Raw genomic sequence first — 54927 nt, forward strand, 5'->3', positions numbered from 1 at the left:
CCGGTGCCGGCCACTCGTCCCGGGCGCAGTTCCGCTCACGAAGCGAAGCGTCCCGAGCAAGCAAGGATCGACCCATGGCTTCCAGCCTGACGAGGGCCTCGGCGGATACCTCCGCCGAGAAGACCTTCCTCGGCCACCCCAGCGGCCTCGCCTTCCTCTTCATGACCGAGATGTGGGAGCGCTACAGCTTCTACGGCATGCGCGCGCTGCTCGTGCTCTACCTGGCCACCAACGTGGCCGACGGTGGTCTCGGGATGAACGACGCGACCGCGGTCGCGATCTACTCCGTGTACAACGCGATGGTCTACCTGCTCGCCCTCCCGGGCGGCTGGCTGGGTGACCGCGTGTGGGGCGCCCGCAAGGCCGTGGCCGTCGCCGGCGTCGTGATCATGACGGGTCACTTCCTGCTGGCGGTGCCCTCGTCCGTCTCGTTCTTCATCGGCCTGGCGCTGATCGCCGCCGGTTCGGGCGTGCTGAAGGCCAACATCTCCACGATGGTCGGCCAGCTGTACCGGGACAAGAACGACCCGCGCCGTGACGGCGGCTTCACGATCTTCTACATGGGCATCAACCTCGGTGCCTTCGTCGCGCCGCTGACCATCGGCTACGTCGGCCAGGAGGTCAACTGGCACCTCGGCTTCGCGATGGCCGGTGTCGGCATGGCCCTGGGTCTCGCCTTCTACTTCTTCGGCTTCCGCCACCTGAACCCGGTCTCGAACACCGTTCCGAGCCCGCTGAGCGCCGCCGAGAAGTCCTCCGTCGTCAAGAAGGGCCTGATCTGGCTGGGCGTCGCCGTCGCCGCCTACGCGGCCATCGGCCTGGCCGGCATCTTCACGATCAACTACGCGCTGTGGCCGCTGACCATCGCCGGTCTGGTGCTCCCCGCCTGGGCGATCCTGCGGATCAAGCGCGACAAGGACCTCTCCACCGTCGAGCGGTCCCGCATGTCGGCGTACGTCTGGTTCTTCGCCGCCGCCGCGATCTTCTGGGCGATCTACGACCAGACCGGCTCCACGCTGGCCCTGTTCGCGAAGGACAGCACGGACAGCACGCTGTTCGGCTTCAACTTCCCGGAGAGCTGGTTCCAGTCGCTGAACCCGCTGTTCGTGATGGCCCTCGCCCCGCTCTTCGCGATGCTGTGGGTGGCCCTCGCCAAGCGCTCCAAGGAGCCGACCACCCTCGCGAAGTTCTCCTTCGCGCTGGTCATGATCGGTGCCTCCTTCGGCGTCATGATGGTCGCCCAGGGCATGGCCGGCGGCGACGCGAAGGTCAGCCCGATGTGGCTGGTCGGCGTGTACTTCATCCAGACCGTCGGTGAGCTCACCCTCTCCCCCGTCGGCCTGTCGCTGACCACCAAGCTGGCGCCGCAGAAGTACGCCTCCCAGATGATGGGCGTCTTCTTCCTCGCGGTCACCGCCGGTGACTCGGCCATCGCGCTGCTCCAGCTGATCGGCGCCCCGACGGACACCCAGGGCTGGTTCGCCTCCCAGGGCGTGCTCGCCGTCCTCGCCGGCATCGCGATCTACATGTACCGCAAGAAGGTCCAGCCGCTCATGGGCGGCGTGCACTGACGCACCCGCTAGGCACAGCAGAACGGCCCGGCACACCGGAAGGTGTGCCGGGCCGTTCTGCTGTGCCTAGCGGGTGCCGCGCAGGCGGCGCCACGGGGTGAAGGTGAACACCGCGCCGCCGAGGAGGATCACGGTGCCGGCGACCAGGGCGAGGGCCTTGATGCCGCCCTCGTCCTCGGCTCCGGTCTCGGCCAGACCACCCGAGGTGGTGGTGCTGGTCGTGGTGGTGCCGGCGCTGGTGGAGCCGCCCGGCTGGGCGGTGGTGTCCAGCTCCAGCGAGACGCCGCTGCTGGTCGCCTTGCAGGGAACGTTGATCGGCGTGGCGCCCGGTGCCATCGTGACGTCGATCGTCAACTGGTCCGGGCTCAGCGTCACCTTGCCGGTCTTGCCGGGCTTGTAGGTACCGGTCATGTCGCTGAGGCTGACCGGGGCCTTGTCCGGGATCGGCTCCGCGTTGGCCGGGCCGGAGACCTTGACCATGCCGCTGTCCGCGCCGCCCAGCTTGACGTTCATCGAGGGCTTGAGGGCTCCTGCGGGCAGCGCCATGGGCGCGGCCATCGCGCCCTTCGCGGTCTTGACCGTCAGGTCGTAGCTGCCGCCGTTCTTCTTGGCGTTGATCGTGACCGGGGTCTTGATGCCCCCGGGAACGACCGGACCGCAGTCGAAGGCCACCTCGACGGCCTTGCCCGGGAAGTCGGTCTGGCCGCCGTTCCCGGCGGTGGTGCCGCCGGAGGAGCTGGTGCCGCCGCTGGTCGTCCCGCCACTGGTGGTGGTGCCGCCGCTGCCGGTGGTCCCGCCGCTGGCGGTCCCGCCGCTGGTGGTCCCGCCGCTGGTGGTCCCGCCGCTGGAGCCGGCCGCCACGTCGATGGTGGCCCCGACGCCCACGTCCCCGGTCGGCGCGCACTTGGTGACGAACGTGCCGAAGGAGAAGGTGACGGCCACGTCGTACTTGCCGGGGGTCAGGGTGATCTTCCCGGCCTTGGTCAGCTTGAGCTTGCCCTTCATCGGCGACATCTGCATGGGCGCCTTCTTGGGGATCGGCGGGTTCTTCTTCTCCCCGACGACCTTGAGCTCGCCCATCCCGCCGCCCAACGCGATCCAGCCGGTGGGCTGGACCGCGTTCTCCGGGATGTCCATCAGGTCGGTGTTGTTCGAGGCCGGTTTGACGGTCTCCCACACCACGTCGACCTCGTCACCGACCTTCGCGGTGGCCGGGGCCGTGATCTTGGCCGTGGTCTCGCCCTCGACCGGGTCGCCACCGCCGGCCGGCGGAACGCACTTCACCTTGAACGTGGTCTCCGCGGCCTGGGCGGGGGAGGCCCCAATGGCGATACCCGCGCCGCCGAGCAGCAGCGCGACCACTGCCGCGCTCACCCTCCGTTGGGTCTTCACGCTTGTCCCTTCGTCGTCGAACGGTTCTCAGACGGTGCGGACGTCTGTGGTGCTGTCTCCGGCGCGCTGTCCGGGGTGAACCACGGCAGGACCGCCGTGGAGGTCTGGGGGGTGTCCGCCGGCGGCGCGGCGGCCGCCCGCGCGGGTCCTCGTAGGGACAGGGCCAACGGCAGAACACGGGGCAGCCTGGACGTCACCGCCGCGGGCGGCTCGGGGGGCACGCCCCGGTGGCGGCCGCCCGCGGGCGTCTCGCGCGGGCGGACCTTGTCGACGACGGCCATGCCGATACGGAAGACCGCCGCCGGGATCACCAGCAGGAGCAGGCCCCAGAAGACCAGCACCCCGTACGGGCGGTCCACGCCCCACGGCTGGGTCGCCACGACGGTCTCGCCGTACTTGAGGGAGATGGTGTAGTCCCCGTAGGCGCCGGCCGTGAGGGCCACGTCCAGGGCGATCTCCGCCTTGCCGCCCGGCGGGATGGTCCCCTTCCAGCGCGCTTCCTCCCACAGCGGCGCGAACACCCCGTGGGCGGTGCCGAGCTGGAAGACCGGGTCCTTGACGGCGGCCGAGCCGAGGTTGCCGACGGTGACCTTGAACTTGCGGGTCGGCGGGGCGCCGAACCACGTCAGCACCCCGTCCTCGCCCTCCAGCCGGACCCCGGTGAGCATCGCGAGGCGGGCCGTGCCCGCCTCGGCGGGCAGCTCGGCCACCTCGTGGTCGGTGATCTTCAGGGGCGCGGCGACGGTGGACTGGTCGCCGTTGACGGAGGTCACGTTGACGACGCAGGGACAGGGCTTGGGCGGGGCGACCACCGGCAGCTGGGCGGTGAAGTGCCCGTCGTCGGCCACGGAGACCGCGGTGCCGTCGGCGTTGGCGCAGCTGTTGGTGCCGCCGATCATGTTCTGCCCGCAGATCAGCAGCATCACCAGCGACTTGGGGCGCCAGCCGGTGCCGGTGACCGTCAGCTGGGTGCCCTTGGCGGCCTCCTGGAGGGAGAGCGCCACGCCGGGTTTGGGCTCCGCGGCGGCGGCCGGGGCCGCCGGGAGCAGGGCGAGGGCGCACGCGGCCAGTGCTGCCGCGAGGAGCGTGCGGAGGGGGCGGAGGGGGCGGATCGTGCCGCCGGCCTTGGCGCTCACCTGGCTGCTCCCGTCAGTTCGTATTCGGGTTCGGGTACGGGCGTTGTGGCGGTCGGCTGGTCCGTGCGGGTGCGCCGGCTGCGTACGAGGCGCAGCGCGGCCGGCGTCGTCGCGGCGAGGGCGAGGAGGGTGCCGCCCAGCCAGCCCGCGAGCCGCCAGGGCAGGAACCACGCCGAGGTGGCGGCGGTGGCGCGGGCGCCGCCGGGTGCGGTGACGGTGAGGGTGAGGCGGACCCGGTCGAGGACGGGCGCGCCGGGCCAGGGCTCGGTCAGCTCGACCCGCTGCCCGGGCAGCAGTTCCACCGGCAGGGTGCGGGCGCCGCGCCCGGGGACCTCGCCGAAGCGCCCCTCGGCGCGGATCGACAGCTCGGGTGCGAGGGCCACGTTGCCCCGGTTGACCAGGGTGTACGCGACCACGGCAGCCGCGCCCTTGCCGCGTACGGAGACGTCCTCGACGGTGAGGGCGGCCAGGGTGGGGCCGCCGACCCGCAGGTGGACCCGTACGCCCACCTCGTGGCCGCCCTCGGCGGCGACCACGGCGGCGGGGTGGTCCCCCGGCGGGGACGCGGGCGGCACCGTGACGGTGAAGGGGACCACCGCGCGGGTGCGGGGCGGGACCTTCACCGTGGTCGCGGCGCCGAAGCTGATCCAGGCTCCGGCGCCGTCCGACTCCTGCGCGGGCCGCACGGCGAAGGCGCCGTCCGCGGTGTTGTAGGCGTCGGCTCCGCGCAGGGTGACCGTGCGTTCCCGGTCGGTGGTGTTGGTCAGGGCGAGCCGGTCCTCCAGCACGGTGCCTGCGGGGCCCGAGAGGTAGAAGTACGGTCGGGCACCCCCGCTGCCCACGGCGGCCGTTCCGGCGGCGGGCTCGGCGGTCCAGCCGGGCTCGTCGGCCGCCGCGGTGTGCGCGGGGACCGCGAACAGCGCGGCGGCCGCCAGGAGCAGGACGCCTGCGCGCTTGAGGGTGTGGAGCACGGGCATGGCCGGGGGTGCTCCGTTCAGGACCGGGCCCGCTGGCCGCGCCGGGTCAGCCAGAGCACGCCGACGGCGCCGCTCAGCAGCACGGTGCCGCCGAGGGTGCCCAGCGCGAGGGCGGAGTCGGTGGGACCGGTCTGCGGGAGGGTCTCGCCGCCGCCGGAACCGCCGGACTGGCTGCCGCCGCCGCCACCGGCGGCCGTGACTTCCAGTTCCAGGGACGGCTTGGGGCTGTTGCCCGGGGTGCAGGTGGTCGTGGTCCCCAGCGCCTTGATGGTCAGGACCCCGGCGGTGAAGGTGACCTTGCCGCTCTTCTTGGGCTTGAAGGTGCCCGAGAGGTCGGTGATCTTGATGGGTGTGTTGGCGGGGAGCGCCTCCGGGTTGGACGGCCCGGAGACCGGCACGGAGCCCTTCTCGGCGCCGTCGACGACGATGACGGCGCTGGGGCTCATCGCGCCCTTGCCGAGCTCGACGGGGCTGGACGAGACGCCCTTCTGGAAGGACATCGTCAGCTTGTACCCGTCGCCCTCCTTCACGGCCTTGATGTCGATGGGCGAGACCGCCGACTTGTCCCCGATCGGGGTCTTGCAGTCGTATGCCACGTCGATGACGGCGGCCTGGGCCGCGGGGGCGGCCAGCAGGACCGCCGATCCGGCTGCAAGCGCGGAGGCCAGCGCGAGCGCGGTGGAGCGTTTCCGGTCGGACACCTTCGTCTTCCCCTCGAACCTTGGGCCACAAGTTACTGACGACACATCAGATTGGTGGCTCAAGGTACGCCGGGGGTCCTACGGAGGGAAGACAAAGTGCGGGCCGGAATTGACCGCTTGTCAGCGGCTCGTCAATGCGCTCGTCAGTGCGCGCGGACACCCTTCTGCCACACGGCGGAAACCAGCGGGACACCGGGCCGGTAGGCCAGGTGGACGTGGCTGGGCGCGTCCAGGACAGCCAGATCGGCGCGCGCTCCGGGGGTGATCCGGCCGATGTCGTCGCGCCGCAGGGCGCGGGCGCCGCCGGCGGTGGCGGACCACAGGGCCTCGTCCGGGGTCATCCGCATGTCGCGCACGGCGAGCGCGATGCAGAACGGCATCGAACTCGTGTAGGAGGACCCCGGGTTGCAGTCCGTGGACAGGGCGACGGTCGCCCCCGCGTCGATCAGCCGGCGGGCGTCGGGCCACTGGGCGCGGGTGGAGAACTCGGCGCCCGGCAGCAGGGTGGCGACGGTGGTGTCCGCGGCCTGGGCGAGGGCGTCCACGTCGGCGTCGGTGAGGTGGGTGCAGTGGTCGGCGGAGGCGGCGTGCAGCTCGACGGCGAGCTGCACGCCGGGGCCGTGGGACAGCTGGTTGGCGTGCACGCGCGGGATCAGGCCGGCGGCGGCGCCGGCGGTGAGGACCGCCCGGGCCTGCTCCCCGTCGAAGGCGCCCTTCTCGCAGAAGACGTCCACCCAGCGGGCGTACGGGGCGCAGGCCTCCAGCATCTCGCCGGTGACGAGGTCCACGTAGCCGGCCGGGTCGTCGGCGTAGTCCGGGGAGACGATGTGCGCGCCGAGGTAGGTGACCTCCTCGGTGTGCGCGGCGGCGATCCGCAGGGCGCGGGCCTCGTCGGCGACGGTGAGGCCGTAGCCGGACTTGGTCTCGAAGGTGGTGGTGCCCTGGCGGCGGGCCTCGTCGAGGTGGCGCAGCAGGTTGGCCTCGAGCTCGGCGTCGGTGGCGGCGCGGGTGGCGGCGACGGTGGTGCGGATGCCGCCGGCGGCGTAGCTGCTGCCGGACATGCGGGCGTTGAACTCGGCGGTGCGGTCGCCTGCGAAGACGAGGTGCGAGTGGGAGTCGACGAAGCCGGGGATCACGGCGCGGCCGTTCGCGTTGAACGCGGTGTCGGCGGCCGGGGCGTTGGCGGCGGGGCCGACCCAGGCGACGCGGTCGCCGTCGATGACGACGGTGGCGTTCTCGATCCTGCCGAGTGCGGTGCCGTCGCCCAGGGCGGGGTCGTTGGTGACGAGGCTGCCGATGTTGGTGATTGCGGTGGTCGTGGTCATGGTCGCGGTTCCTCGTGGTGGTCGAGTTGTTTTTGTTCCCCCACCCCGCCCCTTCCCGAAACCGGGGCTCTGCCCCGGACCCCGCGCCTCAATCGCCGGGCGAAGATCCAGCCCCTCCGGTGTTTGAGGAGCGGGGGTCTGGGGGCGGAGCCCACAGTTTCGGGAAGGGGCGGGGTGGGGGAAAGGGCCCGCCGCAGGCGCCCCGGCTAGGCGCGGAGGGCGGCGATGGAGTCGGCCAGGGCCGTCGGGACGTCCGGGACCAGGGTGTGGTGGCCGTCGCGGACGATGTGGCGGCCCGCCACGACCGTGTGCCGGACGTCCGAGGCCGTCGCCGCGAAGACGGCCGTCTCCGCGCCGAGCCGGGGAACGGGACCCGCCGTGCGGACCGAGTCCAGCGCGATCGTCGCGAAGTCCGCCGGCGCGCCCACCGACAAGGTGCCCGCATCCGGCCGCCCCAGCGCCGCGTGCCCGTCGGCCGTGGCCGCGCGCAGCAGCGCCGCCGCCGTCCAGTGGCCGCGCGTACGGCTCGCCAGCCGCTCGTTGAGCTCCATCGCCCGGGCCTCTTCCAGCAGGTCGATCACCGCGTGGCTGTCGCTGCCGAGCGAGAGCGGGCTGCCCGCCCGCTGGAGGCGCACCGCCGGGCCGATGCCGTCCGCGAGGTCGCGTTCGGTGGTGGGGCACATGCAGGTGCCGGTGGTGGTGCCGCCGAGGAGGGCGATGTCCGCGTCGGTGAGGTGGGTGTTGTGGACGCCGGTGGTGCGCGGGCCCAGCACGCCGTGGTCGGCGAGGAGCTGGGTCGGGGTGCGGCCGTGCGCGGCCTGGCAGGCGTCGTTCTCCGCGGTCTGCTCGGAGAGGTGCACGTGCAGCGGCACCCCGCGCTCCTGCGCCCACGCGGCGACGGTGGCCAACTGCCCCGCCGGGACGGCCCGTACGGAGTGGATCGCGGCGCCGATCAGGGCGTGGCCGCTCCCCTTGAGGGCGGAGACCCGCTCCGCCCAGGCGTCGGCGGTGCCGTCGGAGAAGCGCAGCTGGTGGTGGTTCGGGGCCTCCCCGAAGCCTGCCGAGAGGTACGCGGTGTCGAGGAGGGTGATCCGGATCCCGGCTTCGGCGGCGGCCTCGATCAGGGCCTCGCCCATGGCGTTCGGGTCGGCGTAGGGGGTGCCGCCCGGCGCGTGGTGGACGTAGTGGAACTCGCCGACGTTCGTGATGCCGGCCAGCGCCATCTCCGCGTACACGGCGCGGGCCAGCGCGAAGTACGTGTCGGGGGTGAGGTTCTGGGCGACCTTGTACATGAAGTCGCGCCAGGTCCAGAAGGTGCCCGAGCCGACCTGCACGAGGGAGCGCAGGGCCCGGTGGAACGCGTGGGAGTGCGCGTTGGCCAGGCCCGGGATGGTCAGGCCGCGCAGTACCTCGGCGCCGGGGGGCGGGGTCTCGACCCCGGTGCGCAGGGCGGCGATCCGGCCGTCACCGTCAACCTCCAGGGCTACGCCCGGCTCGACGGGGGCACCTCCCAGCGGTAGCTGGGGGCGGTTGTCGAGCCAGGCGTGTTCCAGCCAGTACGTCGTCGTCACCGGCACGCGAGTCCTTCCAGTACGTCGGCGAGGGCGAGGACGCCGGCCACGCAGTCGTCCTCGGCGGCGAACTCCCGCGGGGAGTGGGAGACGCCGGTCGGGTTCCGTACGAACAGCATCGCGGTCGGGACGGCGGCGGAGAGGATTCCGGCGTCGTGTCCCGCGCCCGTACCCAGGACGGGGACGGCCCCGCCCAGGATCCGGTTCATCTCGTCGCGCAGGGCGTGCTCGAACTCGACGACCGGGGTGAAGGACTCCCGGACGATCCCGAGGTCGATGCCGTCCCGGTCGGCGTGCTCGCGGGCGGCCTTCTCGATGGCGGTGACCACCGTGTCGAGGGTCGCCTGGTCGGCGGCGCGCGAGTCGAGCCAGCCGCGCACGAGGGACGGGATGGCGTTGACCCCGTTGGGCTCGACCGCGATCTTCCCGAAGGTGGCGACGGCCCCGGCGAGGGCCGCCTCCTGGCGGGCGGCCAGGACGGTCGCCGCGTACGTGAGCATCGGGTCGCGGCGGTCGACCAGGCGGGTGGTGCCCGCGTGGTTGGCCTCGCCGTGGAAGTCGAACCGCCAGCGGCCGTGCGGCCAGATCGCCGAGGCGATGCCGACGGAGTCCCCGGACAGGTCCAGGGCGCGGCCCTGTTCCACGTGGAGCTCGACGAACGCGCCGATGCGGGCCAGCCGTTCGGGGTCGGCGCCGATGGCCTCCGGGTCGTACCCGGCGGCCTCCATGGCCTGCGGGAGGGAGATCCCGTCGGCGTCGCGGAGCTCGTACGCCTTCTCCTTGGTCAGCTGCCCGGCGGCGAGCCGGGAGCCGACGCAGGCGAGGCCGAAGCGGGCGCCTTCCTCGTCGCCGAAGTTGGTGATGGCCAGGGGCCTGGCGAACTCCGCGCCCCTCCTGCGGAGTTCGTCCAGCGCCGCGAAGGAGGACACCACGCCGAGGGGGCCGTCGAAGGCCCCGCCGTCGGGAACGGAGTCCAGGTGCGAGCCGGTGACCACGGCGTCCCCCGCGAGGGGGTCGCCGAGCCAGGCCCACTGGTTGCCGTTGCGGTCGGTCTCGTACGCCAGCCCGCGGGCCTGCGCCTGCTCCTGGAACCAGGTCCGGCAGTCGGCGTCGGCCCCGGTCCAGGCGAAGCGGCGGTACCCGCCGCTGCCGCTGTCGCGGCCGATGGGCTGGAGCTCCGCCCACATGCTGTGGAAGGAGGGCGAGTCTCCCCGCCCCGCCCTTCCACCGTTCCCCGGGGCTCCGCCCCGGACCCCGGAGCCGGCCATTTCAGCCTCGCCGGCGTTTGAGGCGCGGGGGTCCGGGGGCAGAGCCCCCGGCAGCGGCGCCGCACCCGGACCCTGCGTCATGCGGAGTCACCCTCGCGCATCGGGACCCGCACCCCGCGCTCGTCCGCGACGGACTCCGCGATGTCGTAGCCGGCATCCACATGCCGGATCACACCCATGCCCGGGTCGTTCGTCAGGACGCGGCGGATCTTCTCGCCGGCCAGCGGGGTGCCGTCGGCGACCGTGACCTGGCCCGCGTGGATGGAGCGGCCCATGCCGACGCCGCCGCCGTGGTGGATGGAGACCCAGGAGGCGCCGGAGGCCACGTTGACCATGGCGTTGAGCAGCGGCCAGTCCGCGATCGCGTCGGAGCCGTCGAGCATGGCCTCGGTCTCGCGGTACGGGGAGGCCACCGAGCCGCAGTCGAGGTGGTCGCGGCCGATGGCAAGCGGGGCGGCGAGGGTGCCGTCGGCGACCATGTCGTTGAAGCGCTCGCCGGCCTTGTCGCGCTCGCCGTAGCCGAGCCAGCAGATGCGCGCGGGCAGGCCCTGGAAGTGGACGCGCTCGCCGGCCATCTTGATCCAGCGGTGCAGGGACTCGTTCTCCGGGAAGAGCTCGAGCATCGCCTTGTCGGTCTTGTGGATGTCCGAGGCCTCGCCGGACAGGGCGGCCCAGCGGAAGGGGCCCTTGCCCTCGCAGAACAGCGGGCGGATGTAGGCCGGGACGAAGCCGGGGAAGGCGAACGCGCGGTCGTAGCCGGCCAGCTGGGCCTCGCCGCGGATGGAGTTGCCGTAGTCGAAGACCTCGGCGCCGGCGTCCATGAAGCCGACCATGGCCTCGACGTGCTTGGCCATGGACTCGCGGGCGCGGGTGGTGAAGCCCGCCGGGTCCTTGGCCGCGTAGGAGGCCATGTCGTCGAAGTCGACGCCGACCGGCAGGTACGCCAGCGGGTCGTGGGCCGAGGTCTGGTCGGTCACGATGTCGATCGGCGCGCCCTCGGCCAGCATCTGCGGGAGCAGCTCGGCGGCGTTGCCGAGGAGGCCGATGGAGAGCGGCTTGCGGGCGTCGCGCGCCTCGACGGCCAGCTGGAGGGCGTGGCGCAGGTTGTCGGCCTTGACGTCCAGGTAGCGGTGCTCGATGCGGCGCTCGATGGCGCGCGGGTCGACGTCGATGCAGATGGCGACGCCGTCGTTCATCGTCACGGCCAGCGGCTGGGCGCCGCCCATGCCGCCGAGGCCGGCGGTGAGGGTGATGGTGCCGGCGAGGGTGCCGCCAAACTTCTTGGCGGCGACGGCGGCGAAGGTCTCGTACGTGCCCTGGAGGATGCCCTGGGTGCCGATGTAGATCCACGAACCGGCGGTCATCTGGCCGTACATGGTCAGGCCGAGGTGCTCCAGGCGGCGGAACTCCTCCCAGTTGGCCCAGTCGCCGACCAGGTTGGAGTTGGCGAGCAGGACGCGCGGGGCCCACTCGTGGGTCTGCATCACGCCGACCGGGCGGCCGGACTGGACCAGCATCGTCTCGTCCTGCTTGAGGGTCCGCAGGGTGCGGACCATGGCGTCGTACGAGCGCCAGTCGCGGGCGGCCTTGCCGGTGCCGCCGTAGACGACGAGCTTGTCGGGGTGCTCGGCGACCTCGGGGTCGAGGTTGTTCTGGAGCATCCGCAGCGCGGCCTCCTGCTGCCATCCCAGGGTGCTGAGCTCGGTACCTCGCGCGGCACGTACGGGGCGGGGTCCTGACATGGCGTTGCCTCCTCCGATGTTGGTCAATCCATTCACATCCTGACTCCCTGAATAGATTCAGTCAACAGCTGCGGGCCGCTCCTTCGGATGATGGGATGGCCGACATGGACAGGGATCCGGTCGTACGAGCCGCCGTCGAGCAGGGACTCCTGGACTCCGAGCCGGTGGCCTGCCTGCTGGACACCGCCGGGATCCGCGCCTCCGCCACCGCCCTGACCGGCGCCTTCGCCGCCGCGGTGGCACCCGGGACCCCCGTGCTGCACGCCTTCGCCGTCAAGGCCGCCCCGCTCGTGCCCGTCCTGCGGCTGCTCGCCGATGCCGGGCTCGGCTGCGAGGTCGCCAGCCCCGGCGAACTGGCGCTGGCCCGGGCGGCCGGGGTCCCGGCCGAGCGGATCGTGCTGGACTCCCCCGCGAAGACCGAGGGCGAGCTGCGCGAGGCCCTGGCGCTGGGGATCGCGGTCAACGCCGACAACCGGGAGGAGCTGCTGCGCCTCGACGCGCTCGTCGGCGCCGGGCCCACGTCTTCGCCGATCGGGGTGCGGATCAACCCGCAGACCGGCGCGGGCACCATCGGAGCGCTGTCCACGGCCACGGCGACGTCGAAGTTCGGGGTCGCCCTGCGCGATCCGGGCGCGCGCGAGTGGCTCGTACGGGCCTACGCGGAGCGCCCGTGGCTGACCCGGCTGCACACCCACTCGGGCTCGCAGGGGGTCCCGCTGGCCCTCATCGCCGAGGGGGTACGGGAACTGCACGCGCTGGCCGAGGAGATCAACGCGGCGGCCGGGCGCCGGCAGGTCGACACCCTCGACATCGGCGGGGGCCTGCCGGTGAACTTCGCCTCGGACGAGGCGGTCCCGACGTACGGGGAGTACGTGGCGGCCCTGCGCGCGGCGGTCCCCGGGATCTTCGACGGCTCGTACGGGCTCGTCACGGAGTTCGGGCGGTCCCTGCTGGCCAAGAACGGCCTGGTGCTGGCCCGGGTCGAGTACACCAAGACCAGCGGGGGCCGCGCGATCGCCCTCACGCACGCGGGGGTCCAGCTGGCGACCCGCACCGCCTACGCGCCGGCGTCCTGGCCGGTGCGGATCCTGCCGTACGACGCGAAGGGCGCGCCGAAGGGCGGGGACCGGGTGGCGCAGGACATCGCCGGCCCGGCGTGCTTCGCGGGTGACCTCCTGGCGACGGCCCGGGAGCTGCCGGCGCTGGCCGCGGGCGACGTCATCGCGGTCCCGGACACGGGGGCGTACTTCTTCACGGCGCACTACGGGTACAACAGCCTGCCGCGGCCGGCGGTGTACGGCTTCGCCGTGTCGCCGTCCGGCGGGGTCCGGTTCTCCTTGGCGCGGCCGGCGCAGTCCCTCGCGGAAATCGTCGCCGAGGCGGGCGGCGCCTTCGGGGACGCCCTGCTGTAACCGCCCACCCCGCCCCTTCCCGAACTGGGGCTCAAACGCCGGCGAGGCTGGAACTGCCGCTGCGCGGCAACCCAGCCCGCCGGGCAAACGACAGGAGCGAAATCCAGCCCCGCCGGCGTTTGAGGCGCGGGGTTCGGGGCGGAGCCCCGACGGGGTCTGGGGCGGAGCCCCAGTTTCGGGAAGGGGCGGGGTGGGGGAAGGCTCCGCGCAGCGGGTGGCGGCGGCGCCGGTGCGGCCACAGCCGCCCAGCCTCCGGCTCAGGCGGTCGACAGCGTGGCGGCCACCGCCGGGGCCAGGCCGGCGACCACGTCCTCCGGCGGCAGGGAGGCCACCCCGGGGAGTTCGAGGAGGTAGCGGGTCAGGGCCAGGCCCAGGAGCTGCGCCGAGACCAGCCCGGCCACCCGCGCGGCCCGCTCCGGCCCGAGGGCCGCCGCCAGCGTCGGCGCCACCTGCGCCGAGAAGACCTCCCGCATCCGGGCCGCCGCCTGCTCGTTCGTCACCGCGGAGCGCAGCAGCACCAGCAGCGCGTCGTCCGCCGGATCGCCCTCCCACCGGTCCACGAAGTGCCGTACGAGCGCCGCCGGCAGCTCCTCGCGGGGCACCGCGCCCAGGTCCGGGAGGCGCAGGTCGATGGCGAGGGTCGCGCCGAAGAGCTGCTCCTTGCTGCCGAAGTAGCGCATGACCATCGAGGGGTCGATCTCCGCGTCGGCGGCGATGGCCCGGATGGTGGTGCGCTCGTAGCCCTGCACCGCGAAACGCTCGCGCGCGGCCCGCAGGATCGCTGCCTTGGTCCGGTCTGAGGTGCGTCGTACCGTCATGCCAACAACCGTAGGCCAACAACCGTTGACAGGCCAGTCCCCGGGACGGCATCCTCATGCCAACAGCCGTTGGCCAACAAACGTTGGCCCGCCGGAGGAGGCCCGCAATGACCAGCACCGCCCCGCTCCCGCTCCCCTCCGCCACCGAGGTCGCCATCGTCGGCGCCGGCCCCACCGGCCTCGCCCTCGCCGTGACCCTGGCCGAGGCCGGCATCGACTTCGTGCTCCTCGACAGGCAGGCCGAGGGCGCCAACACCTCCCGCGCCGCCGTCGTGCACGCCCGCACCCTGGAGGTCCTCGACGAGCTCGACCGCTCCGGGGCCCTCTCCGCCGAGCTGATCGGCCGCGGCATCCCGGTCACCCGGTTCCAGATCCGCGACGGCGCCCGCCCCCTCGCCCGGATCCCCTTCGACGGCCTGCGCACGGCCCACCCGTACGCGCTGCTGGTCCCCCAGTACGAGACCGAGGCCGTGCTCCTGGCCCGCCTGCGGGCCCTCGGCGGCGAGGTCCACCGGCCGTACGAGGTCACCTCGGTCACCCAGGACGCGGACGGGGTCACCCTCACCACCGCCACCGGCGAGACCCTGCGCGCCGCCCACGCCGTGGGCGCCGACGGGATGCACAGCGCGGTCCGCGAAGCCGCCGGGATCGGCTTCACCGGCTCCGCCTACGGGGAGTCCTTCGTGCTCGCGGACGTCGTCATGGACTGGGCGCCGGGCTCCCGCGAGGTCTCCCTCGCCTTCGGCGCGGCCGGGCTGACCGTGGTCGCCCCGCTGCCCGGCGGGCACTACCGGATCGTGGCCACCGTCGCCGAAGCCCGGGCCGAGCCCGGCCTGGACTTCGTACAGGGCCTGCTGGACCAGCGCGTCCCCGGCCAGGCCACCGTCCGCGAGCTCGTCTGGTCCTCCCGGTTCCGGATCCACCACCGGGTCGCCGACCACTACCGGGCCGGCCGGCTGCTGCTCGCGGGGGACGCCGCCCACGTCCACAGCCCGGCCGGCGGCCAGGGCATGAACACCGGAATCCAGGACGCGTACGCCCTCGGCCGCGCCTTCGCCGCGAAGGAGCTGGACGGCTACGAGGCGCGGCGCAGGCCCGTCGCCCTGCGCGTGGTGGCCCTCACCGACCGGATGACCCGCGTCGCGACCACCCGCAACCCCGTCCTGCGCACCGCGCGCAACACCCTGCTCCCCCTCCTGGCCCGCGTCCCGGCCCTCCGGCGCCGCCTGGCCACCGAGCTCGCCGAGCTGAACTACCGCTAGTCGACGAACAGCCCCCGCGACGCGGCCCGCACGTCGAAGGCCTCCAGCCGGGCCTGCGCGTCGGGCAGCGCGTCCGCCATCGCCTCCAGCAGCACCCGGCCCAGCAGCATCGGCGCGCACGCCGTGTCGAAGGCCAGGCCGGTGCCGACGGGCGCCGGGATCAGCAGGTCCGAGTGGCGGGCCACCGGGGCGAAGGCCGAGTCGGCGACGGTCACCACGGTCAGGCCCGCCCGCCGGGAGCGCTCCAGCGTCTCCACGACCTCGCGGGGATGACGCGGCAGGGCGAAGCAGAGCAGCGTGCTCGCCCCGGCGGCGACGGCCGCGTCGATGCGGTCGTCCATCATCGAGCCGCCCTCGTCGAGGAGCCGTACGTCCGGGTGCACCTTGGCGGCGAAGTACGCGAACCCGCGCGCCTGCGAGGACGCCGCCCGCAGCCCGAGCACCGGCAGCGGCGTCGAGGCGGCGAGCAGCCGGCCGGCCTCCTGGACGGGCGAGGGGTCGGCCAGCATCGCGGAGAGCTGCCGCAGGTTCTCGATCTCCCCCTGGACCGCCTGCTGGTACTCGTTGTACGCGTCCTCGTGCTCGGTGACGGTCCGCTCGGCGGGCGCCACCTCGCGCAGGTGGCGGCGGAGCGCGGGATACCCGTCGAAGCCCAGCGCCACCGCGAACCGGGTCACCGACGGCTGGCTGACCCCCGCCAGGTCGGCCAGCTCCACGCTCGACAAGAACGGCACCTCCGCGGCCCCGCGCACCATGCAGTGCGCGATCCGCCGCTGGGTCGGCGTCAGCCGGTGCCCCTCGAACAGCTTCTGCAGCCGCGCTGCCGGGCTGTCACTCATGCCGCCCCCTCCGTCCCGGTGAGATATTCAGTCACGGAGCACTCTGCATGCGGTTATGCACACGGGCAAGCCGTGCCCGCGATCCGGATACGGGGGCTAGCCCCAGTGCGGGGGCCCGCAGCCGTTCCTAGGGTGGGGGGATGGACGCCCACGCCCGAGAGCTGAAGAAGGAACTCGACGCCACCCTGGACGCCCGGCGGGAGCTGGGCCCGGAGTACGAGGCCGCGCTGGTGGACTCGTTCGTCGAAAAGGTCGACACCCAGGTACGCCGCCGGCTCGCGGAGGAACGGCTGACCGCGGCCCGCGGCTCCGCCGTGCCTGCCGTGGCGGACGGGAACTTCGGCGAGCGCTTCGGCTTCGCGATCATCACGCTGGTGCTGGCGATCCCGCTCTCGGCCATTGCCGCTGCGCAGGCTCAGCTGGAAGGGCTGCTGGTGGCGTGGGCCGGGATCGTGGGCGTGAACTTCATCCACGCGACCAAGGGGCTGCGCCGCCGGGACTGAACCCCCCGGGTGCGGCGTCGTTGCGGGGGCGCTGCCCCCGAGCCCCCGCGCCTCAAACGCCGGCGGGGCTGATGTGCCCCGGGAGGGAATGGGCGGGGACCGCCGCACCCCGGTTGCCCGGGGGCGGGACGACGGCGGTCCCCGCGGAGGACACGGGCCGGGTCAGGGCCGTTCCGCGTCCGTGGCGTCCACGCGGTCCGGGAGCCGCTCCGGAGGTGCGTTCGCGCCGTTCGGTGGCGCCGGCCGGGTCCCGGTCTCCCGGGCCTCCCTGCCGACAACCACCACTGTGCCGGAGCCGTGTTAAGCCGGTGCTGCCGTCACGTGTCGGCCCCGTACCGTTTCCGCGACTTCCGGCCCCCCGACGCGCGGTTCCGCCGGGGCCGGGTGTGTGCCGGGGTGCCCCCGCAGGGCGTCGAACACAACCCCGCTCCCATCTCCGGCCCCTGGAAACGTTCGGCGCCCGAGGAGGTACCCCGGCGCGCGCCCGGCCCCGGCGGCCCCTGCCCCTCGGGGCGGCGGGGGCGGGGCCGCTGCGCGGAGGCGTCCCCTACCCGCCCTTCCACCGTTCCCCGGGCTCCGCCCGGACCCGGCCCGGGGGCTCCGCCCCCAGACCCCGCGCCTCAAACGCCGGCGAGGCTGGAGTTGCCCGGCGGCGCCGGAAAGCCCGGGGCGCAGCCCCCGGCCCTCGGACGCCGGACAGGGGGGGTCGCCTGGCCTGGGTGCGGGTCCCGGGAGCCCGGAGCACCCGCCCCCGCACCCGCCCCCGCACCCAGCCGAGCGGGCCGCAGGCTACTTGGCCGACTTGGCGAGGAACGCCAGCAGGTCCTGCCGGCTGACCACGCCGGTCGGCTTGCCCTCGACCAGCACGATCGCCGCGTCCGCCTCGCCCAGCACCGCCATCAGCTCGGAGACCGGCTCGCCGGAGCCGACCTGCGGCAGCGGCGCGCTCATGTGCTTCTCCAGCGGGTCGTTCAGCGAGGCCCGCTGCGCGAACAGCGCGGACAGCAGCTCCTTCTCCACCACCGAACCGATGACCTCCGCGGCCATCACGTCCGGGTGGCCCGCGCCCGGCTTGACGATCGGCATCTGCGAGACGCCGTACTCGCGCAGCACCTCGATCGCCTCGCCCACCGTCTCCTCGGGGTGCATGTGGACCAGGGACGGCATCGCGCCCTCCTTGTCCGCGAGCACGTCGCCGATGCGCGCGGACGGCCCGGCCTCCTCCAGGAAGCCGTGCCCGGCCATCCACTCGTCCGAGAAGATCTTGCTCAGGTAGCCGCGGCCGCTGTCCGGGAGCAGGACGACGACCACGTCGTCCGGCCCGAGGCCCTCGGCGGCGCGCAGCGCGGCCACGACGGCCATGCCGCAGGAGCCGCCGACGAGCAGGCCCTCCTCCTTCGCCAGCCGACGCGTCATCTGGAAGGAGTCCTTGTCGGACACCGCGATGATCTCGTCGGTCACGTTCGGGTCGTAGGCGGTCGGCCAGAAGTCCTCGCCGACGCCCTCGACGAGGTACGGACGGCCGGAGCCGCCGGAGTACACCGAGCCCTCGGGGTCGGCGCCGATGATCTTGACCTTCCCGCCGCTGACCTCCTTGAGGTAGTTGCCAGTGCCGGAGATCGTGCCGCCCGTGCCGACGCCCGCGACGAAGTGGGTGATCTTCCCGTCCGTCTGCTCCCACAGCTCGGGGCCCGTGGTCTCGTAGTGCGAACGGGGGTTGTTCGGGTTGCTGTACTGGTCGGGCTTCCAGGCGCCGGGCTCTCGCGCGAGGCGGTCGGAGACGTTGTAGTACGAGTCCGGGTGCTCGGGGTCCACGGCGGTCGGGCAGACCACGACCTCGGCCCCGTACGCGCGCATCACGTTGATCTTGTCCATGGACACCTTGTCAGGGCAGACGAAGATGCACTTGTAGCCCTTCTGCTGGGCCACGATGGCGAGTCCCACCCCCGTGTTGCCGCTGGTCGGCTCCACGATGGTGCCTCCGGGCTTGAGGGCGCCGCTCGCCTCGGCGGCCTCGATCATCCGGACGGCGATCCGGTCCTTCACGGAGCCGCCGGGATTGAAGTACTCGACCTTCGCAAGGACGGTGGCCTGGAGGCCTTCGGTCACACGGTTGAGCTTCACCAGCGGGGTGTTGCCGACGAGGCTGATCATCGAGTCGTGGAATTGCACCATGTTCTCCAAGGACGGGACTCCACGGGTTCTCCGGGAGGTCTGGCCAGAGTATGCGGAAAGGGATTGGACGACCGTCCATACGGGGCAGGTAGGTCAACGAAGGGCCCAGTCAGAGAAGCGAGGTGGCCTGAAGGGTGTCCAGGGCGAGAACGGCCCGCCGGATCGCGGCGGGGGCAGCGTACGGCGGGGGCGGGCTCGGGCTGGTCGGGGCCGCCGCGGTGGGCCTCGTGGTGGCGGAGATGCAGTTCGCCAAGCGGACCGTGGGAACCGGGCTGGGCGATCCGCCGCGCGCGGACGGGCTGTACGGGGGCGAGTTCAACGGGACGGAGCAGGGGCCGGGCCCGCTGCGGCTGGCCATGCTGGGCGATTCCACGGCCGCGGGGCTCGGCGTACGACGCGCCAGACAGACCCCGGCGGCCCTGCTGGCCTCCGGGCTGGCGGCGGTGGCCGAGCGGCCCGTGGAACTGCGCAACGTGGCCGTGTCGGGGGCCATGTCGGACGACCTGGACCGCCAGGTCGGGCTGCTGATCGACGGCCCGGACGGCGAGCGGCCCGCGCCGGACGTGTGCGTGATCATGATCGGCGCGAACGACGTGACCCGGCGGATGCCGCCCACCCAGTCGGTGCGCCACCTCACCTCGGCGGTGCGGAGGCTGCGCATGGCCGGCGCCGAGGTCGTGGTCGGCACCTGCCCCGACCTGGGCACGATCGAGCCGGTGTACCAGCCGCTGCGGTGGCTGGCCCGGCGGGTCTCGCGGCAGCTGGCGGCCGCGCAGACCATAGGGGTGGTCGCGCTGGGCGCCCGTACGGTCTCGATGGGAGACCTCCTCGGGCCGGAGTTCGCGGCGAACCCCCGGGAGATGTTCGGCCCGGACTCCTACCACCCCTCGGCGGAGGGGTACGCGACCGCGGCGATGGCCGTGCTGCCCACGCTGTGCGCGGCGCTGTCGCTGTGGCCGGAGTCCGACCGGCTGGACGTGTCCCGCGACGAGGACATGCTGCCGGTGGCCAAGGCGGCGTCGGCCGCCGCGGGGCAGGCCGGTACGGAGGTCACCGCGGCCCGCGGTCCCTGGGTCCTCCTCAAGCACCGCCGCCGCCGGCGCCTGCCGTCCGAGGACCCCGCCCCCACCGAGCCGGCTCAGGCCGCCGCCGACCTCTCCGGCCCGTAGGCGCGGCTCAAAGACCTGGGGCTCCGCCCCAGACCCCGCTCCTCAAACGCCGGAGGGGCTGGATACGGCTCCTGCCGTCCGCCAAGCGCGGCTGGATTGCCCGCAGGGCGGTTTCCGTGCCGCCGGGCAACACCCAGCCCCGCCGGCGTTTGAGGAGCGGGGTCCGGGGCAGAGCCCCGGCAGCGGCGCCGCACCCCCTGCGACCCCGCGGGAGCGACCGGCATCACACCGCACGGGCGGTGACCTCGACCGTACGGGGCGGTAACTTCGCATGCGGTCCCGCAACGACGCACGCACCCCCTTGGAGTCCCGATGCCCGAAGCCGTCATCGTTTCCACCGCCCGCTCGCCCATCGGGCGCGCCTTCAAGGGGTCCCTCAAGGACATCCGCCCGGACGACCTGACGGCCACGATCATCCAGGCCGCCCTCGCCAAGGTCCCCGAGCTGGACCCCCGCGAGGTCGAGGACCTGATGCTGGGCTGCGGCCTGCCGGGCGGTGAGCAGGGCAACAACCTGGCCCGCATCGTCGCCGTGCAGATGGGGATGGACTTCCTGCCGGGCACCACGATCACCCGGTACTGCTCCTCCTCGCTGCAGACCTCCCGGATGGCGCTGCACGCGATCAAGGCGGGCGAGGGCGACGTCTTCATCTCGGCCGGTGTCGAGATGGTGTCGCGGTTCGCGAAGGGCAACTCGGACTCGTGGCCCGACACCCACAACCCGATCTTCGCCGAGGCGGAGGCCCGGACGGCCTCCGTCGCGCAGAGCGAGGGCTCGTCCTGGCGCGACCCCCGCGAGGACGGCCTGGTCCCCGACGCGTACATCGCGATGGGCCAGACCGCCGAGAACCTGGCCCGCATCAAGGGCGTGACCCGCCGGGACATGGACGAGTTCGGCGTCCGCTCGCAGAACCTCGCCGAGGCCGCCATCAAGAACGGCTTCTGGGAGCGGGAGATCACCCCGGTGACCACCCCGGACGGCACGGTCGTCTCGACGGACGACGGCCCGCGCGCCGGCGTGACCCTGGAGGGCGTCGAGGGCCTCAAGCCCGTCTTCCGCCCCGACGGCCTCGTCACGGCCGGCAACTGCTGCCCGCTGAACGACGGCGCCGCCGCGGTCGTCATCATGAGCGACACCAAGGCCCGCGAGCTGGGCCTGACCCCGCTGGCCCGGATCGTCTCCACCGGCGTCACCGGCCTCTCCCCCGAGATCATGGGCCTGGGCCCGGTCGAGGCGTCGAAGCAGGCCCTGAAGCGGGCCGGCCTGACCGTCGGCGACATCGACCTCTTCGAGATCAACGAGGCCTTCGCGGCCCAGGTCATCCCGTCCTACCGGGACCTGGAGATCCCCCTCGACAAGCTGAACGTCAACGGCGGGGCCATCGCCGTCGGTCACCCCTTCGGGATGACCGGCGCCCGCCTCACCGGCACGCTGATCAACAGCCTGCAGTTCCACGACAAGCAGTTCGGTCTGGAGACCATGTGCGTCGGCGGCGGGCAGGGCATGGCCATGGTCATCGAGCGGCTGAGCTGATCTGACCAAGAGCGGGCCCAGGCGCCGCAAGGGATCCGGCCAGGTCCCTTGCGGCGTACTGACACCGGATCCAACCCCGTCGCGGCCGACCTGTGACCGAATCTCCCCCAGGATGTGACTTATCTCCTGGGGGATTCGCATATATGCAGGTCAGATGGCATGCGAAGGGGTTCCTCGGGACGAAAGCCCTGTCCAATTCGTGACGTAATGCACTGCACGCCATTCCCAGGTCAGGACACTCTGATGTAGGAAGTCGGGGGATCGAATCACACCGGGAGTCACTCAGTGAGCGCCATGTCTCTTGCCCTGCTGCTGACCGCGGCCGCTGCCACGGCCGTCGGCGCTGCTGCGCTGCACGCCGTCCACGGCCTGCGCAAGCAGGTCACGGCCCTGCGCAGCGAGCTGGCGATGCCGGCGCACCCCCGCGGTGCGACCGTTCCGCACGCCCGCAGCGCCGTCGAGTCCCCCGCCGCCGAGATACGAGCCGCCGTGGCCGAAGCCCTCGCCGAGGAGCGCGAGCGCGAGCTGGCCGAGGCGCGCGCCTTCTGGGCCGCGCAGGAGGCCCGTGACGCCGCCGACGCCCCCTCGCTGCTGGGCGGCCTGCCCGGCCTCGGCGAGGACAGCCCGCACGTCTTCCTGCCCCGGCAGGCCGACATGGTGGGCCTGGAGCCGGTGCTCGGTGACGACGCCCTCGACGAGAACCCGTACCCGGAGGACTCGGCCGAGCTGGCCGCCGCCCGCCGGCGCCACCCCTCGCACCCCGACTTCGTGCCGGTCCAGGCCTCGCACCCCGGCGCCGACCACGAGCGCACGGTCAGCCGCCTGGAGGAGCTCGCGGAGGCCCGTACGGCCCTCGCGGACGTCCGCCCCGGCCCGCTGGGCACCCTCGACGTGTACGTCTTCACGGACGGCACCACGCTCTGTATGACCCCGGGGCACCGGGAGACCGCGGAGCGCCTCGCCGAGGCCCTGCGCTCGGGCACCGCTCCGGTCCTGCTCGGCGGCTCGGGCATCTCCGGCGCCTACGCGCTGACCTTCTCCTGCGGCGACGCCGAGGACCCGGACAGCAACGTCTACATCCTCGCGGACCGCGTCATCGCATCGCTCTAGCCTCGGCCAGCTCCACCAGCCGCACGGCCTCGTCCAGTACCTCGGACGGGGCCTTCGCGCTGTCCGGGGCCGGTACGCCGCGCAGCGCCTCGGCGAGATCGGCGCCGGCCACCGCCACCTGGTCCCCGACGACGAAGATCCCCGCGTCCGGCATCTCCCGCACCGGGGCGCCCGCCGCGCCCGCCGCGCCCTCAAGGGCCTGTGCTCTCGCCGAGAGCTCCCGGGCCAGCTCCAGTGCCGCTTCGGCGGCTCCTTGCTGCAGGCGGCTCTGCGGTGCGGCGCGCAGCCGGTCCGCGAAACGTTCCACGGCGGCGGTCAGGGGTGAAGTATCGAGCACCCGGCCGACCTTACGCGCCGTCCGCGCACCATTGCCAACGCGCGAACTCTCCGGCACGGTGACGTGAAGAGAACAGCACGGCAACCTTCCGGAGGCGCCCATGTCCGTAGAGTTCTCCGAGCAGACCCACCGCAACATGATCGACAGAATCCCCCTGACCACCGGTCGTGAAGTGTCCGACTGGCTCCGCACCGTGGACGAAGGCCCCTCCCTCGTCCGGTTCGAGGAGAAGGTCAGCTGGCTGCGCGGCGCGCACGAACTGTCGTACGGCCAGGCCAAGGCGATCATCCACGAGTACGACCTGCGCCGGGCCGCACGCCGGTTCGGCTGACCCTGTCCACATCCCCCTCCTGTCCACGTACCCCTAGACACGGGAAGGCCCCGCGAGCACGTGCTCGCGGGGCCTTCCCCATGCAGTGGGCGCGCCGGGTGGCCGCCGGTACTACTAGTCGTCGCCCGAGAGGATCTGGAAGATGCGCAGCATCTCGACGTAGATCCACACCAGGGTCATGGTGAGGGCGAAGGCCGCCAGCCAGGCCTCCTCGCGCGGGGCGCCGTACGTGATGCCGTCCTCGACCTGCTTGAAGTCGAGGGCGAGGAAGCAGGCGCCGAGGATGACACCGATGGCACCGAACAGGAGGCCGAGGCCGCCGCTGCGGAAGCCGAGGCCGTCACCGCCGCCGAAGAGCATGAACAGCGAGTTCGCGAGCATCAGCATGATGAAGCCCAGCGCGGCGGCCATGACGAAGCCGGTGAAGCGCCGGTTGACGCGGATCCAGCCCATCTTGTAGCCGAGGAGCACGGCGCCGAAGACGCACATCGTGCCCATGACGGCCTGGATGACCACGCCGGCGCCGAGGTAGGTGCTGGTGGCCGCGCTGATGACGCCGAGGAAGACACCCTCCAGCGCCGCGTAGCCCAGGATCAGCGCCGGTACCGGCGTGCGCTTGAAGGACTGGACCATCGCCAGCACGAACGCGACGAGAGCCGCGCCGATGGCGATGCCGTACGACTTGCCGAGGTTCGCCGGGTCGACCGGCAGAAGGACCCAGGACAGCGTCGCCGTCACGAAGAGCGTGCCGAGCGTCATGCCCGTGCGGCTCACGACGTCGTCCATGGTCATCGCGTTGGTGCGCGCCGGGGCCTGGGGCATGCCCGTCGCCGGGTCCGTCGCGTACGGGTTCGTCGCGTACGGGTTGGTCCCGGCCTGCTGGTGCTGCTGCTGCGCGTCAAAGCCCGCGTAGCCACCGTTGTCGCGGCTGAACCCCCGTCGCGAGAAGACCGGGTTACTGCTCCTCATCTCACTCCTCCGTGGCCACCGAGCGCGGCCTTGCATCAAGAGTAATGCGCTCGCAAAAAAAGCACCCTACTGCTGGAGGAGGATCTTAGGAGAAGGGAGGGCGAAGCGCAGGGGATAAATCGACCGGGCCTCGCGGGAGCTGGGGAGTGCCCGGAGCCGGACTTGAACCGGCACGACCCGAAGGTCAGCGAGGTTTAAGCTCGCCGTGTCTGCATTCCACCATCCGGGCAGGGCGTGGCGGCCCCCGAGATAAAGCCTTCAGCGCTGCCCCGAGCCTATCCGGAAGACCCCTGCCGCCACCTGGCCCTCTTTCCGATGTTGTCTTATTTTATTGGCGCTTGAGGGGTCGTCAGGCCGCAGAACGCACGGTGGGCACCTTCTCGGAGACGATCACCCCCGATCCGGGAATGACGGGATTTCGATGGCCGCGCCACCCCTCCCGCCACCCGGCGCGCCACCCCGCGCCTCCCCCTGGCCCGGCGGCGGCATCAGGGTCGCCGTCATACCAGAGGCGTAGGCGGACGCCCCCGCGGTCAGACTCCAGTGGGCCGGAGAACGGTCACCACGGCTGATCCCCGGCGGGGGTGGGCGCGGAGACGATGGACGGGTCCCCGCAGTGCAGACCCGAGGAGCCGTCCCGTGACCACCATGAACTACGCCCCGCACACCACCCGGGCCGCGGCCGCCCGCGCCACGGGCCTCTCCAAGGTGTACGGCCAGGGCGAGACCCAGGTGGTCGCCCTCGACAAGGTCTCCGTGGACTTCGGGCAGGGCCAGTTCACCGCGATCATGGGCCCCTCGGGCTCCGGCAAGTCCACGCTGATGCACTGCGTCGCCGGCCTGGACACCTTCACCGAGGGCTCCGTCCGCATCGGCGAGACCGAGCTGGGCTCCCTCAAGGACAAGCAGCTCACCCAGCTGCGCCGGGACAAGATCGGCTTCATCTTCCAGGCCTTCAACCTGCTGCCGACCCTGACGGCCCTGGAGAACATCACGCTCCCCATGGACATCGCCGGCCGCAAGCCCGACAAGCAGTGGCTGAACACGGTCATCGAGATGGTCGGCCTCTCCGGCCGCCTCTCCCACCGACCCACCCAGCTCTCCGGCGGCCAGCAGCAGCGCGTGGCCGTGGCCCGCGCCCTGGCCTCCCGGCCCGAGATCATCTTCGGTGACGAGCCCACCGGAAACCTCGACTCCCGCTCCGGCGCCGAGGTCCTCGGCTTCCTGCGCAACTCGGTGCGCGAGCTCGGCCAGACCGTCGTGATGGTCACCCACGACCCGGTCGCCGCCTCCTACGCGGACCGCGTCATCTTCCTCGCCGACGGCCGGATCGTCGACGAGATGTACGGGCCCACCGCGGACGGCGTGCTGGACCGCATGAAGGCCTTCGACGCCAAGGGCCGCACGAGCTGAGGCACCGCGCCCCTCCGGCGCCCCTGCCGCCCGGCCCCGCCACCGCCTCCGCCGCCGCCCCCCGACTCCCCTGGACTCCTCCACCATGTTCCGTACCGCGCTGCGCAACGTCCTCGCGCACAAGGCCCGGCTGTTGATGACGGTGCTCGCCGTCACCCTCGGCGTCGCCTTCGTCTCCGGCACCCTCGTCTTCACCGACACCCTCAGCAACGCCATGTCCAACCAGTCCGCGAAGTCGTACGACGGCGTCGCGGTCTCCGTCACCGACCACGGGGCCTCCCGCAACGAGGACGGCGAGAAGGAGGGCGACCCCGGCATCAGCCAGCAGACCCTCGACAAGGTCAAGGCACTCAGGGGCGTCGACTCCGTCTCCGGCCGCGTCACCGGATTCGCCGGCGTCGGCGACGAGAACGGCAAGCTGATCGGCAGCGGCTGGGCCAACGCCGGCTCCAACTACGCCCCCGTCAAGGACGGCAAGGACCCGCGCTACGACTTCACCGACGGCACCGGCCCGGCCAACGCCGGGCAGATCGCCCTCGACAAGGACTCGGCCGCCAAGGGCAAGTACAAGGTCGGCGACAAGGTCCGCGTCGCCACCAACGGGCCGGTCAAGGAGTACGCCCTCTCCGGCGTCTTCACCACGGAGGACGGCGCCGTCAACGCGGGCGGCAGCCTGGTCCTGTTCGACACCGCCGTCGCCCAGGAGCTCTACCTCCAGCCCGGCTTCTACAGCGAGCTGTCCGTCGGCGCCAAGGCGGGCACCACCGCCGACCAGCTGCTGACCGAGATCAAGCCCCTCCTCGGCAAGAACTCCGAGGCCAAGACCGGCGCCGCGCTCGCCGCCGAGCAGGCCAGGATGATCGAGCGGGCCATGTCCGGCATGAGCACCGGCCTGCTGATCTTCGCCGGCGTCTCCCTCTTCGTGGGCATCTTCCTCATCTACAACACCTTCACCATGCTGGTCGCCCAGCGCACCAGGGAACTGGCCCTGCTGCGCGCCGTCGGCGCCAACCGCGCCCAGGTCAGGCGCTCGGTCCTCGCCGAGGCCGCCGTCGTCGGCATCGTCTCCTCGGCCATCGGCATGGTGTCGGGCATCGGCCTCGCCGTCGCCATGCGCTCGGCGATGGGCCTCTTCGACGCCAAGATCCCGGCCGGCTCGCTCATCATCGCCCCGGCCACCGTGGTGATCGCCCTGGTCATCGGCGTCCTGGTCACCATGCTCGCCGCCCTGCTGCCGGCCTGGCGCAGCAGCAGGATCGCCCCGGTCGCCGCCATGGGCAGCGCCCACCTGCCCGCCACCATGAAGTCCCTGGTGCTGCGCAACTCCCTCGGCAGCATCGTGGCCTTCGCGGGCATCGGCGTGGTCTTCCTCGGCGTGAGCCAGAAGAGCGAGGGCCGCACGACCATCGCGGGCGGCGCCTTCTTCCTCGTCATCGGCCTCTTCGTGCTGCTGCCGATGCTGTCCCGCCCGGTCATCGCCACCGTCCGCCCGCTGCTGGAGAAGGTCTTCGGCGTCGCCGGCAAGCTCGCCGCGCAGAACGCGGTCCGCAACCCGCGCCGCACCGCCGTCACCGCCGCCTCCCTGACGATCGGTCTGACCCTGGTCACCGCGATGTCCGTCATGGGCGTCACCGTCGGCCAGGCCGTCGACAAGGCGACCACGCAGAACATCAAGGCCGACTACCGGGTCACGATGGCCGGCGACGGCATGAACCTCGACAAGTCCGTGCTCCCGGCGCTGGAGAAGGGCAAGGGCGTCACCGCCGTCTCCCCCAAGACCCGCGAGTTCATCAAGCTCGCCGGCACCTCCCAGATGGTCAACGGCGTCAACCCGGCCGCGCTGGCCGACGTACTGGACGTCCGGACCACGGCAGGCAACCTCGCCGCCCTCGGCCAGGGTCAGCTGATGGTCTCCGCGAAGGAGGCGGAGAAGAAGGGCCTGAAGGTCGGCTCCAGCGTCGACGCCCAGTTCCTCGACGGCCAGAAGGGCAAGCTCCAGGTCGGCGCGGTCTTCGACGGCAAGGACCAGCTCGACGACTACGTCCTCGACAACAAGATCCTCGCCTCCCACAACGAGGAGCAGTACCTGCCCGAGGTCCTCGTCAAGACCGCCGGCGGCGCCTCCAAGGCGAACCAGCAGGCCGTCGTCGACGCCCTGGGCAAGAGCCCGGCCATCAAGGTCTCCGACAAGGCCGACATGCGCAACGAGATGGCCGGCGAGATCAACACGGCCCTGAACATCATGTACGGCCTGCTCGGCATGGCCCTGATCATCGCCGTCCTCGGCGTGGTCAACACCCTCGCGATGTCGGTCTACGAGCGCCAGCAGGAGATCGGCATGCTGCGGGCCGTCGGCCTCGACCGGGGCCGGGTCAAGAACATGATCCGCCTGGAGGCCGTGGTCATCTCGCTCTTCGGCGCGGTCCTCGGCATCGGCGTGGGCGTCTTCCTCGCCTGGTCCGGCGGCAAGACCATCGCGGGCTCGATCCCGGGCTACTCGCTGGTCATCCCCTTCGACCGGATCGCGATCTTCTTCGCCCTCGCCGGACTGGTCGGCGTCCTGGCCGCCATGTGGCCGGCCCGCAGCGCCGCCCGCCTGAACATGCTGACCGCCATCAAGACCGAGTAGGACCGGTCGCGGCACGGATCGCGCAGGGCCCCGGGGCAGCCGCCCCGGGGCCCTGCGCGTGCCCGCGTCCTACGCGCCCCAGGTGCGCAGCCGCAGCGGCAGCCCCGACCCGCCCGCCGCCGAAGGCCGCACCGCGAGAACCTGGTTGACGCCGAGCCGGCCGTGCTCGAAGCCCAGCGCGCAGGCCGCCATGTACAGCAGCCAGACCCGGGCCCGTCCGGGCGAGGTCAGCCGTACGCACTCCTCCCAGTGCTCCTCCAGCCGCGCCACCCAGGCCCGCAGGGTCAGCGCGTAGTGCTCGCGCAGCGCCTCCACGTCGCGGACCTCGAAGCCGGCCCGCTCCAGCTCGCCGACGGTGCTGCCGAGCGGGGAGAGCTCCCCGTCGGGGAAGACGTAGGCGTCGATGAACTCGTCGATGCGGTACGCCTCTTCGTCGGGCTCCGGGGGGCGGGCGATCTGGTGGTTCAGCAGCCGTCCGCCCGGCCGGAGCAGGGCGTGCAGGGTGCGGGCGTAGTCCCGGTAGCGGTCGGCGCCGACGTGTTCGGCCATCCCGATGGAGGAAATGGCGTCGTACGGGCCGTCCTTGACGTCCCGGTAGTCCTGGATCCGGATCTCGACCCGCTCGGTCAGGCCCTCGTCGGCGACCCGTTTGAGGGCGTACGCGGCCTGCTCGCGGGAGAGCGTGATGCCGGTGACCCGGACGCCGTACTCGCGGGCCGCGTGCACCGCCATGGAGCCCCAGCCGCAGCCGACGTCGAGGAGCCGGTCGCCGGGCTTCAGGGCGAGTTTGCGGGAGACGAGGTCGAGCTTGTCGTACTGGGCCGCCTCCAGGCTCCCGCCGGGCGTCCAGTACGCGCAGGAGTACACCATCGAGGGGCCGAGCACGCGTTCGTAGAAGTCGTTGCCGACGTCGTAGTGGTGGCTGACGGCCTGCCGGTCCCGTCCCTTGCTGTGCCGCGGCCCGCCGCGCCGGAGAGTCGCCTCCTCGGCCGGGGGCGCGGGCGGCGGCAGCGGTCCGGCGAGCGCGACCAGCTCGCGTAGGGCGGCCCGCTGCGGGGGGTTGCGCAGCAGTCGGGCGGCTTCCGGCAGGGCGGCCGGGCGGGCCTCCTTCGCACGGCGGGCGATGCCCCCCAGGGCCGCGAGCGGCCCGGTCCGGCCGGCCGGCTGCCCGGCGGGGCCGGAGGCGGCCGCGGGGGCGGCGGGCGGGAGGTCGTGCTCCTTCTCCCAGAGCAGCCCCGCCACCCGGTCCAGCAGCTCGAACAGGTCGCCCTCGACGGTCAGTTCGCCCGCGACCCAGGCGCGGGCCAGGCCCAGCTCGCCCGGCTTCCACAGCATCCGGCGCACGGCACGGCGGCGGTGGACGACGAGCACGGGACCACTGGGCGGGCCCGCCTCGCTGCCGTCCCACGCACGGATGCGCACGGGCAGCGGGGCTCCCAGCAGGGTCTCGGCTAGAGCAGCCAGCCGCGGCGCGGCGTCGTTCATGGCGCACCTCCACAAAAACTCCGACCCCTCCGTCTACCCACTACGGGCCGCGGGTACGCCGAAGGGGCCGCCCGCACCACGGATGGCGGGCGGCCCCTTCGGGGTCGTGCTTCGTTCGTGCCGTGCCGTCAGGCCCGGGTCAGGAGGCCTTGGCCTTCTGGGCCGGGGCTGCGGCGGCGGCCGGAGCCGGCGCCGGCGCCGGCTTGGCGGCCTCGTAGAACTCCTCGCGCGGGGTCTCCAGCGCTCCGAGGGAGACGACCTCGCGCTTGAGGAACATGCCGAGGGTCCAGTCGGCGAAGACGCGGATCTTGCGGTTCCAGGTCGGCATGGCCATGCCGTGGTAGCCACGGTGCATGTACCAGGCGAGCCGGCCCTTGAGCTTGATCTTCATCTTGCCCATGACGATCATCGCGACGCCCTTGTGGAGGCCGAGGCCCGCCACCGCACCCTTGTTGGAGTGGGCGTAGTCCTTCTGCGGGAAGCCGCGCATCCCGGAGATGACGTTGTCGCCGAGGACCTTGGCCTGGCGCAGCGCGTGCTGGGCGTTCGGCGGGCACCAGGCGTTCTCGACGCCGGCCTTGCGGGCGGCAAGGTCCGGAACCTGGGCGTTGTCGCCCGCGGTCCAGATGTAGTCGGTGCCCTTGACCTGGAGGGTCGGGTCGGCGTCGACGTGGCCGCGCGGGCCCAGCGGCAGGCCGTAGCGGGCCAGCACCGGGTTGGGCTTGACGCCCGCGGTCCAGACGATGGTGTTGGAGTCGACCTCGAGGCCGTTCTTCAGCACCACGTGGCCGTCCACGCAGGAGTCCATCGAGGTGTTGAGGTAGATCTCGATGCCGCGGGACTCGAGGTGCTCCTTGCCCCAGGTGCCGAGCTTGGGCCCGACCTCGGGAAGGATCTTGTCGGCCGCGTCGACCAGGATGAAGCGCATGTCCTCGCGCTTGATCGTGGAGTAGTACTTCGCGGCGTCGCGGGCCATGTCCTCGACCTCGCCGATCGTCTCGGCGCCGGCGAAGCCGCCGCCGACGAAGACGAAGGTGAGGGCCTTGCGGCGGACGTTCTCGTCCGTCGTGGACTCGGCCTTGTCGAGCTGCTCGAGGACGTGGTTGCGCAGGCCGATGCCCTCTTCGACGCCCTTCATGCCGATGCCCTGTTCGGCGAGGCCGGGGATCGGGAAGGTGCGGGAGACGGCGCCGAGCGCGATCACCAGGTAGTCGAAGGGCAGCTCGTACGCCTCGCCGACCAGCGGCGTGACGACGGCGACCTTGCGGTCCTGGTCGATGCTGGTGACCCGGCCGGTGAGTACCTCAGCCTTGGGCAGCACGCGTCGCAGCGGGACGACGACGTGCCGAGGCGAGATGCTGCCTGCGGCCACTTCGGGGAGGAAGGGCTGGTAGGTCATGTACGACCGCGGGTCGACGACCGTGACGGTCGCCTCGCCGTAGCGCATCTTCTTCATGATGCGCTTGGCTGCGTACAGGCCTACGTACCCACCTCCTACAACGAGGATCCTGGGACGCTCCGTGGTGCTCATGGAACGAGTATCCAGCACCCCAAGGGGTGATGCTCGTGAGCCCCTTCACAAGCTGTCCGGGACCCTCTGCTACACTCCGCGGCCCACGTGACGGAGGTCATGGCGCGCAACGGGAACCACGGTGTAACGGGAGTCGTTGTTCACCCGTCCTGAACTGGGATGTAGGCGCTCAACCGGACTGGACCACCGGCTTTTGTCCATACGTCTGATGCGGAACCCGTTGCCTCCGACATTCGCACGAACGGACGGAGAAAGGGGCCTGTGGGCCCCCGAAGAGCCCCCAACGGCCCTTCCGGTCGCCCAACAGACCCCTTTTCCTTGTGAAGAACTTCACGAACTTGATGTGGATCAGGGGACCAAAGTCCCCCTCAGACCCCTCTTCGGACGGCCGAACAGACCGTTCCGCCTGGGAATCCGCTGACCGGCGCGCCCCGTCTCAGGCGACGGACCAGGCGATCCCGTCCAGGATGTCATGCTCCGAGACGACGACCTCCGAGGCGCCGATCCGCTCCATGACGGCCAGCAGGACCAGCACGCCCGCGCCGATCACGTCCACCCGCCCCGGGTGCATCACGGGGATCGCGGCGCGCTCGGCGTGCGTCGCCGTCAGCATCCGCCCGCTGATCTCCCGGACCTGCTCGTAGGACATCCGGGAGTGGTGGATCTTCGACGAGACGTACTCCGGCAGGCCGAGGGCGATCCCCGCGGCCGTGGTCACCGAGCCGGCCAGACCCACCAGGGTGCGGGCCTCGCGCAGCGGGACGGACTCCTCGGCCAGGTCCAGCGCGGCCTCGATGTCGGCCCGCATCGCGGCGATCTGCTCGGGGGTCGGCGGGTCGGTGACGACCCCGTCCACCACCAGGTGGCGCTCGGTCATCCGGACGCAGCCCACGTCCACGGAGCGCGCGGCCCGCACGTGCTCCTCGCCGACCACGAACTCGGTCGAGCCGCCCCCGATGTCCACCACCAGGAACGGCCGCTGCAGGTGCTCGTGCGCGGCGAGCTCCTTGGTGGCGCCGGTGAAGGAGAACTCCGCCTCCTCCTCGCCGGAGATCACCTCGGGCTCGACGCCCAGGATCTCCTTGACCCCGCGCACGAAGTCGTCCCGGTTCTCGGCGTCCCGGGAGGCGGACGTGGCCACGAAGCGCACCCGCTCCGCACCCAGCTCCTTGATCACCGCCGCGTACTCGCGGCAGGCGGCGAAGGTGCGCTCCAGGGCCTCCGGGGCGAGCCGGCCGGTCTTGTCCACGCCCTGGCCGAGCCGGACGATGGTCATCCTGCGGTCCAGCTCGACGAGGTCCCCGGTGGCCGGGTCCAGGTCCGCGACGAGGAGCCGGATGGAGTTCGTACCGCAGTCGATGCCCGCGACCCGGGTCACTTCGCGTCCTCTTCCTTCTTGTCCGCGCACGGGGTGACGCAGGGGCCCTTGGCCCACCACTCCGGCAGCATCGCGAGGGCCTCGTCGCCGAACGGGTTCACGCCCGGGCCCGCGGCCAGGGAGTGGCCGACCAGCACGTGCAGGCACTTCACCCGGTCCGGCATGCCGCCGGCGCTCGGGAAGCCCTGGAGCACCTCGATGGCGTCACGGCGCTGGATGTAGTCCTCGTGCGCCTTGCGGTACGCGGCGGCGAGCTCCGGGTCCTCGGCGAGCCGGGCCTGCATCTCCTTCATCACGCCGTTCGCCTCCAGCGTGCCGATGGCGCCGGCGGCGCGCGGGCACGTCAGGTAGTACAGCGTCGGGAAGGGGGTGCCGTCGGGGAGTCGCGGGGCGGTCTCCACCACGTCCGGCTGGCCGCAGGGGCAGCGGTGCGCGATGGCGCGCAGCCCGCGCGGCGGGCGGCCGAGCTGCTGCTGGAACGCCTCGACGTCGGCGTCGGTCGGCTCGGTCCGGTCGGTCTGGGGCGGGGGCGTCTGCATGCCTGGAGGAAGTCTCTTCGTTCTCGTGGATGGGTGCGGTGCTCAGTCGCCCGGGCGGTCGGCCTTGTCGACGCCGTCCCAGACGTTCGAGTACCAGGGCCGGTCCGCGCCGGGCTGGCCGGTGCGGTGCCGCTCGGGCGCGTCGGCTCCGGGGGCGGTCATGATGTAGCCGATCTCCCCCGGGCGCAGGAAGTGCAGGTGCTTGCGCGCCTGCTGCTCGGCGTACGCGTCGTCCTGCCAGCGGGCCTTCTCGTCGCGGAGCCGCTCCAGGCGGTCCCGTGCGGTCGCGGCGGCCCGCTGCTGCTCCGCGATCTCCGCGCGCTGGGAGACGTACTGGCGCATCGGATACGCGAGGGCGACGACCAGGGTACAGAGGACGAGCACCAGGAGGGCGGCGCGTCCGGTGAGCCGGCTGCGGCGGACCTGGCGGCGCGACTGCGAGCGGTAGACGTGGGCGGCGGTCCGCTCGCCGAGCTGCTTGAGCCTGGTCGCGGTGGAGAAGGTGGAGAACCGATCCCGGTTCCCGGCCATTGATCCGCCTCCCCTGTGTGCGCGTACGACGCAATACGTCCCCGCACACGGTACGGGACCGAGTGCGGGGACGTACGGAGGCTAGACCTCTGGAGCCGTGATTAGCCCTTGAAGCGGGGGAACGCGCTGCGGCCCGCGTACACGGCGGCGTCGTCGAGGATCTCCTCGATGCGCAGCAGCTGGTTGTACTTGGCGACGCGGTCCGAGCGGGCCGGGGCGCCGGTCTTGATCTGGCCGCAGTTCACGGCGACGGCGAGGTCGGCGATGGTGACGTCCTCGGTCTCGCCGGAGCGGTGCGACATCATGCACTTGAAGCCGTTGCGCTGGGCCATCTCGACGGCGTCGAGGGTCTCGGTCAGCGAACCGATCTGGTTCACCTTCACGAGCAGGGCGTTCGCGGAGCCCTCCTCGATACCGCGGGCCAGGCGCTCCGGGTTGGTGACGAAGAGGTCGTCGCCGACGATCTGCACCTTGGAGCCGATGCGCTCGGTGACGGTCTTCCAGCCGGCCCAGTCGTCCTCGAACAGCGGGTCCTCGATGGAGACGAGCGGGTACGCCGCGACGAGCTCCTCGTAGTACTCGGTCATCTCGGCGGCCGAGCGGGACTGGCCCTCGAACTCGTACTTGCCGTCCTTGTAGAACTCGGACGCGGCGACGTCGAGCGCGAGCGCGATGTCCTTGCCCGGGGTGTAGCCGGCCTGCTTGATGGCCTCGACGATGAGGTCGAGCGCGGCGCGGTTGGACTCCAGGTTCGGGGCGAAGCCGCCCTCGTCACCGAGACCGGTGGACAGGCCCTTGGTGTGCAGGACCTTCTTGAGGGTGTGGTAGACCTCGGCACCCCAGCGCAGCGCCTCGGAGAAGGACTCCGCGCCGATCGGGGCGATCATGAACTCCTGGATGTCCACGTTGGAGTCGGCGTGCGACCCACCGTTGAGGATGTTCATCATCGGAACGGGCAGCAGGTGCGCGTTCGGGCCGCCGAGGTAGCGGAAGAGCGGAAGGTCCGAGGCCTCGGACGCGGCGTGCGCGACGGCGAGGGAGACGCCGAGGATGGCGTTGGCGCCGAGGGAGCCCTTGTTCTCGGTGGCGTCCAGGTCGATCATCGCCTGGTCGATCAGGCGCTGCTCGGTGGCGTCGTAGCCGACGAGCTCCGGGCCGAGCTGCTCGATGACGGCGAGGACGGCCTTCTCGACGCCCTTGCCGAGGTAGCGGTTGGGGTCACCGTCACGGAGCTCTACGGCTTCGAACGCTCCGGTGGAGGCGCCGGACGGGACAGCAGCACGGCCGGTGCTGCCATCGTCGAGGCCCACCTCGACCTCGACCGTGGGGTTGCCTCGGGAGTCCAGGATTTCCCGGGCTACGACGACGTCGATGGACGGCACGAGCATCTCCTTCTGGGATGTGACGCTGGGTGTGCGGCGGCATGTCAGGCCGTGGGACGGCCTTGCCGCTTAGAGCCTAACCGGCTCCGGGCACTCGGCCAGCCGACCGCCCGGGTCCTGGGACGAAAAAGGGCCCGAATACCCCTGTTCCAGGACATAGGACTCTTGAGATGGGCGGTTCGCCCTGCGCAAACGCCGCCGCCCGGCGCGCGGGGGGAAGGCGCGCCGGGCGGTGGGGCTGTCACGTGTGGTGAAGACACCTGCGGCTATTGCCGCATTGTTCAGCTGAGCTTCAGCTTCTGACCCGGGTAGATCAGGTCGGCGTCCGACACGATGTCCTTGTTCAGCTCGAAGAGCTTCTCCCAGCCGCCCTTGACGCCGTTCGCGTCGGCGATGTCGCCCAGGGTGTCGCCGGACTTGACCTCGTACGAACCGTTGCCGGTCTTCACGGCCTCGGTGCGCTCGGAGCGGGTGGTCGGGGCCGGGGTCTCGGAGCGCTTCGGCTCCGTCTTCTTCGGCTCGGACTTCTTCGGCTCGGACTTCTTGGTCTCGGACTTCTTCGGCTCGGTCTTCTTCGTCTCGGTCTTCTTGGTCTCGGTCGAGGCGCCACCGCCGTAGGCGGAGTTCGACAGGCCCACGCCGCAGGACGGCCAGGCGCCCTTGCCCTGGCCCTTGAGGACCTTCTCGGCGATGGCTATCTGCTGGGACTTCGAGGCCTGGTTGGCCTGCGGGGCGTACGCCTTGCCGCCGTACGCGGCCCAGGTGGAGGAAGAGAACTGCAGGCCGCCGTAGTAGCCGTTGCCCGTGTTGATGGCCCAGTTGCCACCGGACTCGCACTGCGCGACGCGGTCCCACTCGGAAGCGGTGGCGGCGCTCGCGGTGCCCGCGGCCATCAGGGGCGCCGCGACGACGGCGCCGGCGACACCGGCGAGCGTGACGATGCGGGCGGCCTTGGCGGCGCGACGGTGCTTGCCCTTGCCGGAAAGCAGCATGAGGTTTCTCCTCACCGACGCCTACGAGGTGAGCTGTCGGGTTCGGGCGAGTGAGTTGCCCGGCCGTGCGACCTAGCGCACGTCTTGACCCCTAGCCGGTTGCGTGACCGTCTTTCAACGGCCGCTCCCGGCACCTACCTTGGTTCCCCCGCTCCTGCCTTCGGCGCTTGACGCGACGACTGTTCCCCCCGTCCGCCGGCAGGACTCGGCGATGCGGTCGAAGGAGCTCGCGGTGGCGAGCGATTCAGAAGGTAGACAGGTCTCCCCCCGATGTTCAACGAGCGACATCGGGGGGAAACGGTGCCTACTTGCGCCCCTTCCGAGGGCGTTTGCGCAGGTGAGGACGGGGTTTGCGGAAGCCCCGAGGCGGGACACGCCAGTTGACCGGAAGAGACACATGTCTCACTTACAGAAAACGGACAATCAACTCTTTCCGGATGGCTGAAGTGCCCTTAATGCGCGGTTAGATCCAGGTTCTGTCCGGGCTTGATCAGGTTGGCATCCTTGCCGATGACCTGCTCATTGGCCGAGTAGAGGGCGTTCCAGCCGCCCTTGAGCCCCTTGGCATCCGCGATGGCCGTCAGGCTGTCGCCCTCCTTCACGGTGTACGTGGGCTTCGACGCGGCGTCAGGTGTGGCGGGCGCCTCGGCCGCGGGCGCGCCGCGGTGCTTGCCGCTGCCCTCCGCGGGCGTGGCCCCCGGTGCGGTGGAGGCGCCCGGGGCCGCGGGGGCACTCGGGTCGGCCGGAGCACTCGGGTCGGCCGGGGTCACCGGCGGCAGGCCCGGGGTGGCGGGCGGGGCCGCGGGCGAGGTCGTGGGCGGGGTCGTGGGCGGCACGACCGGCGCGCTCGGGTCCACCGGGTGGCCGGAGTTGCCCGGGGCCGTGGGGTCCGGCGTCGGGAGCTCCGGCACCGGGAGGTCCGGCGGCGGCATGACGGGCAGTCCGAGGTTCGGGCCGAGCGGGCCGTCGGGGACGGCGGCCGGGGTCGGGGCCCCGAAGTCCGTGGAGGGCTTCCCGGTCCCGTGGTTCGGCACCTTGTCGTCCGGGCGGGACGGCGTGCGGCCGGCGGCGCCGCTGCCGGTCTGGCCGGGGTCCACCACCGCGGCGGGGCCCTGCGCGTCCAGCCCGGCGGGCGCCGCGCACATCGGCCACGCCTGCGGGCCGCGCGCCGCGAGCACCCGCTCGGCGACGGCGATCTGCTGGGACCGGCTCGCGAGGTCGGCCCGTGCGGCGAACTCGAGCCCGCCGGCCTCCCGCCACTCCTCCTGGGTGAACTGGAGCCCGCCGTAGGCGCCACTGCCGAAGTTGGCGCTCCACGTGCCGCCGCTCTCGCATTCGGCGACCTTGTCCCACGTGGAGGTGTCGGCTGCGCTCGCGCTCGTGGCGGCGAGCAGCGGCAGGGCCAGCGCGGAGCCGGTGACTCCGGCGGTGACGACTATCGCGGGCACCTGACGGGGGCGTCTGTGGCGGCCGTTCCCGGAACGCATGAGGCTGCACCTTTCGCATAACGGCGGGGTAACGGCAGAACCTAGCGGCCATCGAACGCATGTCACAAGTTCGCTCGGGAACTGACTTCTGGTCAGGCGCCGCTCAGGCGTTTGACGGTGCGAAGCGGACGGGGAGAGTGCGCAGGCCACGCATGATGAGTCCGCCGCGCCAGCGCAGCTCTTCGGGTGGAACGGCGAGTTCCAGATCCGGCAGACGCGTCAGCAAACTCGCGAGCGCGGTCTGCCCTTCAAGTCGTGCGAGCGGAGCGCCCAGGCAGTAGTGGATGCCGTGCCCGTAGCCGAGGTGCTGGTTGTCGGTCCGGGAGAGATCGAGGGTGTCCGGCTCGGCGAACCGCTCGGGGTCCCGGTCGGCGGCCGCGAGGACGACCAGGACCGGGTCTCCGGCCGCGATCCCCTGGCCGCCGAGGGTCATCGGTTCGGTGGCGAACCGCCAGGTGGCCAGCTCCACGGGGCCGTCGTAGCGCAGGAGTTCCTCGATCCCGGTGGCCAGCAGGCCGGTCTCCCCGGCGGCGAGGGAGGCCTGGAGGCGCTCGCGCTGGTCCGGGTTCATGAAGAGGGAGTGCAGCCCGTTGCCGATCAGGTTCACCGTGGTTTCAAAACCGGCGAAAAGCAGGATGAAAGCCATGGCGGTGGCCTCGGCCTCCGTCAGGTGGTCGCCGTGGTCGCTCGCCCGGATCAGGTCCGAGATGAGGTCATTGCCCAGATCATCCCGCTTTCGGTGGATCAATTCCCCGAGATAGGTGCGCATCTGCTTCACCGAGCGGGCGACCCCGCCCCGCGGGCCGCCACCGTGGCGGATCATCATGCCGGCCCAGTCGCGGAAGTCGTCCTGGTCCTCGCGCGGTACGCCGAGCATCTCGCAGATGGCGTAGATGGGGAGCGGGAAGGCGAACTCGTGGATGAGATCGGCCTCCCCCTTCGCCGCGAACTGGTCGATGAGGTGGTCGGTGAGCTCCTGCACCCGCGGGGTGAACTCGGCGACCCGGCGCGGGGTGAACGCCTTGGACACCAGCCGCCGCAGCCGGGTGTGGTCCGGCGGGTCGATGTTGAGCAGGTGCGTCATCAGCTCCGCCTTGCGCTCCCCGGGGATGCCGGTCTTCCCCTTGGCGTGCGCGGGCTCCGCGTGGTGCGCGGGATTCTTGCTCAGCCGCTGGTCGGCGAGGGCCTGGCGGGCGTCGGTGTACCGGGTCACCAGCCAGGCCTCCACCCCGCTGGGGAGCTTGGTGCGGTGCACCGGGGAGTGCTCGCGCAGCCAGGCGTAGGCCGGATAGGGGTCGGTGGCGAACTCCCAGTCGAAGAGGGTCGGACCCTGCGGGGAGGAGGGGTCGGCGGGGACGTCTGCGGGGGCTGCGGGAGTCTGCTCGTGCACCCGACGACCGTATCCCGGCGCCCACCCTCCACCCCATATGGCCGGTTCGCCGCGGCTGTCCGTAGATGGGTCGTCGCTTGACCTCACGCACTCCGACATTCCTACTTTCGGGTTTGTGGATGTGAGGATCTTGAAAAGCAGCTTCGCGGTGGTGGAGAGACGGGCCGAACACGCGGTCAAGTTCTTCTACTCCCACCTGTTCTGGCACAACCCCGGAGTCCGTGAACTCTTCCCGGTCTCCTTCGAGGACATGGAAAGACAGCGGGACCGGCTCTTCGCCGCGCTCACGCACGTGATCGCCCACCTGGAGAACGAGAGCCTGGTCCCCTACCTGCGCGACCTGGGGCGCGACCACCGCAAGTTCATGGTCGGCCCCGAACACTACGCGGCCGTCGGTTCCAGCCTGCTCGCCGCGCTCGCCGAGACCTCCGGAGACGCCTGGACCCCGCAGGTCGAGAAGGCGTGGGCCGAGGCCTACCAGGTGATCGCCGACACGATGATGGGCGGCGCCGCCACCAGCGAGGACCCGCCGTGGTGGGACGCCGAGGTCGTACGCCACCTCCAGTACGGGGAGGACATCGGCGTCCTCACCCTCCAGCCCCTGGTCCCCTTCCCCTACCTCCCCGGCCAGTACACGAGCGTGAGCAGCGAACGGGTCCCCACGACCTGGCGGACGTACTCCCTGGGCAACGCACCCCGCCCCGACGGCACCGTCGACCTGCACGTCAGCCGGATCGACCGGGGCCGCCTCAGCCCCTCCCTGGTCCGCGAGACACAGCCGGGCGACAGGCTGCGGCTCGCCGCCGCCGGCGGGCAGCTGACCCTGCGCCGCGAGGACCGGCCGGTCAGCTTCATCGCCGCGGGCACCGGCTGGGCGCCGATCCGGGCCATGCTGGAGGAACTCGCGGAGCACCCTCCCGATCAGGACGTGCGGCTGTTCGTGGTGGCGCGGGACGCCGCGCACCTCTACGACCGGCCGCTCATCGACGAGTACGCCGCCGCCTTCGACTGGCTGAGCGTCACCTACATCACCCCCGCCCCCGGCCAGCACCGCAACCAGGCCACGGACCGGCTCGCCACCGCCCTCAGCAACCGCGGGCTCTGGCCCGACCAGGACGTCTACCTCAGCGGGCCGCCGCTGTTCATCAACGAGACCGCGTACCTGCTGGAGGAGCTGGGCACCCCTCCCGGCCGGATTTTCCACGACTCCGTACCTGCCAGTGGCAAAGGCCACGGCCCCGGGTACGGGCGCCCCCTGGGCTTCGGCGAGTGGTTCCTGAACCGCCCGTCGCCGCACTGGCACAACCCTTCGAGCCGGGCTCCGCGCTCCTACTGAACCACCGCTGCTGGGGGCTACTCGCCGACGCCCTCGGCCGCACGGATCGCATCCCGGTAGACGCGGGCCGCCGCCCGCAGAGCCGTCTCGGGATCGACACCCTCCTCCTCCGCGCGCGCCGCCAGCGCCAGCAGCTCGTACCCCACGCCCTCACCCCTGGGCAGTTCCACGGCCAGTTCCCCCGCACGGGCCCGGCCGGCGAGCTTCGCCGCGAGCGCGAGACCGGGCTGGCCCAGCGGGATCCCGTCGGTGACCGACTCCCGCCCCTTCTCCACCGCCTTGGTGCGCTGCCAGTGCTCGTGCACGTCCTCGGGGCTCTCGGCCGCGGCGTCGCCGAAGACGTGCGGATGCCGGTGGATCAGCTTCTCGACCAGGGTCCCGGCCACGTCGTCGATGGAGAACGCCTCGTCGGCGTCCTCTGCAGCGCCCGTTCCCTCCTGCGCGATCCGCGCGTGGAAGACCACTTGGAGCAGGACGTCGCCGAGCTCCTCGCGCAGCTCCGTACGGTCGCCGGCCTCGATCGCCTCGACGAGCTCGTACGCCTCCTCGATCGCGTACTTCGCCAGGCCCTCGTGGGTCTGCTCCGAGGTCCACGGGCACTCGCGCCGGACCCGGTCCATCACCTGGACCACGTCGAGCAGGCGCGCGCCCGGCAGGTCGTACGAACCCGGCAGCAGTTCCAGGTCGGGCATGGAGAAGCGGCCCGAGCCGGCGAGCCGCGCCAGGCCGTCCGTGAGCCGCTGGTCGCCCTCGCCGCCCGGGAGCACCACGACGGTGCGGCCGCCCGCGCAGGCCTCGACCAGCGCGTGCGCGTCCGGGCTCGCGTGCTCGACCTCGATGCCGGCCTCCCGCAGGTACGGCAGCTGCGGGTGGCCGGTGTCGGCGCACAGCACCCGGTCCGCGGCGTGCAGGGTCTGCCAGGCCGGCCAGGACAGCACGCCGGGGGCGACCCGGTGGCTGGTGGTCAGCAGGACGATGCGGCCGGTCGCCTCGGCGGCGGGCCCGGCGGATGCCTGGTCGGCGGGGGCGGGGTCGGTGGGTGCGTGGTCGGTCACCCTTCGAACCTACCCCTGCGCCGATGCCTCAGGCTCCGGCGGGGGGCTGGTCGGCCTGCGTCCGCTGGGTGATCCACGGGGTCTGCGCCTGGCCGAGCCCGATCTGCTGCGCGTCCCAGGCCCCGTAGCGCGGGTTCACCTCGATGTGCAGCTGCTCCGCGGCCTTGGCGAGGGGTTCGAGGAACTTGTCCTGGCCGAAGCGCTCGGTGATCTTGGCGAACAGCAGCTGGAAGCGGAGGTCGTCGTCGATCTGCCCGGGTGCGAGGGGGATGCGGTTCTGCAGGGCGCTCAGCTCCAGCGCCGCCGCGGTGCCATTGCCCTGCCGGGCCTTGCGGGCGTCCTCGACGTCCTTGGTGCTCACCGAGATCCCCGCGTCGTCGGCGGCCTTCTCCAGGATCCGGAGCTGGATCATCCGGCCCAGTTTGACGCGCTCCAGCTGCGGCGTCGCCCCGATGAGCTGGGCCCCTGCCCCGGAACGGTCCTGCGCGGCCCGGACGTCGTTCACCTGCGCCTGGAGCGCGGAGGTCGTGATCCGTTCGCCGCCGACGACGGCCGCGGTGCCGGGGCGGGTCCCGCCCGAGCAGGCGGACAGGAGGGGGGCCGCCAGGAGCAGGGCGGCGGAGACGGAGATCGCTGTGCGACGGTGCAAAGGAGCCTCCAGGGCCGGGAGATTGTGCGTTCTTGCACAAGGCCGTGCGGTGATCGATGTTATGAGGTCAGGGTGATCCGGACCACCGGTTCGACCAACGATTCCCTGGGTGTTGGGGTGCGCGCTTGTTTGTGTCGCAGCCACTCTCCGGCCACCCTTCGGTCGCCGGGTGCTGCCAGGGTCGGCCCACCATGCCGACACCGCACCTCGCGCCACGCACCGCACAGCGCAGCGCACCGCACCGCTCGCCGCGCAGCGAACCGCGCCGCCGGAGCCTGCGCGGCTCCGCGCTCGCCGCCCTGCTCACGGCGGTGGCCGTGTGCGCCGGGGACGCCGTCGCCCGCGTCTTCCCGTACGGGCCCCGCCACCGCAGCATCAACGACCTCGGCAACCAGTTCGTGCCCTTCCACGCGCAGCTGTGGGACCTGCTGCACGGCCGGGCGGAGGGCGGGCTGCTGTTCAACTGGCGCTCCGGGTACGGCACGAGCTTCCTGCCGGATCTGGGGACCTACCTCACCAGCCCGTTCGCCGTGCTCGTCGGGCTGTTCCCGCGCGCCGACATCGACCTCGCCGTGTACGTGGTCACCGTCCTCAAGACGGCGGCCGCGGCGGCGGCGATGGCCTGGCTGCTGCGCACCCAGCGGCGCGGGCCGTGGTGGGCGGCGGGGCTGCTCGGGGCCTCGTACGCGCTGTGCGGCTGGTCAGTGATCGAGGCCTCCTACAACCCGATGTGGCTGGACGGGCTGATCGCCTTCCCGATGCTGTGCCTCACGGGCGAATGGGCGCTGCGCGGGCGCCGGCTCGCGCTCGGCGTGCTGGTCGTGGCCGTCTGCTGGACGGCGAACTTCTACACCGCCTACATGGCGACCCTGGGCGCCGCTCTGGTGGTGCTCGTACGGGTGGTCCTGGCGCGGGAGCGGGGGCCCCTCCCAGCGGTAGCTGGGGGAGTCCGGGACCGTCTCGCCGTGGTCGGGCGGGCGGCCGGGACGACCGTGCTGGGGATCGCGCTCGCCGCTCCGGTGCTGCTGCCGCTGTTCCTCAGCTCCGGGCAGGCCTATCCGGGGTGGGTCAAGGAGTTCCGGCCGGTGTCCTGGGCCGACGTGTTCGCGCGGCTGATGCCGGCGACGTACTCCTTCTCCTCCCCGGCCGTCTTCGTCGGCACCGGCACGCTGCTGCTGGTGGCCGCGCTGCCCTTCCACCGGGCCGTGCCCGTGCGGACCCGGCTGTGCTGGGCGGGGCTGACCGCGGCCGTGGCGCTCTCGCTCCAGTGGGCGCCGACGCACCTGGCCTGGCACCTCTTCGCCACCCCGAACGGCAGCCCGTACCGGCAGACCTTCGTGCTGGCCGGCATCGCGGTGATCGCCGCCTGGGCGGGGCTCTCGGCCGGGCTGCCCGGCGTACGGGCCCTGGCGGCCGGGGCCGGACTGCTCACGGCGGCCGCGCTGTGGGCGGGCGGCAGCCCCCTCACGACGCGGATCGGGTACCTGCTGTTCGGCGGCGGGCTGGTGCTGGCGGGCCTCGCCTGGTGGGCGCTGCGCCACCGCCGGCTGCTCCTGCCCGCGGCGGCGCTGCTCGCGGCGGTGCTCGCCGGCCAGGCCGCCGCGAGCACCGCGTACGGCCACAAGGGCAAGCTCGGCGGCCTGGACGACTACCCGTCCTGGACCTCCGCCCACACCGCGCGCTCCGAGGCCCTGGCGGGGGCCGGGGGCTGGCCCGCGTACCGCACCGACCCGAGCCGCCCGGCGCTGACGGGCAACGACCCGATGCTGCTGGGCGGGGAGGGCGGCGCCTACTACAGCAGCCACACCCCGGCGGTGTTCACGCACACGATGGTGGCCCTGGGGGCCGGCTGGACCTCGCGCGGGCGCAACGTCCAGAGCATCGACAACCCGGTGACGGACGCCGTGTTCGCGGTCGGCGCCCGCCTGCAGCCCGACGGCACGGTCCGCCGCGCGGAGGTCCCCCCGCTGGTGACGACCCGCCCGCCCGGCGCCCCCCTCTCCTACGCGCAGGACTCGCCGTTCGCCAACCAGGAGCTGCTGCTGGGCGCGAAGGTGTACGAGGATCCAGAGGCGTCCGGGGTCTGCCGCGCGGGCACCGAGGCCTTCCTGTGGGCCCCGGAGTACAACGCGACGGCCCGCCTCGCCGACGGCCCCGCGTTCCGGCTGAACGGCAACGCGCCCCGCAACCGGGCGGCCGTGCAGCCGCTGGGCGTCTCCCGCGGGGCCTCCTCGGCGCTGGTCTTCGACGCGGCCGCGCCGCCCCGCTGGACCCTGTCCTGCCTGGACCGCTCGAAGCTCGACCCGGCGGTGGCCGCCCTGCGCGCCACGGCGGCCACCTCGGTGCGGGTCGGCTCCTCGGAGGTCCGGGCGACGCTGCCGCCGGGCGCCACGGGCACGGCGGTCCTCTCCGTCCCGGCGATCGCGGGCTGGACCTGCAACGGCCGCCCGGCCTCGGCCCACCTGGGGCTGGTGGCGGTCCCGCTGGACGGCCGCACCACCAGCGTCACCTGCTCCTTCCGGCCCCCGGGGCTCGTCCCGGGGGCGGCGGCCGCGGGGGTGGCCCTGGCCGTGCTGCTCGGGTTGACGCTGCGGAGGCGTCAGCGCACCTGACCCAGCCAGTGCAGGGTCCGGCGCACCTCGGTGGGGAAGGGGTGGGCCGGGCCGTGCAGGCGTTCCGCGTCGAAGAGCAGCCGGGCCAGGGTGTCGTGGGCCGATGTGCGGTCGCCGAGGGAGAGCTGGAGGTGCGCTATCCGGCGGCGGATCTCCAGGGGCAGGCCGGGGTCGGGGTTGGCGTAGTGGTTCTCGAAGAGCGGGAGCAGCGAGCGGTACTCCGCCAGGGCGGCGGCCGGCTCGCCGAGTTGCTCCAGGCACTGGGCCGAGTCGTAGCGGAAGCGCAGGGCCTGCGGGTCGCCGGCCGGGAACTCGTCGGCGAGGCGCCGCAGTTCGGGCAGGGCGCGGCGGTACTGGCCGTCGTCCATCAGCGTGGCGGCGTACTGCTTGCGCAGGGAGCGGACCACCGGGGAGTGCTCGCCGTGCTCGGCGGCGGCGGCCGGGAGGATGCCGCCGAGGATGTCCACGGCCTGGGTGAGCCGCCCCTGGGACAGGAGCTGACGGGCCTGGTCCACGGCGCCCGGGATGTCCGGCTTCGCGGGCGTGGCCGGCGGCGTGCTCGGCCGGGGCGGGACACCGGGAACGCCCGGGATGCCGGGGGCCGGGGCGGCGGCCGCCGCCCGGTCCGGCCAGGGGGCCTGGGGGCGCAGGAACGGGCGGGTCGGGTCGAGCGGTCCGGCCGGCGCGGCGCTGCCGCGGGCGGGCAGCAGCGGCATGAGGGCCTCGTAGACCTCCTGCGCGGAACCGGGGCGGTCCTGCGGGTCCTTGGCGAGGAGCCGGAGCAGGAGCGCCTCCAGCTCCGCCGGGACCTCCGGGCGCAGCCCGCGGACCGGCTGCGGGGGCTCGTAGAGGTGGCGGTGCAGGACGCCGAGGGCGGTGGACCCGGCGAAGGGGACGTTGCCGCTGAGGAGTTCGTACAGCAGCACGCCGAGCGCGTAGAGGTCGGTGTACGGGCCCACCGCGCCGCCCATGGCCTGTTCGGGCGCCATGTAGGCGGGGCTGCCGATGGGCGAGCCGGTGCTGGTGAGGCGGGTGGTGTCGGTGTCCATCACCGAGGCCACGCCGAGGTCCAGGACGAGCACGGTGCCGTCCGGACGGATCATCACGTTGCGCGGCTTCAGGTCCCGGTGGACGATCGGCACCGCGTGCACGGCCGACAGCACCGAGCACAGCTGCGCGACGATGGAGACCGCCCACGGCCAGGGGTACGGATCGTGCTCGGCGAGGTGGTCGGCGAGGTCCGAGCCCTCGACGTACCCCATGACCAGGTAGAGCTCGTCGCCGTCGCTGCCCGCGTCGTGCACGGTGACCAGCCCGGGGTGGTCGACCTGGGCCGTGACCCGGCACTCGCGGACGAAGCGGCGGCGCAGCTCCTCGGCGACGGTGCCGGGGCCCGCCACCTTGTCGGGACGCAGCAGTTTGACGGCGACGCGCCGGTCGAGGCGCCGGTCGTAGGCCGTCCAGACCTGGCCCATGCCGCCCTGGCCGAGGATGGTGGCGAGCTGGTAGCGGTCGCCGATGAGCCGGTCGGTCACTGCTGCGGATCCTGGAAGGAGCTCGGGGTCTGGTGCGGGTCCTGCTTGCGCAGCAGCTCGCTGAGCTCGTCGAGCTCGGCGCGCACCTGCCCGATGCGCGGGGCGGCGGGCGCCTGCGGCGGTGCCTGGATCTGGCCCGGAGTCGGCGTGGGCGCCTGCGGCGGGTAGCCGTAGGAGGGGGTGGTCTGGTGCGGCGGGCCGTACGGGGCGGGCTGCGGCGGGTACCAGGACGCGGTCCCGGCGGCCGCCAGGCGCTCGTGGTGGCGGATGTCGGCGATGAGGAAGTAGACGCAGGTCGCGATGCCGGTGAAGATCGTGCCCCCGGCCCCGGTGTTGCCCTGCCAGCCGTTGACCTCGGGGGTGTCGTCGAAGCCGATCAGCGTGACCCAGCCGACGGCGAGCACGCAGCTGACCCCCAGCAGGAACCAGTCCCGGGTCCTGCGGGTCACCAGCGCGAGCCGCAGCATCGTGCCCCAGGCCAGGAAGCCGCAGCTCAGGAGCGGGAGCAGGGTGAACAGCACGCGCAGTGCCACCACTCCCCCGGAGGTGGGCCGGGGACCATGCTGCGGCGGGATGCCGGGGCCGTGCATCGCTGCTCCTGACGGGCCGTGCGGAAAGACTTGCCCCCTGAGCGTATAAGTCTTTCCGGCCGGCGGTGAGGGGGTGTCCACAACCGTTGCACGCTCGCAGCACACCCGCCCGCCGCTCCCGCTAGTCCGGCGTGACCGTGCCGTCGGACAAGCCGTCGTAAAGGCCCTGTACGAGCTGTTCGCCGAGCCGGCCCGCCAGCCGCAGCGCGTCCTCGAACTCGGCGAGCGCACGGAACCGGGCCCCGTAACCCCGCTGTTCGGCCAGCGGCTGCCTCGGCAGCCGGAGCCGGCGCACGTCGAGCCGGGTGGCGGTGGAGGCGTGGCTGCTGGCGCGGCGGGTGCCCGCGGTGCCGCGCAGGAATCCGGCGAGGAACCACGGGTCGAGGGCGGCCGTGTCGGGGCGCAGCAGGACGAGGCCCCGGCCGGGGACCGCGCCCGCGGTGTCCTCGGAGACCACGCGGGCGACGGAGGCGAGGCCCACGACGGGGACGAGGACGTCGCCGGGGGCGGTGAGCACGGGTGCGTCGGGGCCTGCCGCCAGCGCGCCGGAGGGGCCCGTGCCCGCGTAGACGTCCTGTTCGGTGAGGACGGGGGCGCTGCCGGTGCCGGTTCCGGTGCCGGTGTGCAGCTCCAGGGCGCCGGCGCGGGCGAGTTCGCCGATGGTGGTCAGCGGCGGGCGGGCCGCGCCGCCGGCGGCCGGGGCGGGGGGCGGCGGGGTGAGCCGGGCCGCCCGGTCGAGGGTCTCGGCGAGGTGCTCGCGTACGGCGGCCAGTTCGGCCGGGCCGCCGCCCGCGGCGGGCGGCGGCAGGTGGCGGGCGGGGGTGAGGTCCACGTCGTCGTCGAGGAGCTCGATGACGGGCACGACGCGGGTGACGCCCGGCACCTCCTCCGCCGTCCCGGTGCTGTCGTAGGCGGCCCAGGCGGCCTCCACCGCGCCGTCCCCGGCGGCCGCGCCGTCGACGAGGAGCAGCCCCGCCGGGGGCGCCGCCTGCGGGGCGGGCGCGCGCAGCACCCACAGGTGCAGGGGGATCCCGTACGGGGGCGCGGCGCCGGCCGGGAGTGCGATGACGGCCCGCAGCGCGCCGCGGCGCAGCAGGTCGGCGCGGATGCGGCGGCCGGAGCGGCGGGAGGCGGCGGCGGGCGGCATGAGCAGGACGGCGGTGCCGCCCTCGCGCAGGTGGGCCAGGCAGTGCTGGACCCAGGCGAGTTCGGATTCGGTGCGGGCCGGGAAGCCGTACTCCCAGCGCGGGTCGTAGGCCAGTTCCTCGTGGCCCCAGTTGCGTTCGTTGAACGGGGGGTGGCAGAGCACGGCGTCGACGGCCTGCCCCGCGAAGGCGTCGCTGCGCAGGCTGTCGGCGGCGGCCGCGCGGACCGTGGCGGGGCCGCCGAGGGCCAGGCGCAGCGCGGTGAGGGCGGCGAGTTCGGGTGAGGAGTCCTGCGCGTACAGGGCGGTGGCGCCGGGGACGCCGCGCAGCAGGGTGCCGGTGCCGCAGGCGGGGTCGAGGACGGTGCGGGCCGGGCCGGCGAGGGCGGCCATGAGCGAGGCGAGCCCGTCCGGGGTGAGCGTGTACTGGCGGGGGTTGGCGTCGAGGTGGCGGCCGAGGAGGAACTCGAAGGCCTCGTGGGCGCCGAGTTCGGCGGCGAGTTCGGCGGCGGCCCGCAGCAGCGGCACGGCGGAGGGGCGCAGCGGGACCTCGTGGAGGGCGTGGCCGGGGCCGAGGCGGGCGCGGAGCACCTCGTCGAGGACGGGCCGCAGCAGGCCGGCCAGGTGCTCGTCGGGGGCGGCGGCCGCCTTCAGCCACTCGGTGGGCCGTTCCCGTACGACGAGCAGCGCGCTGCCGGCCTTGACGAGTGCGGAGACCGCCCCGCCGGGGTGGGCGGCGATCCGCTGCCAGACGCGTTCGCGCAGCGGGACCTCGGCGAGCTTGCCCTGGGCGCGCAGCCACTGTTCGACCTCGGGGAGGGCGAAGGAGGGGCTGGTCTCGGTGCCGCCGACGGGTTTGGGGAAGTCGGCGTGCCGGCGCCGCCAGTTGCTGACGGCGGCCCGGCCGACTCCGGCGAGGCGGGCCACATCGGCCGCGGTGACTTCCGCGGGGGCGGCCGGGGGGGAGGTCTGGGGGGTGTGGGGGGCGTGGGGGGCGCCGATCTCCTCGGACATGCCGGGGAGCATACCCGTTCACAGTTAAGGGATTCGTTCACAGTGTGAATTCAACTTCCTCGTGGTTTTCTGTTGACTCGGTTCACAGGCATCTGATGTGATCACCCCGTCGCACAGAGAACACCGCGTAACCGGAACACGCCGGAGAGGCAGGAACACCCATGTCCACGAAGAAGTCCGCCCGCCACAAGGTCCTCACGAGCTGCGGCGCGGCCCTCGCGCTCGTGACGCTCGGCGCGTGCGCCGGCACCGACACCGCCCAGGACGGCGCGAAGTCCTCGTCCTCGGCCCCCGCCTCCGGCGACGCCTCGAAGAAGCCGGCCGAGGAGAAGAAGGCCGCCTTCAAGGGCAACGGCACCTTCGAGGTCGGCAAGGACGTCAAGCCGGGCACCTACCGCACCACGGGCAACGGCTCCGGGGGCTGCTACTGGGAGCGGGCCAAGGACTCCTCCGGCGAGACCGACTCGATCATCGCCAACGACAACGTCGTCGGCTCGAGCTACGTGACCATCGCCGAGGGCGACAAGATCTTCAAGACGAACGACTGCAAGGACTGGGAGGCCGTCGACCCCAAGGCCGCGGGCGGCTCCCCGAAGACCGAGTTCTCCGGCAAGGCCGGAATGCTCAAGGTCGGCACCGACATCGCCCCGGGCACCTACAAGTCCGAGGGCCCCGCCGACGGCGACGCCTGCTACTGGGAGCGCTCCAAGAGCGCGGCCCACGACATCGACTCGATCATCGCGAACGAGAACCCCACCGGGCCCGCGGTCGTGACGATCGGCGCCGACGACGCCTACTTCAAGACCAACGACTGCAAGGACTGGAAGAAGTCCGGCTGACCCGAGCCGCACCACTGACACGGCCCAACCGGACCCCCACGTTCCGGTTGGGCACGCACCTCCCCTACCCTTCCCCCGCCCCACCCTTCCCTGCCGCGGAGAGTCCCCCCATGCGTACCCCCAACCGCCCCATCGCCACCGCCGCCGCCCTCACCTGCACCGCAGTCCTCGGACTCACCGGATGCTCCCTGCTCGGACCGTCCGGCCCGTTCCCCGACCTGACCGGCTCCCAGGTGGCCGACAAGTCCGTGACCGCCCTGCGCGGCGCGACCTCGCTCACCATCAGCGGAAACGTCTGGGACGAGGGCAAGCAGATGAAGCTGGACATGGCCGTCAGCAAGAGCGGCGACTGCAAGGGTGCGATCTCCAGCCAGGACGGCTCCTTCGAGCTGATCCGCAACGCCCAGTTCGTGTACGTCAAGGCCGACGAGCCCTTCTACCGCGCCCAGCTGAAGGACATGCCCAAGGAACAGGCGGACGAGGCAATCAAGATGCTCGCGGGCCACTGGCTGAAGTCGAAGGCCGACGACCCGGATTCGAAGGAAATGTCCACCCTGTGCGACCTCGACGAGCTGCTCAAGGAGTTCGAGGACAGCAAGGGCGCCCAGAAGGGCAAGGTCGCCACGGTCGACGGCCGGGAGGCCCTCACCCTGACGACGAAGACCACCGACGGCACCGAGACCCTGCTGGTGGCCACCAAGGGCGAGCCCTACCTGCTCAAGGCGACCAACACCGGCAAGGAGCCGGGGGAGATCTCCTTCAGCAAGTTCAACGAGCCGGTGCAGGCCGACGCCCCGACCGGCAAGGACGTCATCGACGCCGACAGCCTGGGCTGAACCGGGACGGACATCCCCTCAACGGGCGAATCACCCGAAACCCGCGTAGCGTCGCATGCGGGATACGGAAGGAGCCCGTGACATGGGGATTTTCGACAGGTTCAAGGACCAGGCGAAGGCCAAGGGCAAGGACGTCTCGGACGCCGCCGAACAACAGGTCAACGAGAAGACCGGCGGCAAGTACACCGAACAGGTCGACAAGGGCCAGCAGATGATGGAAGAAAAGCTGGGCATCGACGACGACCCGATGAAGTGACCGCCGGTGGAGGCCGGGCCCGTACGGGCCCGGCCTCCACGGCGCGTCAGGAGCCGAGGATGGTGGTGAGGAACTCGCCCGTCCAGGCCAGCAGTTCCCGGCCGACCAGCGGCTTCCCGCCGATCTTCCCGGTCTTCGGGCGCGGGATCAGCACCTGCGAGGTGGCGGGCTTCAGCACCGACCCCGGGTAGAGCCGCTTCAGGCGCAGTTCCTGCGACTCCCGCAACTCCACCGGCCCGAAGCGGATGTTCGGGCCCTGCAGGGTGATGTCGCCGACCCCGCACGCCCGGGCCAGCATCCGCAGCCCCGCCACGAGCAGCAGGTTCTCCACCGGCTCCGGCAGCTTGCCGTAGCGGTCGGTGAGCTCCTCGCGCACGGCCTTGATGTCCGCCTCGGAGTTGGCGGCCGCGATGGACCGGTAGGCCTGCAGGCGCAGCCGCTCGCCGGGCGCGTAGTCGTGCGGGACGTGCGCGTCGACCGGCAGCTCGATCTTCACCTCCAGCGGCGGCTCCTCCTCCACCCCGCCCTCCACGGCGGCCCGGTAGTCCGCCACGGCCTCGCCGACCATGCGGATGTAGAGGTCGAAGCCGACGCCCGCGATGTGGCCGGACTGCTCGCCGCCCAGCAGGTTGCCCGCGCCGCGGATCTCCAGGTCCTTCATGGCCACGTACATGCCGGCGCCCATCTCCGTGTGCTGGGCGATCGTCGCGAGCCGCTCGTGCGCGGTCTCCGTCAGCGGCTTCTCCGGCGGGTACAGGAAGTACGCGTACCCGCGCTCGCGGCCCCGGCCGACGCGGCCGCGCAGCTGGTGCAGCTGCGAGAGGCCGAAGTTGTCGCCGCGCTCCACGATCAGCGTGTTCGCGTTGGAGATGTCGATGCCCGACTCCACGATCGTCGTCGAGACGAGCACGTCGAACTTCTTCTCCCAGAAGTCCACCACGACCTGCTCCAGGGCCTGTTCGGACATCTGGCCGTGCGCCGTCGCGATCCGCGCCTCGGGCACGATCTCGCGCAGCTTCGCCGCCGCCCGGTCGATGGACTCGACCCGGTTGTGGATGTAGAAGCACTGGCCCTCGCGCAGCAGCTCGCGCCGGATCGCCGCGCCGATCTGCTTCTCCTCGTACGGGCCGACGAACGTGAGCACCGGGTGGCGCTCCTCCGGCGGGGTGGTGATCGTCGACATCTCGCGGATGCCGGTCACCGCCATCTCCAGGGTGCGCGGGATCGGCGTCGCGGACATCGTCAGCACGTCCACGTTGGCCCGCAGCTTCTTCAGCTGCTCCTTGTGCTCGACGCCGAACCGCTGCTCCTCGTCGACGATGACCAGGCCCAGGTCCTTGAACTTGGTCTCCTGCGAGAAAAGCCGGTGCGTGCCGATGACCACGTCCACCGAGCCCTCCTTCAGGCCCTCCATCGTGGCCTTGGACTCGGTGTCGGACTGGAAGCGCGACAGCGCCTTCACGTTCACCGGGAACTGGCTGTAGCGCTCGGAGAAGGTCCCGAAGTGCTGCTGCACCAGCAGGGTGGTGGGGACGAGGACGGCGACCTGCTTGCCGTCCTGGACCGCCTTGAACGCCGCCCGCACAGCGATCTCGGTCTTGCCGTAGCCGACGTCGCCGCAGATCAGCCGGTCCATGGGGACGGACTTCTCCATGTCCTCCTTGACCTCGGCGATGGTGGTCAGCTGGTCGGGCGTCTCCGCGTACGGGAAGGCGTCCTCGAGCTCCCGCTGCCAGGGGGTGTCCGGGCCGAAGGTGTGGCCGGGGGCCGCCATGCGGGCGCTGTACAGCTTGATGAGGTCGGCGGCGATCTCCTTGACCGCCTTCTTCGCCCGCGCCTTGGTCTTCGTCCAGTCGGCGCCGCCGAGCCGGTGCAGGGTCGGGGCCTCGCCGCCCACGTACTTGGTGACCTGCTCCAGCTGGTCGGTGGGGATGTACAGCCGGTCGCCGGGCTGGCCGCGCTTGGCCGGGGCGTACTCCACGAGCAGGTACTCGCGGGTGGCGCCCTGCACGGTGCGCTGCACCATCTCGATGTAGCGGCCGACGCCGTGCTGCTCGTGGACGATGTAGTCGCCGACCTCCAGGGTCAGCGGGTCGACCGACTTGCGGCGCCGGGTCGGCATCCGGCCCAGGTCCTTGGTCGCGGTGCGCTGCCCGGTCAGGTCGGTCTCGGTCAGCACCGCGATCTTCAGCGCCGGGTCGACGAAGCCGTTGTCGAGGGAGGCGCAGGCGACGTGCACGATCGAGGGCTCCAGCGCCCGCAGGTCCGCCTCCAGCCGGGCCGCGATGCCCTCGCCGCCGAGCACCTCGACGGTACGGGCGGCCGGGCCGTGGCCCTCGGTGAGGTAGACGGTGTGCCAGCCGTCGGCGATCCAGCCCTTGGTGTCGGCGAGCGCGCGGGCGGTGTCGCCGCGGTAGGCCTCGGGGGCGTGCATGCCGAGCTTCAAGGTGTCCCCGCCGACCGCCTCGTCCGCGGCGAAGGGGGACACCGACCACCACATCATGCCCAGCTCGCGCGCGTGGTCCCGGACGTCGGCGATCCCGCGCAGCGAGGCCGCGCCGACGTCGATGGGGGCCTCGCCACCGCCGGCGGTGGCGGCCCAGGAGGCCATCAGGAACTCCTGGCTCGTCGCCACCAGGTCCGAGGCCCGGGTCCGCACCCGCTCCGGGTCGCACACGACGGCCATCGCCCCGGCGGGCAGCACGTCGATCAGCATCTCCATGTCGTCGACCAGGACCGGGGCGAGGGACTCCATGCCCTCCACCGCGATCCCCTCGGCGATCTTGTTCAGCAGTTCGCCGAGCTCGGGGTGCGCCTCGGCGAGGGCCGCGGCCCGCTCCCGCACCTCGTCGGTCAGCAGCAGCTCGCGGCAGGGCGGCGCCCACAGCCCGTGCTCGGCGATCTCCAGGGACCGCTGGTCGGCGACCTTGAAGTAGCGGATCTCCTCGACCTCGTCGCCCCAGAACTCGATGCGCAGCGGGTGTTCCTCGGTGGGCGGGAACACGTCGAGGATCCCGCCGCGCACGGCGAACTCCCCGCGCTTCTCGACGAGCTCGACGCGGGCGTACGCGGCGGCCGCCAACGCCTGGGTCACTTCGCCGAGGTCGGCGCTCTGCCCCTGCCGCAGACCCACGGGCACCAGGTCCCCGAGCCCCTTGACCTGCGGCTGGAGCACGGACCGGATCGGCGCGACGACCACGGAGACGGGCCCGGCGGCCGGGTCGTCCTTGCTCGGGTGCGCGAGGCGGCGCAGCACGGCGATCCGGCGGCCGACGGTGTCGCTGCGCGGGCTGAGCCGTTCGTGCGGGAGCGTCTCCCAGGACGGGTAGTCCACGACCTCGTCGGGCGGCAGCAGCGAGCGCAGCGCCGCGGCCAGGTCCTCGGCCTCGCGCCCGGTGGCGGTGACCGCGAGGACGGTCCGCTCGGTCCGCCGGGCCAGCGCGGCGATCACGAAGGGCCGCGCGGCACCGGGGCCGACCACGTCCACGTGCATGCGGTTGCCGTCCCCGGCCGCGGTGACCGCCTCGGCGAGCGCGGGGTCCCGGGTGACGGCGTCGAGCAGTCCGTGCAGGCTCATGTAGCGGCTTCCATCCGGTGAGGGGGCAACGCGAAGGACCCGACACGTCGTACGGGCCGGGGGTTCCCACCCTACGACGCGGTGGTGTCGCCCGCGCGAGGGATTGCGGTCCCCCGCGGGGGTGACAGTGCTGGCGCCGCTCACACCGGCCCGGTGAGCTGTGGCCGTGCGATTCCCCCGCCCCGCCCTAGGAGTGCCAGTGGAAGCGACCCACCAGTACGACGCCCGCGAAGCGGGGACGATGCTCGACGAGATCCTGGCGCTGGTCGCCACAGGCGAGGAGGTGATCATCAGCAAGGCCGGCGAGCCCGTCGCGAAGGTGGTCCCCCTGGCGGGGAAGGTCCTGCGGACCGCGCCCGGCACCCTCCGCGAGCCCGTGGACTTCGCCGAGGACTTCGACGACATGTCCGTCGACCCGGGCTTCGCCGGAGCCTTCGGAATCCTCCCCGACGCCGGGGACGCCGGGGACGCCGGGGACGCCGGGGACGCCAATTGAATCCTCCCCTCCCTGAAGGGAGGGGATTCCTCACCCTCCAGGGCTGATCGGGGATTTCTGGCTCACGCCGCCAGACGGAGCAGCGCCCCG

44 protein-coding genes, 1 tRNA gene and 1 riboswitch are annotated in these 54927 nt (G+C 72.4%); of the genes, 16 read left to right on the forward strand and 29 right to left on the reverse strand.

Annotation, left to right across the window (positions count from 1 at the left end; genetic code table 11):
- Positions 1 to 74: 74 nt before the first annotated feature.
- A complete protein-coding gene (locus tag AB0O21_RS25880; RefSeq protein WP_365174504.1) occupies positions 75 to 1571 on the forward strand; it encodes an oligopeptide:H+ symporter in 1497 nt (498 codons plus the stop codon).
- A 66-nt stretch (positions 1572 to 1637) separates the two neighbouring features.
- Here AB0O21_RS25880 and AB0O21_RS25885 read toward each other — a convergent pair whose 3' ends face one another.
- The 8 genes from AB0O21_RS25885 to hutU all read right to left on the reverse strand — a co-directional run bounded on the left by AB0O21_RS25885 (position 1638) and on the right by hutU (position 11683).
- A complete protein-coding gene (locus AB0O21_RS25885; RefSeq protein ID WP_365174507.1) occupies positions 1638 to 2945 on the reverse strand; it encodes a hypothetical protein in 1308 nt (435 codons plus the stop codon).
- A 14-nt stretch (positions 2946 to 2959) separates the two neighbouring features.
- A complete protein-coding gene (locus AB0O21_RS25890) occupies positions 2960 to 4099 on the reverse strand; it encodes a hypothetical protein (RefSeq protein WP_365174510.1) in 1140 nt (379 codons plus the stop codon).
- Entirely contained in the window at positions 4096 to 5076 is a 981-nt protein-coding gene (locus AB0O21_RS25895) for a hypothetical protein (RefSeq protein WP_365174512.1), read from the reverse strand. Before AB0O21_RS25895 ends, AB0O21_RS25890 begins: the two co-directional genes overlap by 4 nt.
- 17 nt (positions 5077 to 5093) lie before the next feature.
- The gene (locus tag AB0O21_RS25900; protein ID WP_365174515.1) at positions 5094 to 5777 is read right to left on the reverse strand and encodes an LPXTG cell wall anchor domain-containing protein; all 684 of its coding nucleotides are present in this window, start codon (positions 5775 to 5777) and stop codon (positions 5094 to 5096) included.
- A gap of 143 nt (positions 5778 to 5920) precedes the next feature.
- Positions 5921 to 7102 carry an imidazolonepropionase gene (gene hutI, locus AB0O21_RS25905; RefSeq protein ID WP_365174517.1) on the reverse strand — a complete coding sequence of 394 codons (1182 nt, stop codon included), beginning with the start codon at positions 7100 to 7102 and terminating at the stop codon, positions 5921 to 5923.
- A 206-nt stretch (positions 7103 to 7308) separates the two neighbouring features.
- Positions 7309 to 8673 (reverse strand): formimidoylglutamate deiminase, encoded by a 1365-nt coding sequence (locus tag AB0O21_RS25910; RefSeq protein WP_365174520.1) that lies wholly within the window; start codon positions 8671 to 8673, stop codon positions 7309 to 7311.
- Positions 8670 to 9860: an allantoate amidohydrolase gene (locus AB0O21_RS25915; protein WP_365174523.1), complete on the reverse strand. Its 1191-nt coding sequence runs from the start codon at positions 9858 to 9860 to the stop codon at positions 8670 to 8672. Before AB0O21_RS25915 ends, AB0O21_RS25910 begins: the two co-directional genes overlap by 4 nt.
- 158 nt (positions 9861 to 10018) lie before the next feature.
- Positions 10019 to 11683, reverse strand: coding sequence for a urocanate hydratase (hutU, locus tag AB0O21_RS25920; RefSeq protein WP_365174526.1), 1665 nt, complete (start codon positions 11681 to 11683; stop codon positions 10019 to 10021).
- Positions 11684 to 11778: 95 nt separating this feature from the next.
- Here hutU and AB0O21_RS25925 point away from each other — a divergent pair, with 95 nt between their 5' ends.
- Positions 11779 to 13095, forward strand: a complete 1317-nt coding sequence (locus AB0O21_RS25925) for a diaminopimelate decarboxylase (protein WP_365174529.1) — start codon at positions 11779 to 11781, stop codon at positions 13093 to 13095.
- 257 nt (positions 13096 to 13352) lie between these two features.
- Here the strand turns inward: AB0O21_RS25925 and AB0O21_RS25930 are convergent, their stop codons facing one another.
- Positions 13353 to 13913, reverse strand: a complete 561-nt coding sequence (locus AB0O21_RS25930) for a TetR family transcriptional regulator (RefSeq protein ID WP_365174532.1) — start codon at positions 13911 to 13913, stop codon at positions 13353 to 13355.
- Between the two features lie 107 nt (positions 13914 to 14020).
- On the opposite strand from AB0O21_RS25930, the gene AB0O21_RS25935 reads away from it, so the two are divergent.
- The gene (locus AB0O21_RS25935) at positions 14021 to 15175 is read left to right on the forward strand and encodes an FAD-dependent monooxygenase (protein WP_365174535.1); all 1155 of its coding nucleotides are present in this window, start codon (positions 14021 to 14023) and stop codon (positions 15173 to 15175) included.
- On the opposite strand, the gene AB0O21_RS25940 is transcribed toward AB0O21_RS25935, so the two are convergent.
- Complete coding sequence (locus AB0O21_RS25940; protein ID WP_365174538.1) at positions 15172 to 16014, reverse strand: MurR/RpiR family transcriptional regulator; 843 nt, start codon at positions 16012 to 16014, stop codon at positions 15172 to 15174. The two genes, AB0O21_RS25935 and AB0O21_RS25940, sit on opposite strands and share 4 nt — an antisense overlap.
- 140 nt (positions 16015 to 16154) lie before the next feature.
- Between AB0O21_RS25940 and AB0O21_RS25945 the strand changes: the two genes are divergently transcribed.
- Positions 16155 to 16517 carry a hypothetical protein gene (locus AB0O21_RS25945; RefSeq protein WP_365174541.1) on the forward strand — a complete coding sequence of 121 codons (363 nt, stop codon included), beginning with the start codon at positions 16155 to 16157 and terminating at the stop codon, positions 16515 to 16517.
- Positions 16518 to 17306: 789 nt separating this feature from the next.
- On the opposite strand, the gene AB0O21_RS25950 is transcribed toward AB0O21_RS25945, so the two are convergent.
- Positions 17307 to 18689 (reverse strand): cystathionine beta-synthase, encoded by a 1383-nt coding sequence (locus AB0O21_RS25950; RefSeq protein ID WP_365174631.1) that lies wholly within the window; start codon positions 18687 to 18689, stop codon positions 17307 to 17309.
- 137 nt (positions 18690 to 18826) lie between these two features.
- On the opposite strand from AB0O21_RS25950, the gene AB0O21_RS25955 reads away from it, so the two are divergent.
- The 3 genes from AB0O21_RS25955 to AB0O21_RS25965 all read left to right on the forward strand — a co-directional run bounded on the left by AB0O21_RS25955 (position 18827) and on the right by AB0O21_RS25965 (position 22504).
- Entirely contained in the window at positions 18827 to 19861 is a 1035-nt protein-coding gene (locus AB0O21_RS25955) for an SGNH/GDSL hydrolase family protein (RefSeq protein WP_365174544.1), read from the forward strand.
- A gap of 312 nt (positions 19862 to 20173) precedes the next feature.
- On the forward strand, positions 20174 to 21394 hold the full coding sequence (locus AB0O21_RS25960; protein WP_365174547.1) for an acetyl-CoA C-acetyltransferase: 1221 nt from the start codon (positions 20174 to 20176) through the stop codon (positions 21392 to 21394).
- Between the two features lie 294 nt (positions 21395 to 21688).
- Positions 21689 to 22504, forward strand: coding sequence for a hypothetical protein (locus AB0O21_RS25965; protein ID WP_365174550.1), 816 nt, complete (start codon positions 21689 to 21691; stop codon positions 22502 to 22504).
- Here the strand turns inward: AB0O21_RS25965 and AB0O21_RS25970 are convergent.
- Entirely contained in the window at positions 22488 to 22841 is a 354-nt protein-coding gene (locus AB0O21_RS25970) for a hypothetical protein (protein WP_365174553.1), read from the reverse strand. The genes AB0O21_RS25965 and AB0O21_RS25970 overlap by 17 nt on opposite strands.
- A gap of 100 nt (positions 22842 to 22941) precedes the next feature.
- Here AB0O21_RS25970 and AB0O21_RS25975 point away from each other — a divergent pair, with 100 nt between their 5' ends.
- Positions 22942 to 23172, forward strand: coding sequence for a DUF4287 domain-containing protein (locus tag AB0O21_RS25975; RefSeq protein WP_030036969.1), 231 nt, complete (start codon positions 22942 to 22944; stop codon positions 23170 to 23172).
- Between the two features lie 114 nt (positions 23173 to 23286).
- On the opposite strand, the gene AB0O21_RS25980 is transcribed toward AB0O21_RS25975, so the two are convergent.
- Both AB0O21_RS25980 and AB0O21_RS25985 read right to left on the reverse strand, forming a co-directional pair.
- Complete coding sequence (locus AB0O21_RS25980; RefSeq protein ID WP_365174556.1) at positions 23287 to 24141, reverse strand: Bax inhibitor-1/YccA family protein; 855 nt, start codon at positions 24139 to 24141, stop codon at positions 23287 to 23289.
- 147 nt (positions 24142 to 24288) lie between these two features.
- Positions 24289 to 24370, reverse strand: a tRNA-Leu gene (locus AB0O21_RS25985).
- A 419-nt stretch (positions 24371 to 24789) separates the two neighbouring features.
- On the opposite strand from AB0O21_RS25985, the gene AB0O21_RS25990 reads away from it, so the two are divergent.
- Together AB0O21_RS25990 and AB0O21_RS25995 are read left to right on the forward strand one after the other, a co-directional pair.
- The gene (locus AB0O21_RS25990) at positions 24790 to 25554 is read left to right on the forward strand and encodes an ABC transporter ATP-binding protein (RefSeq protein ID WP_365174633.1); all 765 of its coding nucleotides are present in this window, start codon (positions 24790 to 24792) and stop codon (positions 25552 to 25554) included.
- 85 nt (positions 25555 to 25639) lie between these two features.
- Positions 25640 to 28183: an FtsX-like permease family protein gene (locus AB0O21_RS25995; RefSeq protein ID WP_365174559.1), complete on the forward strand. Its 2544-nt coding sequence runs from the start codon at positions 25640 to 25642 to the stop codon at positions 28181 to 28183.
- A 69-nt stretch (positions 28184 to 28252) separates the two neighbouring features.
- On the opposite strand, the gene AB0O21_RS26000 is transcribed toward AB0O21_RS25995, so the two are convergent.
- The 9 genes from AB0O21_RS26000 to AB0O21_RS26040 all read right to left on the reverse strand — a co-directional run bounded on the left by AB0O21_RS26000 (position 28253) and on the right by AB0O21_RS26040 (position 38898).
- The gene (locus AB0O21_RS26000) at positions 28253 to 29668 is read right to left on the reverse strand and encodes a cyclopropane-fatty-acyl-phospholipid synthase family protein (RefSeq protein WP_365174562.1); all 1416 of its coding nucleotides are present in this window, start codon (positions 29666 to 29668) and stop codon (positions 28253 to 28255) included.
- 139 nt (positions 29669 to 29807) lie between these two features.
- Positions 29808 to 31199: an NAD(P)/FAD-dependent oxidoreductase gene (locus tag AB0O21_RS26005; protein ID WP_365174565.1), complete on the reverse strand. Its 1392-nt coding sequence runs from the start codon at positions 31197 to 31199 to the stop codon at positions 29808 to 29810.
- A gap of 436 nt (positions 31200 to 31635) precedes the next feature.
- Complete coding sequence (locus AB0O21_RS26010; protein ID WP_365174568.1) at positions 31636 to 32577, reverse strand: Ppx/GppA phosphatase family protein; 942 nt, start codon at positions 32575 to 32577, stop codon at positions 31636 to 31638.
- A complete protein-coding gene (locus AB0O21_RS26015) occupies positions 32574 to 33116 on the reverse strand; it encodes a DUF501 domain-containing protein (protein WP_365174571.1) in 543 nt (180 codons plus the stop codon). The genes AB0O21_RS26010 and AB0O21_RS26015 overlap by 4 nt, the downstream gene beginning before the upstream one ends.
- Before the next feature lie 42 nt (positions 33117 to 33158).
- Entirely contained in the window at positions 33159 to 33647 is a 489-nt protein-coding gene (locus AB0O21_RS26020; protein ID WP_365174574.1) for a septum formation initiator family protein, read from the reverse strand.
- Positions 33648 to 33748: 101 nt separating this feature from the next.
- Positions 33749 to 35035: a phosphopyruvate hydratase gene (gene eno / locus AB0O21_RS26025; RefSeq protein ID WP_365174577.1), complete on the reverse strand. Its 1287-nt coding sequence runs from the start codon at positions 35033 to 35035 to the stop codon at positions 33749 to 33751.
- 275 nt (positions 35036 to 35310) lie between these two features.
- Positions 35311 to 36021 (reverse strand): transglycosylase family protein, encoded by a 711-nt coding sequence (locus tag AB0O21_RS26030; RefSeq protein WP_365174580.1) that lies wholly within the window; start codon positions 36019 to 36021, stop codon positions 35311 to 35313.
- Between the two features lie 3 nt (positions 36022 to 36024).
- Positions 36025 to 36197: riboswitch (cyclic di-AMP (ydaO/yuaA leader) on the reverse strand.
- Between the two features lie 276 nt (positions 36198 to 36473).
- The gene (locus AB0O21_RS26035) at positions 36474 to 37508 is read right to left on the reverse strand and encodes a transglycosylase family protein (RefSeq protein ID WP_365174582.1); all 1035 of its coding nucleotides are present in this window, start codon (positions 37506 to 37508) and stop codon (positions 36474 to 36476) included.
- A 103-nt stretch (positions 37509 to 37611) separates the two neighbouring features.
- Positions 37612 to 38898 carry a cytochrome P450 gene (locus AB0O21_RS26040; protein ID WP_365174584.1) on the reverse strand — a complete coding sequence of 429 codons (1287 nt, stop codon included), beginning with the start codon at positions 38896 to 38898 and terminating at the stop codon, positions 37612 to 37614.
- A gap of 121 nt (positions 38899 to 39019) precedes the next feature.
- On the opposite strand from AB0O21_RS26040, the gene AB0O21_RS26045 reads away from it, so the two are divergent.
- Positions 39020 to 40234 carry a globin domain-containing protein gene (locus tag AB0O21_RS26045; protein ID WP_365174587.1) on the forward strand — a complete coding sequence of 405 codons (1215 nt, stop codon included), beginning with the start codon at positions 39020 to 39022 and terminating at the stop codon, positions 40232 to 40234.
- Between the two features lie 17 nt (positions 40235 to 40251).
- Here the strand turns inward: AB0O21_RS26045 and AB0O21_RS26050 are convergent, their stop codons facing one another.
- Both AB0O21_RS26050 and AB0O21_RS26055 read right to left on the reverse strand, forming a co-directional pair.
- Positions 40252 to 41289, reverse strand: a complete 1038-nt coding sequence (locus tag AB0O21_RS26050; RefSeq protein ID WP_365174590.1) for a nucleoside triphosphate pyrophosphohydrolase — start codon at positions 41287 to 41289, stop codon at positions 40252 to 40254.
- A 28-nt stretch (positions 41290 to 41317) separates the two neighbouring features.
- Positions 41318 to 41938 carry a SurA N-terminal domain-containing protein gene (locus AB0O21_RS26055; protein ID WP_365174592.1) on the reverse strand — a complete coding sequence of 207 codons (621 nt, stop codon included), beginning with the start codon at positions 41936 to 41938 and terminating at the stop codon, positions 41318 to 41320.
- A 191-nt stretch (positions 41939 to 42129) separates the two neighbouring features.
- On the opposite strand from AB0O21_RS26055, the gene AB0O21_RS26060 reads away from it, so the two are divergent.
- Entirely contained in the window at positions 42130 to 44550 is a 2421-nt protein-coding gene (locus tag AB0O21_RS26060) for a YfhO family protein (protein ID WP_365174595.1), read from the forward strand.
- Here the strand turns inward: AB0O21_RS26060 and AB0O21_RS26065 are convergent.
- From AB0O21_RS26065 to AB0O21_RS26075, 3 genes are all read right to left on the reverse strand, one after another.
- Positions 44538 to 46085, reverse strand: a complete 1548-nt coding sequence (locus AB0O21_RS26065; protein WP_365174597.1) for a protein kinase — start codon at positions 46083 to 46085, stop codon at positions 44538 to 44540. The two genes, AB0O21_RS26060 and AB0O21_RS26065, sit on opposite strands and share 13 nt — an antisense overlap.
- A complete protein-coding gene (locus AB0O21_RS26070; RefSeq protein WP_365174600.1) occupies positions 46082 to 46675 on the reverse strand; it encodes a hypothetical protein in 594 nt (197 codons plus the stop codon). Before AB0O21_RS26070 ends, AB0O21_RS26065 begins: the two co-directional genes overlap by 4 nt.
- 121 nt (positions 46676 to 46796) lie before the next feature.
- Positions 46797 to 48833 carry an N-6 DNA methylase gene (locus AB0O21_RS26075; RefSeq protein ID WP_365174602.1) on the reverse strand — a complete coding sequence of 679 codons (2037 nt, stop codon included), beginning with the start codon at positions 48831 to 48833 and terminating at the stop codon, positions 46797 to 46799.
- Positions 48834 to 48994: 161 nt separating this feature from the next.
- Between AB0O21_RS26075 and AB0O21_RS26080 the strand changes: the two genes are divergently transcribed.
- The 3 genes from AB0O21_RS26080 to AB0O21_RS26090 all read left to right on the forward strand — a co-directional run bounded on the left by AB0O21_RS26080 (position 48995) and on the right by AB0O21_RS26090 (position 50764).
- A complete protein-coding gene (locus AB0O21_RS26080; protein WP_365174605.1) occupies positions 48995 to 49672 on the forward strand; it encodes a hypothetical protein in 678 nt (225 codons plus the stop codon).
- A 110-nt stretch (positions 49673 to 49782) separates the two neighbouring features.
- A complete protein-coding gene (locus AB0O21_RS26085) occupies positions 49783 to 50508 on the forward strand; it encodes a hypothetical protein (protein ID WP_365174608.1) in 726 nt (241 codons plus the stop codon).
- 82 nt (positions 50509 to 50590) lie between these two features.
- A complete protein-coding gene (locus AB0O21_RS26090) occupies positions 50591 to 50764 on the forward strand; it encodes an Rv0909 family putative TA system antitoxin (RefSeq protein ID WP_365174610.1) in 174 nt (57 codons plus the stop codon).
- A 46-nt stretch (positions 50765 to 50810) separates the two neighbouring features.
- Here AB0O21_RS26090 and mfd read toward each other — a convergent pair whose 3' ends face one another.
- On the reverse strand, positions 50811 to 54341 hold the full coding sequence (mfd, locus tag AB0O21_RS26095; RefSeq protein ID WP_365174612.1) for a transcription-repair coupling factor: 3531 nt from the start codon (positions 54339 to 54341) through the stop codon (positions 50811 to 50813).
- Between the two features lie 199 nt (positions 54342 to 54540).
- On the opposite strand from mfd, the gene AB0O21_RS26100 reads away from it, so the two are divergent.
- On the forward strand, positions 54541 to 54837 hold the full coding sequence (locus tag AB0O21_RS26100) for a type II toxin-antitoxin system prevent-host-death family antitoxin (protein WP_365174614.1): 297 nt from the start codon (positions 54541 to 54543) through the stop codon (positions 54835 to 54837).
- The last annotated feature ends 90 nt before the right edge of the window (positions 54838 to 54927 follow it).

It is taken from the genome of Streptomyces sp. NPDC091371, assembly GCF_040684275.1.
Classification (GTDB): Bacteria; Actinomycetota; Actinomycetes; order Streptomycetales; family Streptomycetaceae; genus Streptomyces.

Excerpts from the sequence above, each read along its gene's own strand:
- AB0O21_RS25880 (WP_365174504.1), top strand. The coding sequence starts at position 75 with ATGGCTTCCAGCCTGACGAGGGCCTCGGCGGATACCTCCGCCGAGAAG.
- AB0O21_RS25895 (WP_365174512.1), bottom strand. The coding sequence starts at position 5,076 with ATGCCCGTGCTCCACACCCTCAAGCGCGCAGGCGTCCTGCTCCTGGCG.
- hutI (WP_365174517.1), bottom strand. The coding sequence starts at position 7,102 with ATGACCACGACCACCGCAATCACCAACATCGGCAGCCTCGTCACCAAC.
- AB0O21_RS25915 (WP_365174523.1), bottom strand. The coding sequence starts at position 9,860 with ATGTGGGCGGAGCTCCAGCCCATCGGCCGCGACAGCGGCAGCGGCGGG.
- hutU (WP_365174526.1), bottom strand. The coding sequence starts at position 11,683 with ATGTCAGGACCCCGCCCCGTACGTGCCGCGCGAGGTACCGAGCTCAGC.
- AB0O21_RS25925 (WP_365174529.1), top strand. The coding sequence starts at position 11,779 with ATGGCCGACATGGACAGGGATCCGGTCGTACGAGCCGCCGTCGAGCAG.
- AB0O21_RS25930 (WP_365174532.1), bottom strand. The coding sequence starts at position 13,913 with ATGACGGTACGACGCACCTCAGACCGGACCAAGGCAGCGATCCTGCGG.
- AB0O21_RS25935 (WP_365174535.1), top strand. The coding sequence starts at position 14,021 with ATGACCAGCACCGCCCCGCTCCCGCTCCCCTCCGCCACCGAGGTCGCC.
- AB0O21_RS25940 (WP_365174538.1), bottom strand. The coding sequence starts at position 16,014 with ATGAGTGACAGCCCGGCAGCGCGGCTGCAGAAGCTGTTCGAGGGGCAC.
- AB0O21_RS25945 (WP_365174541.1), top strand. The coding sequence starts at position 16,155 with ATGGACGCCCACGCCCGAGAGCTGAAGAAGGAACTCGACGCCACCCTG.
- AB0O21_RS25960 (WP_365174547.1), top strand. The coding sequence starts at position 20,174 with ATGCCCGAAGCCGTCATCGTTTCCACCGCCCGCTCGCCCATCGGGCGC.
- AB0O21_RS25965 (WP_365174550.1), top strand. The coding sequence starts at position 21,689 with ATGTCTCTTGCCCTGCTGCTGACCGCGGCCGCTGCCACGGCCGTCGGC.
- AB0O21_RS25975 (WP_030036969.1), top strand. The coding sequence starts at position 22,942 with ATGTCCGTAGAGTTCTCCGAGCAGACCCACCGCAACATGATCGACAGA.
- AB0O21_RS25980 (WP_365174556.1), bottom strand. The coding sequence starts at position 24,141 with ATGAGGAGCAGTAACCCGGTCTTCTCGCGACGGGGGTTCAGCCGCGAC.
- AB0O21_RS25990 (WP_365174633.1), top strand. The coding sequence starts at position 24,790 with ATGAACTACGCCCCGCACACCACCCGGGCCGCGGCCGCCCGCGCCACG.
- AB0O21_RS25995 (WP_365174559.1), top strand. The coding sequence starts at position 25,640 with ATGTTCCGTACCGCGCTGCGCAACGTCCTCGCGCACAAGGCCCGGCTG.
- AB0O21_RS26000 (WP_365174562.1), bottom strand. The coding sequence starts at position 29,668 with ATGAACGACGCCGCGCCGCGGCTGGCTGCTCTAGCCGAGACCCTGCTG.
- AB0O21_RS26005 (WP_365174565.1), bottom strand. The coding sequence starts at position 31,199 with ATGAGCACCACGGAGCGTCCCAGGATCCTCGTTGTAGGAGGTGGGTAC.
- AB0O21_RS26015 (WP_365174571.1), bottom strand. The coding sequence starts at position 33,116 with ATGCAGACGCCCCCGCCCCAGACCGACCGGACCGAGCCGACCGACGCC.
- AB0O21_RS26020 (WP_365174574.1), bottom strand. The coding sequence starts at position 33,647 with ATGGCCGGGAACCGGGATCGGTTCTCCACCTTCTCCACCGCGACCAGG.
- eno (WP_365174577.1), bottom strand. The coding sequence starts at position 35,035 with ATGCTCGTGCCGTCCATCGACGTCGTCGTAGCCCGGGAAATCCTGGAC.
- AB0O21_RS26030 (WP_365174580.1), bottom strand. The coding sequence starts at position 36,021 with ATGCTGCTTTCCGGCAAGGGCAAGCACCGTCGCGCCGCCAAGGCCGCC.
- AB0O21_RS26035 (WP_365174582.1), bottom strand. The coding sequence starts at position 37,508 with ATGCGTTCCGGGAACGGCCGCCACAGACGCCCCCGTCAGGTGCCCGCG.
- AB0O21_RS26060 (WP_365174595.1), top strand. The coding sequence starts at position 42,130 with ATGCCGACACCGCACCTCGCGCCACGCACCGCACAGCGCAGCGCACCG.
- AB0O21_RS26070 (WP_365174600.1), bottom strand. The coding sequence starts at position 46,675 with ATGCACGGCCCCGGCATCCCGCCGCAGCATGGTCCCCGGCCCACCTCC.
- AB0O21_RS26075 (WP_365174602.1), bottom strand. The coding sequence starts at position 48,833 with ATGTCCGAGGAGATCGGCGCCCCCCACGCCCCCCACACCCCCCAGACC.
- AB0O21_RS26080 (WP_365174605.1), top strand. The coding sequence starts at position 48,995 with ATGTCCACGAAGAAGTCCGCCCGCCACAAGGTCCTCACGAGCTGCGGC.
- AB0O21_RS26085 (WP_365174608.1), top strand. The coding sequence starts at position 49,783 with ATGCGTACCCCCAACCGCCCCATCGCCACCGCCGCCGCCCTCACCTGC.
- AB0O21_RS26090 (WP_365174610.1), top strand. The coding sequence starts at position 50,591 with ATGGGGATTTTCGACAGGTTCAAGGACCAGGCGAAGGCCAAGGGCAAG.
- mfd (WP_365174612.1), bottom strand. The coding sequence starts at position 54,341 with ATGAGCCTGCACGGACTGCTCGACGCCGTCACCCGGGACCCCGCGCTC.